Here is a 54,703-nt window from a genome sequence, read left to right as displayed (position 1 = left end):
GCTCGGCCGCGCCATCCAGGAGCGCTTTCCGCGCTATTATCGGTATTTCGCGACCTCCACCTTCAACTGGCGTGGACAGTCGATCCGCAATCACAATCACCTGCTCGGCAGCGTCGAGGGCGTGGACGGCATCAAGACCGGCTACACCCGCGCCTCCGGCTTCAACCTCGTCACCTCGATGCGCCGCGGCAACCGCCATCTGATCGGCGTCGTGCTCGGCGGCCGCAGCGGCGGCTCGCGCGATGCCATCATGCGCAACCTGCTCGCGGAAAATCTCGAGAAGGGCGCGACCACTCACACCGTCGTCGCGGTCACCGAGCGCAACGCTGCCGACACCGCGACCGATGTTGCTGACGCCTCGGATGCTGCACCGGTCCGGCCCGCTGCGCCGGTCCAGGCTGCGGCCCCCGCTCCCGAGTCTGCCCCGTCTCGTCTCGCTGCCCGCCTGTCGACGCTTGCCGCCGCGACGGCCGCGGTGCCGCCCGCACCGCACAAGCCGGAAGCCAGCAAGCCCGAGGTTCGGCCGACGGAATCCAAGATCGAGCCCGCGCCGCTCACCAATGGCGTGATCTCGAGCCAGCCGCTCTCCCTCATCCCCGGCTCGTCCGAGCCGATGAAGCCGGTCCGGGTCAAGACGGTTCAGGTCAAGGCCGGCGCCGTGAAGGTCGCCTCCGCCGCGCCCGCCCCGGTCCAGGTCGCCCCGCCGGTCACCAACGCCATTCCGTCCCGTTCCGAGGTCGCGGAAACCTCAGGCGCCGTGGTCGCCCGGGCCGATCTCATCAACAAGCCCGAGATCGCCAGCCATCCCGAAGCGCCGAAAGCAGACATGGCCCGCACCGAGCTGCCGCGGCAGCCGGCCGGCTTCGGTACCGGCAACGGGATCCTCGGCGTGCTGCCGGCCGCAACGGCCGCCGCGCCCGCCCATACCCCTGCCCCTGCCGCTCCGAAGCTCGCCTCCGCCGATCCGATGCCGGTCCAGATGAGCGCCACCACCAAGCCCGCCGTCACCCACAGCGGCTGGATCGTCCAGGTCGGCGCGCTCGAGAGCGAGAACGAAGCCCAGCAGCGCATCGACGCCGCGCGCAGCTCGGCCCGCGGCCTGCTCAGCAAGGCCGACCCGTTCACCGAGGTCGTCGCCAAGGACAATCGCAAGCTCTACCGCGCCCGCTTCGCCGGCCTCGAGCGCGACCAGGCCGAAGCGGTCTGCCGCACCCTGAAGCGCGCCGAGATCTCCTGCATCACCGTCCGCAACTGATCTCCTCCCCCCGTTCCAGACGAAATGCCCGCGCCTTGCGTGGGCATTTTCGTTTTGGCGATGTGTCGATGCGGGCACAGTCTCGACAAGGCTGTTCCGCGACAACCTCTCGTCAAGAATTTACGGTTAAAACTTTGCTCAAGGGATCGACCACGCCGAAATGGCGGGCATCGGGGCGACGGCAAACGGAGCAAGCGGAGCTCACACGGTACGGGCGTTTGTGGCGTGGTGCCGGAGTTAGCCGTTATGCGTACGAAGCAGAGTATCCTTGGCCTCGTTTACCCGGGCAGCGAGATAGTTCGAGCCCCCCTGGTCGGGATGGAGTTTCTTCATCAGGGACTTGTGCGCCCGGCTGATGTCGTCACGCCCCGCTCCCGGCTGCAGGCCAAGGATCTGGTAGGCCTCCTCCGCCGTCATTTTGCCGCTCGCCGCCGGGCGGCGCTGCCCCCCTGCCGCATCGCCCTGCGCGTTCTGACGCCAAGCGGGAAACCGGCGGTCCAGATAGCTTTCAAGTAAGGCGACGCTCTCGGCGTCGAAGGTCGGGACCATGGCCAGCAGGCCCGGGAGGTCGAACTCGCCGAGATCGCGCCCGGCGTGAGGCCCGGCGACGATCTGCCCACCAAGCTGGCCGGTATCGTGGTCGAGCCGCATATCCAGGAATTGCGAGCGCACGCGTGAGGCCTGCCCTGACGCGCGCGCAGCGCCACCGCCGCCGAACAACCCACCGATATTGCCGAATCCGGCGTTTGCCAGCGGCGTCCAGCCCAGCAGCCCGGCACCGAAAAACCCGAGCGGGATCGCCACCACCAGCTCGCCGCGCAAGCCCGTGAAGGCTGCGATCGCCAGCGCCAGGACGCCGCCACCGAACCTGATGGCACGCGCCAGCACCGCCGGGTTGGCGGCGCGGAACGTCTGGAGCAGCAGATAGAGCGTGATAACGGCGACAGCGCCGGCGATCAGAGTCATCTCGGGAATATAGTCGGCCTCGCGGCAAAATGCATGGCGTACGCCGGCCGCGAGCCAGGACGGGGTGAGCGCTATTTCATCTGGCCGATCAGCTTGGCCGCGCCGCTTGCGGTCTTCGCCAATCTCAACAAGGCCTCGCGACCGCCGGCAGCATAGGCCGCGGCTGCCTGCAGCAGCTCGCGCAACTGCGCGGCCGCGCCCGGATCGAACCGGCACCAGGCACCGCCGGTCAGGCGGGCGATCTCGCGAAAGGCCTGCTCGGCGACCGCGTCATGACCTTCCTGAAACACGAACACGGGCACCTTGAGCATGCCGAGCTCGCCGGCCTTGACACAGAGCTCGTCGACCTTCTCCTCCATGGCATCGCCGACGAAGACGACGGCGCGCACGCCCGATGCGACCGCTTCGCGTCGTGCCTCCGTCAGCACCTTGCCGATCTGGGTATCGCCGCCACGGCAGTCGATCTTGCTCATCAAGGCCGCGAGCCTGGTGCTGTCTGATATCCATCCCGTGGCGCGGCACTCGTTCAGGCCGCGATAGTAGACGAGCCGGATATCGAGACTGCCGAGTGTCGCGGTCTCGCGAAACATGTCGGCCTGAAGCGCGCAGGCCATGTCCCAGGTGGGCTGCCGGCTCATCGTCGCATCCAATGCGAAGATCAGCCGCCCCTTCGCGCCCGGCGCGTGGGGTGACAGCGCCCGCGCCTTGGCAACGAACGCGGCGATGTCCTCCGCGGTCGACGTTCCCGCCTGCGGCACCGCACCGCCCGATTGCGCCGCGACATTGCCGCGATGCGGCTTGATGGGTTCGCCCGACATCCCTTGACCCTGCGTGGACGGCTAATGTGGTCAGCGCGAGCGGTCGGGTCAATGTGCAAAGCCCCCGCAGGCGGAGGCCAGCGGAGGCTTTGAAAACGTGGCGGATGATTGACGTCAGCCGTTAACGCTTCAGCTCTTAACGCTTCAGCTCTTAACGCTTCAGCTCTTGGCAGGCGCCATCAACGCGACCGGGCCGGGCTCGAGGATGTTGGGCGGCGACGATTGCGTGTCGACGGGCCGGATCTCGCTGTCGGTCGCGCTCAGGAATTTGTCGAGCATGCTCTGGATCGAGCTCTTGGCAACATCCGGGCCAGTGTCGCGCATGTCGTTATGCTGGAATTCGGTCTTCACGACCTGGATGCCCGCCTTCTCGCATTCCTCGTCGGTCGGCAGAACGCCCGCATCGGTCTTGAACTGCGGATCCTGAGAGCGGAACGACAGGATCTTGAACTTGCCGGCGGTGACGAAGGGCACGCGCAGATTGTCCAGCGTGACGACCTTCTTGACCTCGTCCGGATATTGCTTGGCGAAATACATCGTGATGTCGCCGCCCATGGAGTGGCCGACCATCGTCACCTGGGCGTAGTCGGCATTGGGCTGAATCTTCTTCATCTCCTGCATGGCGAGATGGATGTTGGCAACGCCGCGCAGGATCTGCGGCAGCCGGCCGACATAGAGCTCGCCGGGCTTGGTGACCATCGGAGGATCTGTCGGCAGATCGTGCTGCGGGCTCACGACCATGTAGCCGCGCGCAGCGAAGATGTTGGCGAGGAATCCGTATTCGGTGTTCTTGACGGTGTTGCCGTGATTGATCACTGCGACCGGCAGCGTGATCATGCCGGCATTGGCCTGCATTTCCTTGTCGCGGCGCACCGCGATCTGGACGGGCACGGGACGATTGTCGCGCGAGGCGTCGTAGAAGGTGATGGTCTCGTGCTTGATCGCCCACTTGCTCGCCGTGAAATAGGCGATGCCGCAGAGGGCACTGACCGAAACCAGAACGGCAATTCCACGCTTCATTTTCGTCCTCAGCCTCAGGCTCTTGCGGCCTGAATCCCTGTTGAAAATCGTGTTCTTCCGGGGCTCTCCGGCCCCTGGTCGCCTATTCGCTAATATATGTCACAGGCGCGTGACAGGAAGGCCAAATATTGTGAACCGGCAGCCCTTTCGTTGTGCGCCGCACACGTTTTCTGGGCATCCCCTTCTTCCACGGCTACGCCAGGATGCATGTCACCATCCGACGCAACCGGTCTCGATCGGGTTCAATTTCGCGGTAAACGCAGGATGAAAACGGCCGAACGCGGCCGGGGTTCCCGGAGCAACCGCCCGGTCAGATCGACCGGAAGTAGCGCCATACCGTCTCAGGCGCCCAGGATGTCGTGGACTTCGAGCGGCTTGTCGACCTGGTTGAACCACTCGGCGCGATTTGCCGCACGGCGGCGGCCGCGCTCGTCGAGCGGCAGCTTGAGCTGGCGCAGCAGGCTCGTCACCTCTTCCCGTGCGGTGAGATGGCCGAGATTGGGCCGCATGCCGAGCGTGGCCTCGTCGATCTCGTCGAGGGCGGTCAGGCCGCGCGGGAAAAATTCGCGATAGACGACGCGTTCGGCGAAGCCGTCGACGTAGCGGAAGCCGAGCCGCAGCGACAGATCCTTCAGCCCCTCGGCGACCAGCTGCTTGTTGCGGGAGCCGAGCATCGAAAGGCGGTTGCGCACCACGATCCAGTCGGTGGTCGAACCATCGAGCTGGCGGCGCTTGCGGCGGACGTCGCGCACCATCTCGGCGTAATGGCTCTCGCCGGTCACCGCGTAGCTCGCGGGATCGACGGTGCCGAGCACGTCGAAGTCGAGGAAGCTGTCGTTGATCGGCGTGACCAGCGTGTCGGCCATCGAATGCGCTAGCCGCATCAAATAGCTGTCGGTGCCCGGCGTATCGATGACGATGAAGTCGAAGCTGCTCTCGACCGCCGAGACCGCCTCCATGAACTGCTGGAACTCGGAATTCTCGTTCTCGGCGATCTGCATGGTCTCGCCGAGCTTGATGCAGCGATGCACCGGCAGTTCCAGGTCGAGCTTGGTGCGGCGGGCCCAGGCGGAACGGTTGTTGATGTAGTGGGTGAAGCTCTGCTGACGGCAGTCGAGGTCGATGGTGGCGACGCGCTGGCCGGCCTTCAGGAGCGCAACAGCGATGTGCAGGGCGGTGGTCGACTTGCCGGAGCCGCCCTTCTCGTTGCCGAGCACGACCACATGCGCCGAGCCGGATTGGCCTTGGCTAGCCTGCACAAGCATGGCGATCCTCAACACCCCTGATGAATATCTTCGAGTTGGCCGCGTCTGCGGTCAAGTGAAATGCGTGACAGGTCATACAAATCGTACTGCGCCGTGCTTCATCATGAATAGCAGTGCCAATCTTCGTCTGTGATCCAGCCCACAATGTCGCGATGTCGCGTGCGGTCTTGCGCGGGATGCTGTGCCGCATCCGGATGCATGGCGTCCATGATCGCTGCTTGTTAAGGTTAGTCGCCCCGGGCGCAGATCACGTCGCGCCGATTCCCAACGCCGCCGAGTCCTGATGTCATCAAGCCCCCTGATCGCCCGCACGGTCCCGACCTTGCGCCGCGCCGTCGACAATCTTCGCAAGCGAAAGGCCACGATCGCGCTGGTCCCGACCATGGGAGCCCTCCATGACGGGCATGTGTCTCTCGTCCGCCTCGCCAAGCGGCGTGCCAGCCGCGTCGTGGTGTCGATCTTCGTCAACCCGACCCAGTTCGCCCCGACCGAGGATTTTGGTGCCTATCCGCGCACCTGGAAGGCCGACATCGCCAAGCTCGCGGCCGAGGACGTCGACATCGTCTGGCATCCGGACGTCAAGGCGATGTATCCGGAAGGCTTCGCCACCCGAATCGTACCGGAAGGGCCGGCGCTCGCGGGCCTCGAGGATCGCTTCCGCCCGCATTTCTTCGGCGGCGTTGCCACCGTGGTCGGCAAGCTGTTCACGCAAGTCCGGCCGGACTTCGCGATCTTCGGCGAAAAGGACTTTCAGCAGTTGCGGGTGGTGACGCAGATGGCGCGCGACCTCGACCTCGGCGTCAAGGTGATCGGCTCGCGCACCGTGCGCGAGCGCGACGGGCTCGCGATGTCCTCACGCAACGTCTACCTCTCGCCCGAGGAGCGGCAGACCGCCACCGTGCTCTACCGCGCCATGAAAGACAGCGCCGGACGGATCAAGGCGGGCGAAGCCATCGCGCCGGCGATGGCGCGCGGCGCGGAGACGATCAAGGCGGCGGGCTTTGCTCTCGACTATTACGAGGTCCGCCATGCCGAGACGCTGGCGCCCGTCACCTCGCGCAAGGACGGCGCGCTGCGGATCCTGGTCGCAGCCAAGCTCGGCACGACGCGACTGATCGACAACATCGCGGTTTAGAGCAGCCCCAGATCGCGCAATTCGCGCCGCATCGGCTCCGGCATCGCCGCGATCGAGCCGGCGGCGGACTTGCCGAGGTCGGGCGGCACGGAATCTTCGGTGAGATAGCGCCAGCCCTGGAACGGGCGCATCGGCCGCGGCGAGACCGAGACCACCTTCGGCTGCATCACGATGCGGCAGCGCCCGATACCGTCCTTGTCGCGGAACGGCTCGATGCCGATGATCTTTTCCCGCGCGGCGATCTCGCCCTTGATCACCCAATAAAGCGACCCGCCCGCGAGGATCTCGGCGTCGCGCTTGGGGACCATGCGGGTGATGTGGATGTGGTGTTGCGGCAGACCCTTCTTCTTGGCGGTCTGCATCCGTTCGGCGATCCACTCCTTCAATTCCTTGACGGAGTCGCAGCCGACGGCGAGCTTGATCAGATGTAGCGGCATGCCCAAGCATTAGCCGGGCAACGCCGCATTTGGAATGCCGATCTACTCGTTATCCGCAGCCGCGGGAGCCGCCGCAGTCGCCGGCGGGGGCGCGAGCGGAACCGGTGCTGCGGGGGCACGCGCAGCCTTCGGGGCCGGCGGCTTCTTCGCAGCAGGAGCCGAGGCCTGTGCCGAGGTCGGGGCCGGTGCGCGCGAAGCGGCCGGCGCTACTGCTGCGTTCGCGGCCGGCGCCGCCTGCCGCGTCGTCGCCGTGGGCTCCGGATTCATGATGCTCACCGGCGGCGTCGAGTTGGCGCTCGGGAACTCCGCATTGGTCGGCCTGCCCGTCGGCGCCGAAGGCGGCAGACCCGCGAGCGCCGCAGTCGGTGGCAGCGCCGCCGTCGCCGTCGCCGTCGCGGGCGCGTTCCAGGTCGGCGCATGGCGCGCGACCAGCGCGTCGTAGAGATGGGAATCCATGTTGGCCGCGACCTGCTGCTGGTCGGTCAGCGCACGGAACGCGGCACAGTCGAACTGGGTGCAGCCGTCGCGCACGACCAGTACCTGCGCCACGAGGCCGTAGCGATCGCGCTCCAGAGACTTGCGCAGCGTTTTCATGTCGGCCGTCAGGCTCTTCTCGGCGGTCGCGGCATCGCCGAGCGCCATCAGCCGGTCGATCCGGACTGCTGTGTAGGACACCGACGCAGCCACCGCGTCCGGCGAGCCGAACAGCGCCTTCTCGCAGCCGATGGCCACGGCATCGCCGGCGAGATCGTCAAGGCAGGACAGCGCCGGCAGGTTGGCGACGACCGCACCTTGTGTGCGCGCCTCGATCGGCCCGTCCGACCCCGCCGGTCCATAGACGCGCACGGTGGCAGCACCTGCGATCGCGATGGAGAGCAGCGTAATGACGGTCAGCGCGCCATTGGCGACCGACCTGTCGGCGCGCAGCAGCGTGATCAGCAGGATCAATCCGAAGAATCCTGCCGCGGCCAGCGTCATCCACATCGGAAAGGCCGGCGAGCGCCAGATTTGGTCGAGCGAAGTGGCCCATGCCCAGTTCATGCGCGACGTCCCCTCACGCGAGCAGAGAGCGAATGGTCAAGCGAGTACCGCGAGTCGGCAATTGCCCCCGGCCACCTTGTGAAGGTGAAGCGGGCCTTTTGACGGCGGCAGAACACTATTCCCTGATGGCACCAATGCGCGAAACGCGTCGGCCTTCGGGAACGCGATCGGACTTCAGGACAGCGCGAGCTGGCTTTCCTTGGCGACGCGTTCGAAAGCTTCGGTCGAGCTCTTGATCCGATACTGACAGTCGTCGCCTTCGGTCGGCAGCAGACGGATGACCTCGTACGAGCCGCTGGCAGCAGGACGCGCGACGTTGCTGGCCGTGAACAATACGCGCGTTCCAATCGGGAATTTGTGCTTCAACACCCTCTCCATCACTCAAACAACGCCTGCCTCGCCCATGGTCCCACTACGACGGCCGGCCGGAAACCCAGGCGCTGTATAGCACGCGGGTTGTGGTTTTGGCCAGTGCCATGCCAGCATGGCAAACGCCCATATTTGGCAGTCTTTTCAGAGTGATAGAGATGGAACCGATGGGCCGATGATACCGCCGGGCCGCGCGTTCAGGCGGCGTGTCGCAGCCGGTGTCGCAGCCCGGGCAATCCAGGGGCCAGGTCAATTTCCGGACCACGATCACCGCCGGCCGGCAAGCGGCCAGCGGCCTCGGGCAGACCCGGCGATCAGGCGTCCTCGAACTTGGCAATGAGAAGCGTTTCGGCGAGCCCCTCGCGGGTCCATTCCTGGAACGCCGGCAGCGCCATCATCGTCTCCATATAGGCCTTGGTGTCCGGCGCGACGTCGATCGCGTAGGTGCGCAGGCGATGCACGACCGGCGCGTACATCGCGTCCGCCGCGCCGAAACGGCCGAACAGGAACGGACCTTTCGCGCCGTAACGCGCACGGCACTCGCGCCAGATCTCCTCGATGCGCGCGACGTTGGCTTTTGCGTCGGCCGACAATGCGATCGCACGCACCGGCCGATGCAGGTTCATGCCGCATTCGCTGCGCAGCGCCACGAAGCCGGAATGCATCTCGGCGCACACCGACCGGGCATGGGCGCGCGCGGCGACATCGTCGGGCCACAACTTCACTTCCGGATAGCGCTCTGCGATGTATTCGATGATGGCGAGCGAATCCCACACCGTGACGTCGCCGTCGACCAGCACCGGCACCTTGCCGGCGCGGCTGAAGGACAGGATCTGCTCCTTGTCCGCGGGATTGTCGGTGTAGAGCGGAATCAGCGTCTCCACGAACGGGATGTCGTTGGCGCGCAGCGCGAGCCAGGGCCGCATCGACCATGACGAGTAGTTCTTGTTGCCGATCGCGAGTTTCAGCGCAGCCATGCCATCAGTCCTTCCCGAGACGCTTTGAAGCGAGCCGCTTTTAACGCCATCGCCTGCCGCCAATCAATCGTTGCCGCCTCCTGTCATGCGTGGCAATCGTGGCGGCTTCCGAGGAGAGACAGATGAGCAGGCATTGGGTCGACGTCACCGCGGTCGGCTTCTTCATCGTCGAATGGCTGGTCTATGCCCTGACGCTGGAACATTCGGCTTACGGCCGGGACAGCCTGTCGGCGCGCATGAACCGCTACCGCGAGGTCTGGGTCCGCCGCCTGCTCGACCGCGACACCCGCATGGTCGACATGCAGATCATGGCCTCGTTGCAGAACGGCACCGCCTTCTTCGCCTCGACCAGCCTGTTCGCGCTTGGGGGCGCGCTGGCGCTGCTGCATGCCACCAACGACGCCATCACGATCCTGAGCAAGCTGCCGATCGACCTCAGCACCTCGCCGGCCATGTGGGAGCTGAAATGCGTCGGCCTCGTGCTGATCTGCGTCTACGCCTTTTTCAAGTTCGCCTGGGCCTATCGCCTGTTCAATTATGTCGCAATCCTGTTCGGCGGCATGCCGCCGGCGGAGCGGCGCGACACGCCGGAGGCGGAAGCCCACGTCATCCGCACCTCGCGCCTGTTCGAATCCGCCGGCCGCCATTTCAACCGCGGCCAGCGCGCTTTCTTCTTCGCGCTCGGCTATCTCGGCTGGTTCGTCAGCCCCTGGGTGCTGTTCGTCACCACCGCCGCCGTGGTGGTCGTGACCTGGCGACGGCAATTCGCCTCCAGCGCCTGGGCCGCGATGGCGCCGGAGGCGGACGGTGATGAGGGGATCAGGCGCGGTCATTGAGAGCGGCTGTGCGACGCGGCGCGGTGCCGTAAGGTGGGCGAAGGCGCAAAGCGCCCTGCCCACGTGTCCGACGACGATACGCAAAGTCGTGGGCACGCTTCGCTTTGCACGCCTACGAGACCGAGCTTGTGGCAGGCAGCTTGAATCGCGGACATGGCTTCTCGTCCTCGCGGCTGATTTCGCCCGAGCTTTGCTTCATCTTCGCACCCTCAAATCCAAGAGGGCACAGGGAAGGCCGGGTGCTGACATCGCACCCGCGGTCCGCTGCGCGAATTGCACGCGCACGCAGAAAACCGCACAGCAGCATACAGGTGGTGCCGATCACTCGGCCTTCCCTGCGCGATGGTCGGACGGCTTATGCCGCGCTCTCCCGGGAGCCGAACTTTCCTTTGGCCTCCCTCGCCCTTCGAATTGATGATGCCGTCCACCCGGTTGGGCTCGCGCGCATCTTCGAACGGGCTTGACCGTAGCAACGACGGCCAGGACCACACGGTTTTGCCGTACGCACGGCCCGCCATGTCGCCGCAGTATTTCCAACCCCGTCGACGGAGCTGCGAAACTTACAGTCGAGACGAAGCCTAGCAGCGCCGTTCGTCTGCACGCGGCCGCGGGCTCACAGGGACTACCCGCCCTGCCCGCACCTCTCGTGCCGACGCTGCCGCGTCCACCGCAAGCCCGGCTCGCGATCAAGACGACCTCGAGATCGCCCCTCCTGGATGAGCCGGGATGGCCGACACATACGCCAAAACCGAATTTCGGTAAAGTGGAATGTTTTTAGCGAGACGGATTGACAAGGGCCAACACAGGCACGGTCGCGTAGCCCGGATGGAGCGCAGCGAAATCCGGGGCCGCTCACCCAGCATTTTGCACCGTCGCGGATTACGCGGAGCCTGTCATCGGGCGGCGCTTCGCGCCGACCCGTTGGCTGCATCCGGGCTACGAGAGCTACCCTCCGAGATCCCGTGGGCTGAACGGCAGGTCCAGCACCTTCCATTCCTCGTAGAGATTGGCAGGCAGCATCTTGTAGGGCTGGCAGTTCTGCAGAGCGCTCATCGCGGACTTCACGAGGGCCACGCCTTTCGCGGACGGCGGGGCTTCGAGCAGGATCGGCTCGCGGGCCAGCGTGCCGTCGGTCGCAAACACCGTGCGCAGCTTGATGTGAATGTTGTCAGTCGAGCTAAGTCCGGCCGGCATTTTCGCACAGCTGCGCAAATGGCTGCGAAGCGCGGCGACGATTTCGGCCGGCAGCTTGGCTGCGATCGAATCCTTGGCGTCGCCGCCATCGTCCTTGGGGGCGTCTTTCGGCAGCGGCGGCGGCATTTCAGGCGGCAGTCCCAGCATGACGCCATACTTGACGGTGACGTCGGGCTGCGGCGCCTGATAGGCCGGCGGCGGTGCGGCTTGCTGCTGCGGCATCGCCTCGGGCTGCGGCGGCGGTTGAGGCTGGGGTTGCTGCGGCGGCTGCTGTTGCGCAGGCGACTGTTGTTGCGGCTGCGCGTTGGCCTCGCGCGGCTTTGGCGAAGGCTGCTGCTGCGGTTGTTGCTGCTGGGGCTGTTGCTGCGCGGGCCGTTGCGGTTCAGGCGACGGTGATGGCGATGGCGATGCGGCCGGCTGCTGGGCCGCAGGCTTCGACGCCGCGGGCGCCTTTTCCTTGTCGGTGATATCCAGCTTCGGCAGCTTCAGATCGGGGAGCGGCTCCGGGGGCTTCTCCTTGACCTCTTCCTTGACCTTCTCCTCCGCTTTGGCCTCCTCCTCTTTCACCTGCTCCGGCGTGACGATGTCTACCGTGACGGTTTCGGGCGGCTGGCTGCGAAACGGATGGACTTCGCTGATCACGATGATCAGCGCCACCAGCGTCAGATGCGCGATCGCCGACGCTGCAACGTCCGTCCGTATGATTGTCCGCAGTTCCATTGCCCGATCTTGGATTGCCGCCCTGCTGTTAGCATACCGCGGTCGCCCCTCAATCCCATTTCGGGGCGAAGCCGAAGTCGGTCAGGCGGCCCTTCGGATTGGCGAGCGCGGCGATCTGGCTCATCTCGTCGTCCGACAGCTCGAAATCGAAGATCTCGATGTTTTCAGAGAGGCGCTCGATGCGCGAGGTGCGCGGGATCGCAGCGACATTCTGTTGCATCAGCCAGCGCAGGCAGACCTGCGCCGGCGACTTGTGGTGGCTGCGCCCGATCTCGGCCAGCGTCTGGTCGGTCTTGATGCGCCCCTTGGCGATCGGGCTGTAGGCGACGAGGGCGAGGCCATGCTTGTCGCAGGCCGCACGCACCTTCGCCTGGTCGAGATAGGGATGGTACTCGACCTGGTTGCAGACGAGCGGCTCCGGCGATAGCGCCACCGCCTGCTCGATCAGCGCCACCGTGAAATTGGAGACGCCGATGTGGCGGGTCAGGCCCATCGTCTTGGCATGCGACAGCGCGCCAAGCGTCTCGGCCAGCGGCACGTGCGAATTGGGCCAGTGCAGCAGCAGCAGGTCGACGCTCGGAAGCCGCATTCGCGCCAGGCTCTCCTTGACCGAGCGCTCGAGATCGTGGGGCGCGAAATGGTTGGTCCAGACCTTGGTGGTGAGCAAGATTTCGTCACGCCGCACGCCAGAGGCGCGCAAGCCATCGCCGACCTCGCGTTCATTGTCGTAGACCTGGGCGGTGTCGATGTGGCGATAGCCGAGCCGCAGCGCCTGCTCGACCACGCGCGCGGCAGGCCTTCCGCTCAGCTCCCAGGTCCCGAGCCCGATCGCCGGAATTCTCGCGCCATTGGCCTCGACGAACAGCATGAGGACTCCTCTTCCGTTGCGTCAGCCCCAAACCTCATCAGGCGGCATTATGGACCCCGCCCATGACGCTGCCAACGGAGGCCGCAACAGTTCGGCGGGTTATTTGGCGCAATGCTAACGGGAGGTTCGCGTCGAAGCCGGTTGGTCCGTCAGGCCTTGGCGAGCGCCTGGAACACCGTATCCGGGGCGTGCGCGATCACTGCGAGCAGCGCGCGGGCCGGTCCCCGTGGAGCACGTTTGCCCTGCTCCCAATTGCGGATCGTCTCGACGGGAACGCCGAGCTTGGCGGCGAACTCCATCTGGGTCAGGCAGGCGCGGCGGCGCAAATCACGCACCGCGAGCGAGGAAGCCTCGGCGGGCGCGGCATTGGCCGTAGGCTCGACCGCAGACGGTTGGACCGGAAACTCCTGCCCGTCCCGCACTTCGACGATCCGTCCGTCCGCCTTCAATCGCACACGCATGCTTATTCCCCCAAGCGCGGGCGATGATGCGGCAGGTCGCTTAAGTTCGGATTAAAAGGTCGTGCATGGGTCTCGTGCCCCGGACGCGGCGCAGCGCGCCTTCGCGATGCACTGCAGAACCGGGGCTCATCTCGCCGGAGTATGCCGCCTTCTGGGCCCCGGTTCTGCGCAGCGCTACGCGCCGCAGCGCGCCCGGGACACGCCCTACCTCAGCCCGAACCAGAGCGTCGCGATGCCGAGGAACGAGAAGAAGCCGACGACGTCGGTAACGGTGGTGACGAACGTTCCCGACGCCACCGCCGGATCGGCCCTGACGCGCTCCAGCGCCATCGGGATCAGGATGCCGCCGAGCGCGCCGGCGATGAGGTTGCAGACCATCGCAAGCCCGATGACGATGCCGAGGCCCGGGATCTTGAACCAGGCGACCGCCGCGATGCCCGTGATGACCGCGAAGGCGAGACCATTGATCAGGCCGACCAGGCCCTCGCGCATCACCACGCGCCAGGCGTTGGAGGCGCCGAGCTCGCGCGTTGCCAGCGCCCGCACCGCCACCGTCATGGTCTGGGTCGCGGCGTTGCCGCCCTGGCTCGCCACGATCGGGGCCAGCACGGCGAGCGCGACCATCTTCTCGAGCTGGCCCTCGAACAGGCCGAGCACGGAGGATGCGAGGAAGGCGGTGGCGAGATTGACCAGCAGCCAGTTGAAGCGGCCGCGCGCGATGGTCAGGAAGGTGTCCGACAGCTCTTCGTCGCTGGTGACGCCGCCGAGCGCCTTGAGGTCCTCGTCCGCCTCCTCCTCGATGACGTCGACGACGTCGTCGACGGTGATGACGCCGACCAGGCGATCCTGGGTGTCGAGCACGGGGGCTGCGACGAGATTGTACTTGCCGAACATGCGCGCCACCTCCTCCTGGTCCTCCAGGACGGAGACGCGGCGGCGGTCCTCGTCGGTCAGCTCGGTCAGCGCGATCGGCCGGCGCGCGCGCAGCAGCACGTCGAGGGGGACTGCGCCCTGCCAGTGCTGGTCCTTGTCGACGACATAGATCTCGTAGAAGCGGTCGGGCAGATCCGGCGTCTCGCGCATGTAGTCGATCGCCTGGCCCACGGTGAAATCCTGGGGCACCGCGATGAACTCGGTCTGCATGCGGCGGCCCGCGGAATTCTCCGGGTACAGCAGGCTGCGCTCGAGCGCGACGCGCTCCTTCAGCGGCAGCTTCTCGAGGATCTCCTCCTGCTCGGCCTGGTCGAGCGTCTCCAGCAGCTCGACCGCATCGTCGGATTCGAGCTCGCGGACACCCTCGGCGACCGTCTCCGGCGGCAGTTCCTCCAGGATCTCCTCGCGGACGGCCTCGTCGACCTCGTTCAGCGCGGAGAAGTCGAAGTCGGCCCCGGTGAGCTCGACCAGGCGGACGCGGTCGTCGGGCTCCAGCGCGCCGATGAGATCGCCGAGATCGGCCTCGTGCAGCTCGGCGACGCAGGCACGCAGCGAGGCGCTGTCGCCGGCCTCGATCGCACGCGCGATCTCCTCGACGAATTCGTGCCTGATGTCGCCGTCTTCATTGCGCATCGGCACGTGGTCGAGTACCGAATCCGCAACGGGTGCGGCCACGTCCATATGTTCATCCATGGCGCGCCTCGCCGTTTGACAGGTTGGAACGGGTGATCTGGGCTGACGGTTCAGGCAATACCCACAAGGCAACTCCGAGCGCAATGACAAAGATGCTTCGACTGAGGTGGACCTCGATGGCGGTGGCAGCGACCCTCGCAGCACTCGCCGGCATCGCCGCGACGGAGGCCGCCGAGTGCCCGCGCAAGGATGCGCTCGGCACCTCGCGCGTGCTGAGCGTCGATGCCAAGACATATCCGCGCGTCGGCCTGAAGAGCTTTCCGCAGACGCTGCCGCTGGCCGATCGCGAGGTCGTGCTGACCTTCGACGACGGACCGAACCCGCCGACGACGTCGAAGGTGCTGGCGGCGCTGGCGCAGGAATGCGTGCGCGCGACCTTCTTCCTGATCGGCCTGCACGCCTCCCAGCAGCCTGACATGGTCAAGCGCATCGCGCGCGAGGGCCACACCATCGGCCATCACACCTACTCGCATCCGTTCATGGCGCGGATCCCGTTCGACAAGGCCAGGAGCGAGATCGACCGCGGCATCGCCGCCGTCGAGACGGCGCTGCACGGGGCCGCGACGACGACGCCATCGACGCCGTTCTTCCGCTTTCCCTATTTCGAGGGCACGCCGGCCCAGCTCGACCTGCTGCAATCGCGCGGCATCGTCGTGCTCGGGGCCGATCTGTGGGCCAGCGACTGGAACGAGATGACGCCGGAGCAGGAATTGAAGCTCGTCACGGAGCGCCTCGCCGCGAGCGGCAAGGGCATCGTCCTCTTCCACGACCCCAAGGCCCGCACCGCCGCGATCATGCCGGCCTTCCTGCGCTATCTGCGCGAGAACGGCTACCGGATCGTCCACATCGTACCGTCAGCCCCGCCGCAGAAGAATGCCGATGCGCGCTGATGCCGGAATGTCACGCCCACGCAAAATGGGGTGATTTGAGGCCTATTAACACTCTGTTCATGCTACGCCCTGCAAATGGACGGGGATCTTGTGGCGGAAAGGGCCTCTGGCGCCTGAACCGTTTCCTGATGTCTCCGACCTACTATGGCGGCAATCGCATATGAGGGCAGACCGGGTTCATGATCGGAAGTAGCGTTGTATTGCGGACGCGATCGTGGATCGTCCTTTGCCTCGGGTTGTTCACCGTCGGATCGCCGGCGGCGCTCGCGGCCGACTGTCCGGGCCATCCCGACGCGCTCGGAACCTCCCGCACCCTCGTGGTCGATCCGCGCGAGCACCCGCGCATCGGCACCATGCAGTACCGCGAGACGCTGCCGCTGAAGGACCACGAAGTCGTTCTGACCTTCGACGACGGACCGCTGCCGAAATATTCCAACCAGGTCCTCAAGATGCTCGACGACGAGTGCATCAAGGCGACCTTCTTCATCATCGGCAGCCAAGCCAAGGCGAACCCGGAAGGCGTGCGCAAGCTGGTGGCGGCGGGGCACACCGTCGGCACCCACAGCATGAACCATCCGCTGACCTTCGACCGGATGCCGCTCGAGAAGTTCGAGCCCGAGATCAACGGCGGCATCGAGTGGACCTCGGCCGCGATGACGGACCCGTCCAAGCTCGCCCCGTTCTTCCGCATTCCCGGCCTGATGCGCGCCGAGGGTGTCGAGAATTACTTGATCTCACGCGGCATCCAGGTCTGGAGCGCCGACTTCCCGGCCGACGACTGGCGCCATGTCTCGTCCGACCGCGTCTACCAGCTCGCGATCCAGCGGCTGGAGGCCAAGGGCAAGGGCATTCTGCTGCTGCACGACATCCAGGCCCGCACCGTGGCGGCGCTGCCGAAAATCATCCGCGACCTCAAGGCGCGCGGCTATCGCATCGTGCATGTGGTGCCGGCCACCGCCGACCGGCCGGCAACGCCGACCACGCCGGTGGAATGGCTGCTGCATCCGCCGACCGAGACGGTGCCGATCGCGCGCTGGCCGGCCGTGCCGCACTTCGTGTTCACGGAGACGCGGACGCTCCCGGCGCCCTCGCTCGCCGACCTCAATGCGGAAGCCGCGCATCGATCGCTGCTGCCGCGCCGGACCAAAGGGCAGATGGATCTCGCATCCACCCTGCCCGTGCCCGGCCGCGCGCTGTTTGCGATTCCGGAAGGCTCGGTCGAGGTGCTGCTGTCGACGACCTTGTCGCGGCGTGCCGCGACGCGGATGGCGATGGCGGCGGAGAGGCCGGCCGGAGGCAAGGTCGCAAAGGGCAAGACGGCCAGCAAGACAGCCAAGCCCCAGGCCCGGCACGCCGCGCATGCGGCACCGGTCGCGCCCAAGCACGCCGCGCAGGTCAAGAACGGTACGCCGCGCCCGACCCGCGTCGCCAGTCTGAAGAAGCGCGCCTAGTTCACTGCCGCATGATGGCGGCGACGCAGAGCAGCACGATCAGCGCCAGGAAGAACAGGTCCATATAGGACTTGAGCTCGCCGTCGCGCCGCAGCCGCGCGACGTCGGCGACGACCTGCTTGCGTGCGTTCGTCCCGCCGGCGCCGTCGTTGATCGGGCCCTGAAGGCGCCGCGTCTCAGCCTCGAGCTTCTCGATCTTCTGGTAGAAGTAGAACGCGCGCAGCGTCGAGACGGCGCGCATGGCGGCATAGACCAGCACCAGGATCGCCAGGATCGCCCGGTTCGGATATTTCTCCATGAAGTTCAGGCTGAAGTACACCATCGCCATGAACGCGAAATTGGTGAGAAAGCGGTAGACGAAGCTGAGAAAAACCATGCTGGCTCAAGCCTTGAAGGAGGCAACCGGGATCGTGCTGCCCAATGCAGGATCAAGGGCCCAGACCGGAACTGCCAGCCGACCCCTGCAGGCGTCCGTCTACGCCAACATTATTTCAACAAAGATACCACGGCCCCACAACTTGCCGCCTTTTAGCCACGCGCTGCCATAATGCAAGGGCGCGGCCTCCCGCAACGGCTCAATGGCGGTTTGGCGGAAGTCGCGATAGACTATCGCCCTGCCGCCACATCCGGGGTCTGCCGATGCCGAAGAAGGGAATCACCGGCCACGACGAGTGGGTTCTGACCGAGGCCCTCGCGACCGCCCTGGTCGCGCTGGAGCAGCTCGAACCCAAGCACCGGCCGAACGCGCATATGGACGACATCCGCAAGATGCTCTCGAGCGGCAAGGAGCCGGCGGCGGTGAGCCTACACCTCGCCCAGGCCAAGTGCCGCCTGTTTCCCGACCTCGATCCGCTGGAGATCTACCGGGAATACGGCATCGGCGAGGAATACGGCTGAAGAGCCAGCTTAAGGCCCGCCCGCCACCGATCCCGCGATCACCATGACCAGCGCGCCGAGATCGATCTTGCCGTTGACGGTCAGCTCGTCCGAGCCTTGCGCATCCTTGGCGCCATCGATCTGCAACGCTTGCGGCCGGTTGGCGGCCTGCCGTTGCAACTCGCCGATGATCGCGTCCTTCAGTTTCTCTTCCAGCATGGGATTGGGTCCTTCGCGCGTTCCTCTCACTCAAGGCCAAGCCGCGCCCTTCGTTCCGTCATGCCAGACGCCGTGGCAGGCTGTGGTGGATGTTGCACGCGGCAACGGCGGCGTGGCCGAAGGCGACAGAGATCTGATGCAGATCGGTAACGACATCGCCGATGCCGTAGAGGCCGTGGACCGACGTGCGCTGGTGCGCGTCAACTTTCAGATAGCCCTCGGTGTCGTGCTCGGCCCCCAGCGACACCGCGAGTTGCGAACGCACCTCGGCCCCCATCGCGGGATAGACCATGTCGAATGGCATCGTCCGGCCGTCGGCGAACACGGCCTCGATGCCGTCGCCCCTCCGCCGCAAATGCAGATCGGGCGCGAACACGAGTTCGACACCGGTATCGCGCAGCTCCGAGATTGCGCCCTTCTGGTCACCCTGCCCGGGCACCAGCAGCGTCACGTCGCGCGAATAGCCGCGCAGGAACAGCGCCTTGCTGGCGGCGCGGTGCAACGGGCCGACGACGCCAATGCGACGGCCCCTCGCCTCGAAGGCGTCGCAGACGGGACAATAGCGCAGCACCCCGTCCGCGACCGCGCCGCGCCACTCCGCGAACGGCGGATGGGTGTCGACGATGCCGCTGGCCAGGATGACGGTGGAAGCGGCATGCGCGTCGCCGTTCCAGCTCGCTTCAAAACCGTCCCCGTGCCGCCGCAACGCTGTGACCTCGGCCTGCACGCGCGCGACGGCGAGCTCCTCCAGTTGCGCCGACATCCGCTCGATCAGCTCGGTGCCTGAGAGGCCGTGGACGAAGCCGGGAACGTTGTGGCTGCGCGGGATCAGCGCGGCCCGGCTCGCGCCCGCGTCCACGACACAGACGCTGCGGCGGAAGCGCGCCAGATAGATCGCGGCCATCAGTCCGGCAGGGCCGCCGCCCACGATCAGGCAATCAAAGGGCGCACCGGTCATTTCGGGTTCGGGTCCTGGAGACCGGCGCCGGGCTCCTGCAGGCGCCCGCTCCTTGCCAAATGGACGGCATTGCCCAGCGCGCGCGCCGCGTTCCGCACCTCCTGCTGGAATTCGCCGTCTTCATCGAGCGCGTGATGCGAGGTTGCGTACGGCTCCATGTAACCGACATAGCCGTCGAGCTCGGCGAAGCGCCCCGCCGAGATCAGCTGCATGTCGGTCAGCCAGTCCGACAAGGCACGGCGCACGCCCTCGGCACCGACGGCATCGCCGTGAACGACGATGCCGAAATGACGGCCGGCGAGATGGCGCGGATAAGGCCAGCCCTTCAGCTCCAGCGCCTTGGCTTCATCCGCCTTCTTGCCGTGCGTCGAGGTCGGATCGGGATTGCCGCCGTCGGCGCAGACCATGCGGTCGATCATCGCCTTGAGGCCCGAGGGCACGTGATACCAGTTCACCGGCGTCACGATCAGGATGCCATGAGCGGCCACCCACAACGGATAGATCTCGTTCATCCAGTCGCCCGTCTGCGACAGCGAATAATTCGGATAGCAGCTGCACGGCCAGTGACAGAGCGGCATGGCGGTGCTGACGCAGGATTTGCAAGGATGGATCGTCTTGCCGAATTCCGAGGCGAGGCGCGAAAGATCGAGGATGTCGACGGCAAACCCCATCTCGACGAAAACAGGCTCGGCCAGCTTGACCAAGCGCCAGGTCTTGGACATCTCGCCGGGACAGGTGTGCTCGCTGCGGGCCGAGCCGTTGATGAGAAGGATGCGCGGCGTCTCGTTCGCATCATCGTGCCGCCGCTGGGCCTCGAGAATTTTTGCGCGCGCATCCAGCCAGTCGACGGCGATGTCGTAGTCGGGATCGGAAAAGCCTTCGCCTGCTTTCCGCGTCAAGGGCGCCTTGCGCGAATGGCTGTAGGCGTCCCAGGCCGCAGCGACGATGGCATCGAGCTCGCGCTGCAGCGGGGCAAAGGCGGGATCGACAAAGCGAGCCCTGTAGCGCCGCTCGAACTCCTGGCGCGTCAGCTTGACGGGCGGCATCCCCTGGCGAATTTCGGCGTCCGTCATACTGGCTCCGGCGAAGTCGGTCTCCGACCAACCCGGGGCGCACGACGCGGTTCCTTCCGGTTACTGGCGGGCCACTTCCTGTGGCGCCTCGAACTTCGCGATCCGCCGGTCCAGCCGCCACAGCTCGATGCGGTGGGCCAGCACGAGCGCGGCGGCTTCGCGCTTGGCCTCCTCGTCATCGTCGCAGACGAGGTTGATGCATCCGAACACGTGCCCGTCCGGATCGATCTGGAACGCGCGGTAGTGCTTGATGCTCCGCATGGTCATCCTCCTCGTCGAGGGTAGACGGGTGCGCTCAGCCAGTCCGTGAGGTTCGAGGTCAATTCGTTCTGCCTGGCGCGTTGCAGCAGCATCTCCCGCTCCCTGCCGGGCGGCAGGTTGCGCGCGCGCTCGCGAGCGCTTTCGGCGAAGGCGGCCAGCCGCTCCTGAAGCGATTGGGTCTGTTTCCTGCGGTTGCGTTTGGCGGTCATGTGACTTTCACAGCGGGTTTCGGATGGAAAGAACTGGCAGCTTCCGCCCCAATTTGCGGTTCCGGCATTTCCATAAGTTAACGCTGCGTGATTTTGCGCAAACGGCGGCACGCGGCGCCGATTGCGGCGGAACCGAAATGCTGATTCGTATGTTCAAGAACGACTTGAAGGAGGATCATCATGGCAAAAGCAGCATGGAAGCGGCCGGGCTCACCGATCGGCCGCAAGGGACCGCGCAAGGCAAACCCGGCCTACAAGCGTCGCGCGCGGCAGCCCTGGACGCCCGCGGACGTGAGCAAACTGAAGCAGCTCGCGAAGGGCAACACGCCGACCGGCGTGATGAGCATCAAGCTGCAGCGGCCGGTCGCGGCCATCCGCAGCAAGGCGCAGCGCGAAGGCATTTCGCTGCGGCCCGTCAACCGCTCGCCCTACAACCGGCGAACCAAAGCGGCGAAGCGGCGTTGACGACGCGCACCGCCGGGTGACAACCGGACACAACGGGGACGATGGACGTGGCGCTCATTTTTCCGGTTTCTGCCCACGACATCAGCGCATCGGTACGCGCCGACATCTAACCCGTTCCCGGCGCGTGCAGCCTTGGCAGGCTGCGCCCGCGACACCCTTTAGCTCGGCGGCTGCAGGCCCGGTGACCTCAGCCATTCGCTCATCTGGGAGCCCGTCTCTGCCTGACGCGCCTTGCGCAGGATCTCATCGCGGGCTGCGCCGGGCGGAAGCGATTTGGCTTCTTCGCGCAGCCGCTCCGCTTCAGCGGCAAGGCGTATCTCCAATGGATCCGTTTGCCTAACTCGACGCCGCGTCAACATGGGCCCTCTCCCTGATCATTGCGTCGGAGCGCTTCGTTGCCTCCTTACCGATTTGAGATCATCGCACCCGGGCGATTATCCCCATAACGTTCCAGAAGCGGAACGGTTGCGCGTGGTGCCAAAGGGCGCTGACGCTCGGTCAGAGCCGCAAGAGCTACGAGCCCTTCCCAAGGAGAGGCTCGACCCCGGTGACGGTCAGGGTGATCCAAATGATCGCGACGTTGAATGACCGATCGCCCGGCCGCCGCCACTGCCGCGAAGGTCTGGTCGCAGGTCAGCCGCCGGAATACAGTCCGGCGTCCCTGCGGCCGTCGCCACCGCCTTCCGCAACATGTTCGGCGACAATTTCAATTGAGCCGATGGCACCCTACTCCCGCCAGAACTCGGCCAGCTCCTCAGCGGTCACGAGGTCGACCTGGCCGTGGAAGCGGGTGCGATACATCGTCATGAGCGCGTCGTGCCCGACGTCCGACGATGAGCACAGCGCGTCCTCGACGATGACGACCCGGAAGCCGAGATCGACGGCGCTCAGCACCGTCGAGAGCACGCAAACATCCGTCTCGGCGCCCGAGATCACGACCGTGCCGACGTTCTTGTCGACCAGCGAGGTCGCAAGCGCGGGATTGCTGAACGCGGAATAAGCCGGCTTGTCGATGATCGCGGCCGGCGGAACGAACCTGGTCAGGGCCGGCACGAGATCGAGGGCGGACGGCGGAAGATTCCTGCGCGTTGCCTGGTGCCATCGATGAAAATATCGCTGCCACTGCCCGCGACGATCCGCGGGATCTTCCGGGGTAATGAAGCGCGTGAAGACAGTTCTGGCCTGATAGCGTGCAACGATCGAAGCGATCGTCGGCAGGACCCGCTCCATCCACGGCGTCGCCCACAAACCGCCGGGAGCGAAAATGTTCTGCATGTCGATGCAGAGGTGAACGGCGTCCCTGATCTCGGCAACGTCCGACGCGCTGTTTCTCATTGTCCTCCACCGGCGAACGCATGCCGCGGCACGTCCGCGGCGGCTTACCTGCAAATGCGATCCGGACGGCCCTCGTTCCGTATTCATGCATCCGATGATCGAGCAGACCGAGCCCGGATATGCCACGGCCCCGCCGAATCGAGGCCGGGATGAGCTGACGCCGGGGATGGGCGGCGGACGAAAGCAGCGCGGCACGAGGTCGTGCCATGCCCGATGAAGCTTTGAAAAAAGCTCAGCTATTTCAGTGACAAACGAGGATTTGGTGCGCTCGGAGGGACTCGAACCCCCACGATTTTACTCACTGCCACCTCAAGGCAGCGCGTCTACCAGTTCCGCCACGAGCGCTTTGGGGATGCCGGCTTGAGGCTTGAAGGCCGGCCGGATCAACGGCGCCGATCTAACAAATCCATCAGAGGGGTACAAGCCTGCAAAGGCCCTGAATTCCACAAGCTTTGCAGGAAAGTTCGGGCTCCTTGCCCAAATCGGCCCTGACCCGATGCGGGGGCCGCTACCGCGTGCCCAGGCCGGCTACCGCGTGCCCGGCGAGCGCGGCAGCATCTGCTTGACCTCGACCGCGATTCGGTTGCGATCCACCAGCACGACCCCGGAGGCGACCGGCAGGTTGTTGGCGAGGACCTTGACCTCGTCGGCCTCGGTTGCGTCCAGCTCGATGATGGCGCCGCGGGAAAGACGTAATACCTGATGGATCGGCATGGTGGTCGTCCCGAGGACGACCATGAGATCCACGGTGACTTTATCGAGAGTGGGCACTGTCAGGACCGCCGCAACTAGGGACTTGGCATTTGCACCTGCGATCATCACCACGTTATGGTTAGCCAATGGTTAATTCGCCTCAAAACCCCCGCGAAAAGCTCGATTTGACGTCGTTTTCCGCTGCCGGCGGCGAGCCCGTCGAATGGCGAATCTCGGACGCGCCGGTGGCCTATCCGGAGGCGGTCGCCGCCATGGAGGCGCGGGTCGCCGCGATCGCGGCCGGCGAGGCGCCGGAGCTGGTCTGGCTGCTGGAGCATCCCCCGCTCTACACCTCGGGGACCTCGGGCAAGGAAACCGACCTGCTCGATGCCCGATTCCCGACCTTCGCCACCGGCCGCGGCGGCCAGCTCACCTATCACGGGCCCGGCCAGCGCGTGGCCTATGTCATGCTCGACCTCAAGCGCCGCCGGCCGGACGTCCGGGCCTATGTCGCGAGCCTGGAGGAATTGATCCTGACGACGCTGGCCGTCTTCAACGTCCGCGGCGAACGGCGCGAGGACCGGGTCGGCGTCTGGGTGAAGCGCCCCGACAAGGGGCCTGAGCACGAGGACAAGATCGCGGCGATCGGCGTGCGGTTGAAGCGCTGGGTCTCGTTCCACGGCATCGCCATCAATGTCGAGCCGGAGCTGTCGCATTTCGCCGGCATCGTGCCGTGCGGGGTCGTCGATCCCCGCTACGGCGTCACCTCGCTGGTCGACCTCGGCCAGCTCGTGACCATGGCGGACGTCGATATCGCGCTGCGCCAGGCGTTCGAGCAGCTGTTCGGGCCGACCCGTGCGCCGGTGGCGGAAGCGGCCGCCTGATCTAGTCCTGTTGAAGACGCACTGTCTCGCGTTCTCCGCCGCCGCAGAATCGGCCATTCTCAAGTCAGGTGCCGCCCACGCCTCCCCCCTCCGCCGGGAAAGCAGACCTCATGCAGGGCGATGAGATCATCGGACCGACTGTTCGAGCGCTGGGCATAAGGAGGGATTGCGTTACCTGCTCGCAATGGGAGGTTTTGACGATGAGACTCTCTGCGCCGATCTATCATCTGAAGCGAAAAGCAAAGCGCCTGTCCCGCGACGAAAACATTCCGCTGCACGATGCACTCGACCGCGTCGCTGCGACGGAAGGGTTTTCCGCCTGGAGCATGCTCGCGGCGAAAGCTGCCGCGATGACGCCGGCGAACAGGCTGTTCCCTCAATTCCACCCCGGCGACCTCGTGCTCGTCGGCGCGCGGCCCGGTCAGGGCAAGACTTTGATGAGCCTCGAGCTTGCCGTGGAGGCCATGAAGTCGGGCCACCGCGCCGCGTTCTTCTCGCTCGAATATACCGAGCAGGATGTTTTCGATCGCTTGCGTGCGATCGGCGTCGAGCCCGCGCAATTCGATGACCTCTTCGAGGTCGACTGCTCCGACGCCATCAGCGCCGATTACGTCGTCAAGCAGATGGCAGCAGCGCCCCGTGGCACGGTCGTGGTGATCGATTATCTGCAGCTGCTCGACCAGAGGCGGGAAAACCCCGACCTTACCGTTCAGGTGCGCGCACTGAAGTCCTTCGCGCGCGACCGGGGACTGATCGTCGTCTTCATCTCACAGATCGACCGATCCTATGATCCCCAGGTCAAGCCCTGCCCTGATCTCGGCGACGTCAGGCTGCCCAACCCGCTGGACCTGACGCTGTTCGACAAGGCATGCTTTTTGAACAATTCCGAAGTCCAGTTCCGCACCGCGAGCTGACGATCGGGCCGTGGGTGAGACGCCTCACCCGCGGCCTGCAGCCTCACGCCGTCTGCAGCGGCACCTCGAGCTTGCCGGCGATGTAGCGCCGCTCCTGGGTCAGGCCGCCAAAGCCGTAGGCGTCACTCTTGACCTCGTCGACATGCGCATAGGTCTCGGGATGCAGCGGCCCGAGAATCTCGGCCATGCGCTTGAACATCGCAGCGAGATAGGCCGCCTTCTCGTCCTTGGTGTTGGTGCCTTCGCTGACGTGGATGTCGAGCCAGTAGCTCGCGAGCTTCTGCTCGGCCAGCGACTTGCCGCCGGCAAACCAGTCATCGGCATCCACCGACTTGACGATAATGGCGGTGACTTTCGGATCCTTATGCAGGATTTTTGCGGTGAGCTCGGACACGGCGCTCGCGATGTCGGCCTTCAGCGACGGCGCCTGGCGGGAGGTGGTGTAGGACACGGTGATCAGGGGCATTGTGGCTCTCCTCGAGATGCAGCGCTGCTTGCGCGGCGTCGGTGAGAAGCTAGACCCGCGGCCTTCATTTTGGTATCTTATCTCTATTGATACCAGTGATAAGACTTCATAATGGCAGCCACACTCGACATCTCCACCATCAAGGCCTTCCTGCTGGTCGCCGATCTCCAGAACTTTACGCGGACCGCCGAAGCGCTCGGCACGACGCAGGCCGCGGTCAGCCTCAAGCTGCAACGGCTGGAGACGTTGCTGGGAAAGCGCCTCGTCGAGCGGTCGCCGCGCGCGGTCCGGCTCACTGCTGACGGCGCCGGCTTCCTCGATCGCGCCCGCGCGTTGATGGCGGCGCATGACCGGGCACTGTCAGGCGAGGCACCTGCCGCGCAATCGCTCTCGCTCGGCATCTCCGATCATGCGACCGGCCCCGAACTGGTGCCGCTGCTCGAACGCCTGCACGCGATGTCAGCAAATCTCACCCTCGCCGTCACCATCGGCTTCTCGCGCGAGATGCAGGATGCTTACGATTCAGGCGAGCTCGATGCGGTGATCGTCCGCCAGGAAGGCAGCCGCCGCGGCGGCGAGACGCTGACCGAGGACGAGTTCGGCTGGTTCGCCGCACGGCGCCTCTCCCTGCCGAAAGGTGAGCCGCTTCCGCTTGCGACGCTCGCCCCGCCCTGCGGCGTTCGCGCCATTGCCGTGCGCGCGCTCGACAAGGCGGGTCTTGCCTGGCGCGAACGCTTCGTCGGCGGCGGGGTGACCGCGGTGGTCGCAGCGGCGCTCGCCGGACTTGCCGTCGCACCGCTGGCGCGCCGGATCGCACCTGCCGGGCTGGTCGACATCGGGCCCGCGCACAAGCTGCCGAAGCTCGGCAGCTCGAAGGTGATGCTGCATTCGAAGGTCAGCGATCCCGCGAAGCTTGCGGCGCTGCGTGCGGTGGCGGCGACGTTTAGAAGTGTCGCCGCCAACTGAGGTCTCACAAAATCGCCTCGAACGCGCTGCGCAGCGTTTCGTGCTTGAACACAAAACCGCGGCTGAGCGCTTTGTTCGGCAGCACGCGCTGACCGCCCAGCAAAAGCTCGTCGGCAAAACCGCCGCCGATCCGCCGCAGCAGGCCGCCGGGAATACGGAACACCGCGGGCCGATGCAGACGGCGGCCGAGCTCTTCGGTGAACTTCGCGTTGGTGACCGGAATCGGCGCAGTGGCGTTGACGGGCCCGGCGAGATCCGGCGTTGCCATCACATAGGCGATCAGGCGGATCAGATCGTCGCGCTCGATCCACGACATCCACTGCCGCCCGGTGCCGAGCGGGCCGCCGAGGCCGAACTCGAACGGCGTCAGCATGCGCGTGATGAATCCGCCCTCGGTGCCGAGCACGAGGCCGATGCGCAAATAGACCACGCGCACGCCGAGCTCCTCCGCCGGACGCGCCGCCTGCTCCCAGGCCGCGCATAGCTCGTGGCTGAAGCAGGCGTGCGATTTCGCGGACTCCGTCAGCACCTGGTCGGCCCATAGACCGTACCAGCCGATCGCGGAGCCGCTGACCAGCACGTCGGGCTTGTGGTCGAGCCGCGCGATCAGCTTGACCACCTCGCCGGTCATGTCGACACGCGAGCCGATGATCTTGGCGCGCTTCGCCTCGGTCCAAAGACCATTGCCGATCGGCTCTCCCGCGAGATTGACGATGGCATCGATCCTTGTTTCCGAGGAGAGCTGATCGAGGCTGGTGATCAGCGTCACCGGCGGCGGCAACATTTCGGCCTTGGCGGGGGTGCGGATCAGCGCAATGACATCATGTCCTGCCCCGCCGAGGCTCGCGGCAAGCCTACTGCCGATGAAGCCGGTGGCCCCCGTGATGAGCACGGTCTTGCGACCGGGCAGTTTCTCGACGAGCCCGGCAGCGGGCACGCTCCGCATCCGGCCGAGCCGGCGCATCGCCGCAAAATCCCTGACGCCGCACAGCGCAGCGCCAACCGCGCAGGCGGTGGCGGCGATGCTGAGTAGGCCCTGGTACACGACCGTCGCGCCGAACGGCTGCATCGCCGATTCGATCAGGACCGGCAGCAGCAGCACGAGAATGGCACCGTAATTGATTGCGAGCAGCGTGTGATTGATTCGCTCGCTCGGCGGCAGTTTCCGGCTCAGATCCTCCTCGACGAAATCCATCAGCGTGATGACGATCTCGGTGACCAGCACTGCGACGACCAGCAGCGCCAGCGCGCCGTAGACCTCCAACCAGCCGAGCACGAGGAACAGCAGCGCATAAAACATGTTGCGGATGCCGTGCAGCTTCAGCTCGAAGCGCTGTGACGGCCGCCAGGCCAGGCGCTCGGTGAATTCGTGATGATAGAAGGTGTCGAACACACCCATCACGATCTGGATGGCGATGAGCGTCCACAACAGCGGCGTCATGATACGGCCTCCCTGAAGGTGGCGGACTGATGGATCAGCGCGCCGTAACGCGGGTGGGTGACATCGAGGGTGAAACGGAAGGCGCCCTCGCCGAGATCGCGATGGGTCACCATGAGGTCGCCCGGCGTGAGCCATTGCGGCAGCGGGATCCAGAGCGAGCCGAGTTGGAGGCCATAACCGGCGCTGCGAAAGGTCAGCGTCTCGTCCTCGACCGCGATCCGGAGCGCCATCGAGACGCCGAAGCCGACATATTCCTCGAGCCCGGTCGGTCCGGCGAAACGCTTGGCGGAATGGATCACTTGCGGAAAGCCGCGCTTGCGCGCGCAGATGCGGGTCCAGGTCTGGCCGCCGGTCGCGCTGTCCTCGGTGACGGTCACGATCATCGGCACGCCGGTGTCACGGCCGGTCGGCAACGGCCCGCCGATCAGCCTTGCTGCCTGCGCGAACCACCAGCCGATGTCGCTGAAAGAGATCTCGTCGACCACGCCGACATAGACCACGCTGTCGCCATCGGCGACACGTTTGGAAAAGCGCCGCCAGGTCGCGAGCGGCAGACGGCCCCAATCCTCGTCCGACAACAGCGAACGGAAACGGCGATCGTCGAACAGTTTGGTGTAAACGGAGAAAGGTGCGCTGGAGCCTGATAATCGAGCCGACGTCATCGCACCCTCCCGACACTATTTGACCTTGCCCAGCGGCAGCAGGCTCACGATCTTCTCGCCAAGCCGCATCAAGGCGACCAGCCGCGGCCGCGGCACCTTCAGCATCTGCATGAACCAGTGGTCGGCGAGCTCGGTGAAGGCGAGCATCTCCTTCAGCCGCTTGCTGGCGACCGGATTGATGTTGGGATCGTCGGTGGCGTCGGACACGCAGGCCCTGAGCGCCGCGATCGCCGGATCGAGCTCCCGCTCCTTGCGCCGGGCCGCAATTCTGGCGGCGACCTCCCAGATGTCGGTCTCGGCCTCGTAATGGTCGCGGCGGTCGCCCAGGATCGGCACCCGGCGGATCAGGTTCCAGGCGAGCAATTCCTTGATCGAGTTGGAGACGTTGGAGCGCGCCATGCCGAGCGTGTCGGCGATATCCTCGGCAGTCATCGGTGCTTCGGAAAGGTAGAGCAGCCCGTGGATCTGGCTAACCGAGCGATTGACGCCCCACTCGTCCCCCATGTCGCCCCAATGCAGGATGAAGCGCTCGACGGCGGCGGGGAGTTTCTTCTTTCCGGTCATTTCTGTCATTACAGAAATATCTGATAAGACCGATCCGCTGTCAAGAGCAACGCCGTCGGCATACGAGGCTGGGAATCTGCTTAAAAATGTTCCAGGCCCAGGGAACCATCCGGCGCCTGTGGCGTTTGCTCCAGTCGAGGCGGGGTCCCGGAATGGTTGAAAAAGTCAGTCAACAGAGAGACTTGTTCGAGAGCGAACGCAGTTTCCGGCTGTTGGTTGAGGGAGTTGCGGACTACGCCCTCTACATGCTCGATCCCAAGGGGACCATCACCAGCTGGAACATCGGCGGCGAACGCATCAAGGGCTATTCACCCGAAGAGATCCTCGGCCAGCATTTCTCCCGCTTCTACACCGAAACCGACCGCGCCAACGGCAAGCCGGCCCGTGCGCTCGGCATCGCCAGGGACAAGGGCCGCTACGAGGAGGAAGGCTGGCGCGTCCGCAAGGACGGCACGTTCTTCTGGGCCAGCGTCGTGATCGATCCGATCTACGAGGACGGCAAACTGGTCGGATTCGCCAAGATCACGCGCGACATCACCGAACGCCGCAATACCCAGATCAAGCTCGAGGCGATGCAGAAGCAGCTCGCCGAGTCCCAGAAGTTCGACGCGCTGGGACAGCTCACCGGCGGGGTCGCCCACGACTTCAACAACCTGCTGATGATCATCAGCGGCAGCCTCCACATGCTGAAGCGAGGGGCCGACGACCCGGCCAAGCTTCAGCGCGCGATCTCCGCGATCGAGACCGCCACCAGGCGCGGCGCGGCGCTGACCAACCAACTGCTCACTTTCGCGCGGCGGCAGAGCGTCAACCCGCAGGCGATCAATTTCGCCGAACGCATCGCGGCGATCCGCGAGGTGCTCGATGCCGGCGTCGGCAGCTCCGTGCGGCTGGCCTTCGACATCGGCGGCGACGTCTGGCCGGTCAAGACCGACGCTTCCGAACTCGAGACCGCGCTGCTCAACCTCGTCATCAATGCCCGCGACGCGATGCCCGACGGAGGCACGGTGACGATCCGCGCGCGCAATGTCGTGCTGGACGAAGCGCCCCTCGCCGGCGATTTCGTCGCAATCGACGTCACGGATACCGGGCTCGGCATCCCCTCCGACGTGCTCGACAAGATCTTCGAGCCTTTCTTCACCACCAAGCCGATCGGAAAAGGCACGGGCCTCGGCCTTTCTCAGGTGCACGGCTTCGCGCATCAGGCCGGCGGCACCGTGAAGGTCGCAAGCGAGCTCGGCAAGGGCACGACGTTCACCATCGTCCTGCCGCGCGGAGAAGACGCGCCGTCGCAGGACACGGTTAGGGAGCCGGCGTTCCAGGGCAGCGGCACGGTGTTGCTGGTGGAGGACAATCCGGACGTCGCCATCGTCAGCATTGGCCTCTTGGAGCAGCTCGGCTATCACGTGCGCCGCGTCGCCGACGCCGAAGCCGCCTTGCGCGAGATCGAGACCAACGGCGTCGACTTCGTGTTCTCGGACATCGTCATGCCCGGCAAGATGGATGGCCTCTCGCTCGCCCATCATCTGCGCCAGATCCATCCCAACCTGCCGATCCTGCTCGCCACCGGCTACAGCGAGGTCGCCGCCGGCGTGCGCGGGGATTTCCCGATCCTGCGCAAGCCATATGAGATCCACGAGCTCAGCGAGGCCATCGCCAAGCTGCCAAGGTGAGCTCCTCGAGAGGTGAACACCTCGGGTGGGCGAAGGCGCGCGCTTCGCTTTGCTCACCCTCCACAGGCTTACGATTTCCGCAGCACCGAGACGAAAAACCCGTCCGTTCCGGTTCGCCGCGGCGTCATCAGCCAGCCTTCGTCCGAGCGCAGCGCGGCCTCGCCAAAACCCTCCGCTTGGTCCCAGAGCACGCTGGCGGTCTGCTCGGGCGGGACGACCGAAAACTCGCCATGGCGCCCGACGAACGCCCTCACCTGCTCGCCGTTCTCCTCTGAAAGAACCGAGCAGGTGATGTAGGCGATGCGGCCGCCCGGCTTCACCAGCGGAGCCGCCCGCGCGAGCGCCTCGGCCTGGTCGCGCAGGCGGATCTCCAGCGCGCCCGGCCGCATGCGCCATTTGGCGTCGGGGTTGCGGCGCCAGGTCCCGGTTCCCGTACAGGGCGCGTCGATCACGACCAGATCAGCCGAGGCGCGAATGTCGGCCAGCGGATCGGCCTCGCCCTTGGGCGTGCGGACATCGGCATTGTGGACGCCGGCGCGCGACAGCCGCTCGTGGATCGGCGCGAGCTGGCGCTTGTCGCGGTCGGTCGCGATCAGCCGGCCCTTGCCCTGCATCAGGGCGGCGAGCGCCAATGTCTTGCCGCCTGCACCGGCGCAGAGGTCGATCACCTGCTCGCCGGGCTTTGCCGCGGTGAACTGGGCCGCAAGCTGCGATCCCTCGTCCTGCACTTCAATGGCGCCCTTGATGAAATCCTCTTCCGCCTGGATGCCGGGGTTGCGCGCATCGGCCGAAAGCTCGATGCGCAAGCCCGTTACCGACCATCGCGTCGGTTTCGCATGAAGATGAGCAAGTGCCTTCAGCACCTTGTCGCGGTTGGATTTTAGCGTGTTGACGCGCAGGTCGAGCGGCGCCCGGCTCGCCATCGCGGCCGCCTCCGCTACACGGTCCTCGCCGAACACTTTTGCAAGGTGCGGATCCAGCCATTCCGGATAGTCGCCGGCGATCGCGGCCGGCGCATCTTTCAGAGACCGCGAGGCGAGCGCGGCCTGCTCGGCCTCCGTCAGCGGCGCCGGCGCGAAGCGGCTGCCGTCGAACAAGGCGCCCATCGTCGCCGTGTCCATGTCGCGCTCGAGGCGGAGCATGCCGATCAGCCGCGCGCGGGCGGTATCGGAATCCATCAGGAACGCGCTCGAGGCGTAGCGGCGCAGCACGTCCCAGACGAGGCCGGCGATGGCGGCGCGGTCGCCGGAACCGGCGAAGCGGTGCGCGGTGCCCCACTCCTTCAGCGCCTTGGCCGCGGGCACGCGATCCCTCTCGATGGTGTCGATCAGTTCGATGGCTGCGGACAGCCGGGCAGCGGGGGTCATTCTTTATCTTTCGTTGGCGGGCGAGCGCCTAGATCAGCAACAAGAGCTTCAGCGCGAAGTAGATCCACATGGCGAGCAGCACCAGCACGCCGGCGATCCAGACCGTGGAGCGCCGGCCGAGATCGTTCGAGGAGACGAAGACCCCGGCATGGGCAAAGCGCGTCACCACGAACACCCAGGACATCAGCACGATGAAGAGATCGGCGCGGCGCAAGGGCAAGGCCAGCGCGATCAGAACGTAGAACAGTACCGGCAGCTCGAACTGGTTGCGGTAGCAATTGGCGATCTGGGTGGCGCCCTTCGGCCAGTTCGGCTCGCCGAGCGCAACGTCGCGGATCTTGGTCTCGCCCGAGACCAGCGTCTTGCGGCGCGCGAAAACCATGCCGATCAGCAAGGCGAAGGTGAGCCCGATCTGGACGAAGACCGGCAGCAAGACCATTTGAACGGACATCGGAACTTTCCCGCAAGGCGAAACGTCGCCGCCCGTCATTAGCGGCGACTTCTGACGCTGACAATCAGCGAGTTGAACCGGCGTTCCCGCTCTTGCGACCAACCACCGATCGTTAAAGCGATTTCGGCCCTGGTCGGGGCCAAGCGAAATAGAGGCGAGATGGCGCCATGACCACCCTGTCCAGCCTATGGACCGAATCCGCCGATGGACAGCTCGGCATCCTGATGTCGGCGCTGTCGGGTATCGCCATGGCGCTCGCGGTCGCGCTTGCAATGACGGTGTGCTTCCGCCTGAGCTACCGGAGCTGGCGCGACGTCGTCAGGCATGGCTTGGCCGGGCTCGCGGCGATCGCCTTGTTCGCCTTTGCCGCCTACGACATGCGCCATGCCGCGCTTGCCTATCTCGGCCTCAATCCCTCCAAGCCCGCCGTCGAGTTCGAGATCCGCATGCCCCGGGAGATGCTGACCGCGGCGACCGACAGCCAGATCGAGCTGCACACCGACCGCAACCAGACGCTGGCGCTGGTCGATGGCGTGCGCGATCTCGATGACGGCCGCGCGCTGCTGCGCGGCGCGGTTGCGCTCAACCACCGCACCGCGGACCGCATGCTCGTCGTCAGCCTGCCGGGCAAGGGCACGTTCGAGTTCCGCCTCCGCCTGCCCGCCGAGCCGCATCGCACCGGCGAGTTCGGCCCCTGGCATCTCGCCGACCACATCGCCTCGCCGCTGGCAGGAGCCATCGCACCCCAGGACGGCTACACGATCCGCTACCGCGTGCTTTAAACTTTGTTCGTTGCGATCCGGGCCTGCGCCGTCATCGTTCCGACGCGCGAGGGCGGGTAAGTTGATCGCATGTCCGAATTTCGCCTGACCCAGATCTCCGACACCCATCTCGGCCGGCGCTTCCCCGGCCTCGTCGCCAACTTCCATCGCGTTTGCGAGCACATCGACGCTGATCGGCCCGATCTCGTCGTCAACACCGGCGACGTCTCCTTCGACGGACCGACCGGCCGCGACGATGTGGTCTTCGCAAAAGGCCTCCACGACGCCCTGCCCGTCCCGTGCCGCTATCTCCCCGGCAATCACGACATCGGCGATAATCCGACCGCGATCGGGCCGGCGCCGAAGCCGCCGGTCAGCGAAGCACACCGCCTGCAGTTCTGCGACATCATCGGCGAAGACCATTGGGCATTCGAGGCTGGAGGCTGGCGCTTCATCGGCCTCAATTCGCTGGTGATGACTTCAGGGCTCGCCTTCGAGGCCGAGCAGTTTGACTGGCTGGCATCCGAGATCGCGCAGACGAACCGCAAGCCGGTCGCACTGTTCCTGCACAAGCCGCTGTTTCTCAACCGGCCCGACGATCCGGAGACGCCGGAGACCTCGATCCGCTACGTGCCGCAGCCGGCGCGGGCCCGATTGATCGAGATGTTCGCGCATGTCGACCTGCGCCTCATCGCCAGCGGCCACGTGCACCAGCGGCGCGATTTCACTTGGCACCACACCCGCCATGTCTGGGCGCCGTCGGCCGGCTTCGTCATCAACGATGCGCGGCAGGACCGGATCGCGCTCAAGGAGGTCGGCCTGGTCGAGTATCGCTTCCGACCCGACAGTTTCGAGGTCCGCCACGTCAGGGCCGCCGGCCAGGTCGATGTCGACATCGAGGAGCTGCTCGCCCAGATGGGCGGCGAGCATTAAGGCCTGCCATCGGCTCAGGCGACGCTCTTGAGATCCTGCTGGATCGCGGCGAGCAGCGATTGCAGCGCTTCGCTGTTCACCGGCTTGGCCGCGAGATCATTGGCGGATGGCGACCTGACAGGCTGCGCGGCCTTGACCGGGCGCTTCGGGAATGGCGGCGGCGCCGGCATCGCGGGACGGACCAAATCGCCCTCCTCGTCGACATGGACGAACTTGCCATGGATGACGTCGTCGCGGCGGCCCATGACGAACATGGTCGTCCAATAGCCGGCCGCCAGCAGGATAACGCAGAAAACACTGATCTCTAACATCGCAACACCCAAAATATGCGCGATGATTCAACGTCTTCGTCGTGGGGTCAATGAACCGGCGGTCACACCTGCGGCTTTTGCGGAACAGGTGTGGCCGATCGGTCACTCTTTGTTAACCATGTTCGCCCCCGCCTTCGGAGGCGGGAGCGGCAGGTCAGGCCTTGTCCGGCCCGACCCGGACCAGTTGCTTGCCGAAATTGGCGCCCTTCAGCAGCCCCATGAAGGCGCCGGGTGCGCTTTCCAGGCCCTCGGTGACGAACTCCTTGTACTTGACCTTGCCGTCACGAACCCAGGAAGACATGTCGCGCAGGAAATCGCCGTGCCGCGCGGCGAAGTCGGAGACGATGAAGCCGCGGAAGGTCAGCCGCTTGGTCAGCGTCGCGCGCATCATGCTGGCGGCCCATTTCGGAGGCTTTGCCTCGGTGTCGTTGTAGTGCGCGATCAGGCCGCAGACCGGCACGCGGGCAAACGGGTTGAGCAACGGGAAGACCGCCTCGAACACGGCGCCGCCGACATTCTCGAAATAGACGTCGATGCCTTTCGGGCAGGCGTCCTTCAGCTTCGCGGCGAGATCAGGGTCGCGGTGATCGATGCAGGCATCGAAGCCGAGCTCCCTCACGACGTAGTCGCACTTGTCCTTGCCGCCGGCGATGCCGACCGCGCGTGCGCCCTTGATCTTGGCGATCTGGCCGACCGCCGAGCCGACCGCACCGGAGGCGCCGGCAACGACGACGGTCTCGCCAGCTTGCGGCTTGCCGATGTCGAGCAGCCCCGTATACGCGGTCATGCCGGGCATGCCGAGCACGCCGATCGACGTCGAGATCGGTCCGAGCTTGGGATCGACCTTGATCAGGCCCTTGCCGTTCGAGATCGCATGGGTCTGCCAGCCGGAACGAATGCGCACGATGTCGCCAACCGCGAAATCAGGATTGTTGGAGGCCGCAACCTCGCTCACCGCCTCGCCTTCCATCACGCCGCCGACCGGCACCGGCGCGGCATAGGACGGCCCCTCGCTCATGCGCCCGCGCATATAGGGATCGAGCGACAGCCAGATCGTGCGCAGCAGAACTTCGCCTGCGCCCGGCGTCGGCACCGCGAATTCCTCCAAGCGGAAATCAGACGGCTTGGGCTCGCCGACGGGGCGCGCGGCAAGAACGATGCGTTTGGCTTGGGACATGGCTTCCTCCTGATTGTCTTTCGACGTGGACGGAAGCGGAGGGAGTTAGCTGCGTCAATACAAAAGGAGTGGAGCGATAAGACGCAGAGGCACGCACATCTCTCGTGTCCCGGACGCGCTGCAACCCGCAGCGTTGCTGCGCAGAGCCGGGCCCCCAGAAGGCGACACGGCAGAATGCAGAAGACATGGGCCCCGGCTCTGCAGCGCACCACTGAAGAAGCGCTGCGCTGCGTCCCGGGCACGAGAGCGAAGTAACTAACCCGCGCCCGGATAGTTCGGGCTCTCGCGCGTGATGGTGACGTCATGGACGTGGCTCTCGCGCAGGCCCGCGCCGGTGATGCGGACGAACTGCGCCTTGTCGTGCAGCTCCTTCATGTCGCGTGCACCGACATAGCCCATCGCGGCGCGCAAGCCGCCGGCGAGCTGGTGCATGACATTGCCGACCGGACCCTTGTAGGGCACCTGGCCCTCGATGCCCTCGGGCACGAGCTTGAGCGTGTCCTTGATGTCCTGCTGGAAGTAGCGATCAGCCGAGCCGCGCGCCATCGCGCCAACAGAGCCCATACCGCGATAGGCCTTGTAGGACCGGCCCTGCCACAAGAACACTTCGCCGGGGGTCTCGTCAGTGCCGGCGAGCAGCGAGCCGACCATGGCAATGTCGGCGCCGGCGGCGAGCGCTTTGGCGAGGTCGCCGGAGAACTTGATGCCGCCGTCGGCGATGACGGGGATGTCGGCCTTCTTCGCGGCTTCCACCGCATCCATGATCGCGGTGAGCTGGGGAACGCCGACGCCGGCGACGATGCGCGTGGTGCAGATCGAGCCTGGGCCGATGCCGACCTTGATGCAATCTGCGCCCGCATCGATCAGGGCCTGCGTGCCTTCCGTGGTGGCGACGTTGCCGGCGACGACCTGCACCGAATTGGACAGACGCTTGATGCGGTTCACCGCATGCAGCACGTGGCGGGAATGGCCGTGCGCGGTGTCGACGACGACGAGATCGACGCCGGCATCGATCAACCGCTCAGTGCGCTCGAAGCCGGTGTCACCGACGGTGGTGGCGGCGGCGACGCGCAGGCGCCCCTGCGCATCCTTGCAGGCGAGCGGATGGGCGACCGCCTTCTCCATGTCCTTCACGGTGATCAGGCCGACGCAGCGATATTGCTCGTCGACCACCAGCAGCTTCTCGATGCGATGCTGGTGCAGCATCCGCCGCGCTTCGTCCTGGCTGACATTCTCGCGCACCGTGACGAGGCCTTCATGCGTCATCAGCTCGGAGACTTTTTGCCGGCGGTCGGTGGCAAAGCGGACGTCGCGATTGGTGAGGATGCCGACCAGCTTGCCCGGCGTGTTCTTGCCCGCGCCGGTGACGACGGGAATGCCGGAGATGCCGTGATCGCTCATCAGCTTGAGCGCGTCGTCGAGCGAGGCCTCGGGGCTGATGGTGAGCGGGTTCACCACCATGCCCGACTCGAAGCGCTTGACCTGCCGCACCTGCGCGGCCTGCCCCTCGGGATCGAAATTGCGGTGAATGACGCCGAGCCCGCCGGCCTGCGCCATCGCGATCGCCATGCGCGCCTCGGTGACGGTGTCCATGGCCGAGGCCATGATCGGGATGTTGAGCGGAATGGCGCGGGTGACGCGGGAGCGGATGTCGACCTCGCCCGGCATGACGTCCGACAGGCCCGGCTTCAGCAGCACGTCGTCGAACGTAAAGGCTTCGCGGATGCCCTGAAGTTGCACCGTGGCCATTTGCCAACTCCTTCCTGCGGCCGTGCCGCAAATGCTAATGGATGAGCGCCGCCCTCGGCGTACCTTGCGGTTGGCCGGGAGAATCGGAGCCCATCGGTGGGGTTGACGCGGGTCGATAGCACGGCCGCGTGACGAATCAAAGCAAATCGGACCGCCGACCAGCCATGCACAGGCTTTTTACGCAAATTCGGTGGGGATAGCCCATGTCCCCGCCTACCCGCTGTCATTCCGGGACGCGACAAAGTCGCGAACTATGGTGCGCAATTGCGCACCTGGGCATCCATTCCACAGAGGTCCCGCGGCCCAATGGATTCCGGGCTCGCGCCAAGTGGCGCGCCCCGGAATGACGGACACGGAGGGTCATCCCGTCGTCACGCAGGATTTAGGTGCCATGCGTCGATCCGCAATGGTCGCAGGCCGGCGGCGGTGATAAGCCGCAAGCACACCTTCCTTCCGATTTCCCTTACCAATCCGTCATGGTCGACAAGCAACGCATCATTCCGCTGATCGTGGCCACCGCGCTCTTCATGGAAAACATGGACTCGACGGTGATCGCCACCTCGCTGCCGGCGATTGCGGCCGACATCGGTACCAGCCCGCTGACGCTGAAGCTCGCGATCACCTCCTATCTGCTGTCGCTCGCGGTGTTCATCCCCGCGAGCGGCTGGACCGCCGACCGGTTTGGCGCACGGATGGTGTTCGCGATTGCGGTCGGCGTGTTCATGGTGGGCTCGGTCGGCTGCGCGCTCTCCTCCTCGGTCACCGATTTCGTGTTCGCCCGCATCCTGCAAGGCATGGGCGGGGCGATGATGACGCCGGTCGGGCGCCTCGTGCTGCTGCGCTCGGTCGACAAGAGCGCATTGGTCAACGCCATGGCATGGGTGACGGTGCCGGCCCTGATCGGCCCCGTGATCGGACCGCCGCTCGGCGGCTTCATCACGACCTATGCGTCCTGGCACTGGATCTTCCTGATCAACATCCCGATCGGGCTGCTCGGCATCTTCATGGCGCTGCGCTTCATCGATCCCATCAAGAGCGAGACCCGGGAGCCGTTCGATCTCTACGGCATGGTACTCGCCGGCATCGGGCTTGCCGGCATCGCGTTCGGGCTCTCGGTTGCCGGACTGAACCTCTTGCCATGGAGCACGGTGGCCGCGCTGGTCGTAGGCGGTGCGATCTCGATGACGCTGTATGTCCTGCACGCCCGGCGCACGGGCTCGCCGGTGCTCGATTTCTCGCTGCTGAAGCTGCCGACCCTGCGCGCGGCCGTGCTCGGCGGCTTCCTGTTCCGGCTCGGCATCGGCGCGCTGCCATTCCTGCTGCCGCTCCTGATGCAGATCGGTTTCGGGCTGTCACCGTTCCATTCGGGTCTCGTCACCTTCGCCTCCTCGCTCGGGGCCATGGGCATGAAGACCCTGGCGGCACGCCTGATCCGCACCTTCGGCTTCCGCAATTTGATGACGGTGAACGCGATCGTCAGCGCGTTCTTCCTCGCGGTGTGCGCGCTGTTCACGGTGACGACGCCGCTGCTCATCATCATGGTGATCCTGGTGGTCGGCGGCTTCTTCCGCTCGCTGGAGTTCACCGCGATCAACACGGTCGCCTATGCCGACGTCGAGACCGCGCAGATGAGCCGCGCCACCACGCTCGTCAGCGTCAACCAGCAACTCGCGGTCTCGACTGGCGTCGCCGTCGGCGCGGCGTGCGTCGAGACCACCATGTGGTTCAACCATGTCAGCGAGATCGATGCCACCGTGTTCGCGCCGGCCTTCGTCGTGATCGCGCTGACCTCGGCGGCGTCGAGCTGGTTCTTCTGGCAGATGCCGGCTGATGCCGGCCACGAGATCTCAGGCCGCAAGGCCGTTGAGATCGCGAGCCGCAAGGGCGCCGGCAAAGGCATAGAAAAGGCGGCGGTCAAGGCGGCGAGCGAGGATACGCAGGACGTGCGGGATCAGCGGCTGGGGTGACGACCTCCTCGGTCATTTCGGGGCGATGCGAAGCATCGAAACCGGAATGACGGAGTTTGCGGCTACGCTGTTCCCTCGCCGCGAAACCCTGTCGCCAGCACGTAGCGTTCCGAAGAATCCTGTCGGCTCGCCGCCGGCTTGACGTGGCGCACGGCGGCGAAGTCGCGCTTGAGCTGGGCGAGCAGGTCGGCGTCGGCGCCGCTCTGGAACGTCTTGGCCAGGAAGGTGCCGCCGGGCTTGAGCACGTCGCAGGCAAAGGCGGCCGCGGTCTCGACCAGGCCGACGATGCGGAGCTGGTCGGTCTTGCGGTGGCCGGTGGTGTTGGCGGCCATGTCGGACATCACGACATCGGCGCCACCGCCCAGCATCGCGGTGAGCTTCTCGGGCGCATCGTTGTCCATGAAATCCAGCTGCGCGAAGTCGACGCCGGGAATCTCCGGCATCTCCAGGAGATCGATCGCGACGACCTTGCCCTTGCCCTCCGTCGATCCGACGCGCTTGGCGGCGATCTGGCTCCAGCCGCCGGGCGCGGCACCGAGGTCGACCACGGCCATGCCGGGCTTCAGAAACCGAAACTTGTCGTCGATCTCGAGCAGCTTGAACGCCGCGCGCGAGCGATAGCCCGCCGCCTTGGCCTTGACGACATAGGGGTCGTTGAGCTGCCGCTCCAGCCACAGCTTCGACGACAATTTGCGCTTGCCGCCGGTCTTGACCTTGGTCTTGACTTGGACGTGCAAGCGGCCGGTGGTGTCCTTGGCCATCTCACCAGCTCCTGAGCGCGCCGTCCTCGCGCATCATCTCGACCAGCATGCCCTCGCGCAGGCCCCGGTCGGCGACGCGCAGGCGCGGCAGCGGAAAGGCGCGGCGGATCGCATCGAGGATGGCGCAGCCGGCGAGAACGAGATCGGCGCGCTCGACGCTGATGCAATTGTTGGCCGCGCGCTCCTCGTAACTCATGCCGAGCAGCTTGTTGATGGTCGCGGTGATGTCGGAATCGTTCATCCAGATGCTGTCGATGCGGCGGCGATCGTAGCGCGCGAGGTTGAGATGGATGCCGGCGAGCGTCGTCACGGTGCCCGACGTGCCGAGCAGGTGCATGTCGGCGAGATCGCCGCCATGTTCTTCTGCGAACGGGGTGACGTGGTTCGCGACCTCCTGCTCCATCGCGGCGTAGATCTCCGGCGTCACGTCGCGTCCGCCGAACTGCTCGGCGAGCGTGACGACGCCATAAGGGATCGACATCCAGGCCTTGATGCGCGGCTCCGGATTGTCCGCGTCGCGCTCGATCCGCACCAGCTCAGTCGAGCCGCCGCCGATGTCGAACAGGATTGCGCCCCGCCCCCTCGGGTCGACCAGCGGCGAGCAGCCGAGCACCGCGAGCGAAGCCTCGGTCTCGCGGTCGATCACCTCCAGCTCGATGCCGGTCTCGGCCGCGACCCGGCTGCGGAACCCCTCCGCGTTCGAGGCTGCGCGGCAGGCCTCGGTTGCGATCAGCCGCAACCGGCGCGCCTTCCGCAAATTGATCTTGTCGCGGCAGACGCTAAGCGCGGCGATGGCGCGCTCGATCGCGGCATCGCTGATGCAACCGGTCGCCGAGACGCCCTCCCCGAGCCGGATGATGCGCGAGAAGGAATCGACGACACGAAAGCCGTCCTGGGTCGGACAGGCGATCAGCAGCCTGCAATTGTTGGTGCCGAGGTCCAGCGCCGCATAGACGCCGGTTCCCGGCGCCTGCGCGCCGACGGCCGGATCGGTGGCCAACGCCACCGCCGCCATCGACCCCTCCAGCTCACCGTGCGGCCCATGTTGGCTGACATGGCCGTCGCGGAGCCGCGTGTGGTCATTCATACAAACTGTCTTTCCGAGGCCGGTCGGGCCGGTCAGGAATTGCTTTTTCGCCTGAAACATTAGCAGCGCGGCAGGCCTGCGCAACATCGCATCACATGGGACCATGCCCATTCGTGCGTTGTCGTGAACTGAGCCGTGGGCTATTTTCGAAGGGTCCGGTCCCCCAGGCGCCCTCCCAAACGCGCAATTGCCGGCTTTTCAGGTCAATTCCATGCAAGAACACACCAAATCGTCCACGCTCGAAAACGCTATTGCACTGCAAAAATATGGCGTCGGGCAGCCCGTCCGCCGCAAGGAGGACGACACGCTGGTGCGCGGCAAGGGCCGCTACACCGACGATTTCAACCTGCCCGGCCAGGCCCATGCCGTGGTCGTCCGTTCCACCCATGCCCATGGCACCATTCGTGGCATCGGCATTGATGCCGCCAAGGCGATGCCGGGCGTGCTCGGCGTGTGGACCGGCAAGGACCTCGATGCCGCCGGTTACGGCCCGTTCACCTGCGGCCTGCCGCTGAAGAGCCGCGACGGCTCGCCCTTGCTCCAGACCAACCGCCAGCCGCTGGCGACCGAAAAGGTCCGCTTCGTCGGCGATCCCGTCGCCTTCGTGGTGGCGGAGACGCTGGCGCAGGCCCGCGATGCCGCCGAGGCCGTCGAGCTCGACGTCGCGCCGCTCCCGGCCGTGACGGACCCCGAGGAAGCTGCCAAGCCCGGCGCGCCGCAGCTCTATGAGCACATCCCGAACAATGTCGCGCTCGACTACCACTATGGCGACGTGGACAAGGTCAACGCGGCCTTCGCCAGCGCGGCCCATGTCACCAGGATCGACATCGAGAACACCCGTGTCGCCGTGGTCTCGATGGAGCCGCGCGTTGGACTAGCCTCCTACGACAAGAAGACCGAGCGCTACACGCTGCAGGTGCCGACGCAGGGCGTCGCGGGCAACCGGGCCAATCTCGCCAAGAACCTGAAAGTGCCGAACGAGAAGGTGCGCATCCTCACCGCCAATGTCGGCGGCTCCTTCGGCATGAAGAACATCAACTACCCCGAATACATGTGCATCCTGTATGCGGCGAAGGCACTGGGCCGCCCGGTGAAATGGCTCGACGAACGCTCGACCGCCTTCCTCTCGGACAGCCACGGCCGCGCGCAAAAGATCCATGCCGAGCTCGCGCTCGACGCCGAAGGGCATTTCCTCGCAGCCAGGCTGTCCGGTTACGGCAATCTCGGCGCCTATATCACCGGTGTCGCGCCCGGACCGCTCTCGCTCAACACCGGCAAGAATTTTTCCAGCGTCTACCGCACGCCGCTGATGGCCGTCGACATCAAGGTGGTGCTGACCAACACCACGCTGATGGGCGCCTATCGCGGCGCCGGTCGGCCGGAGGCGAACTATTACATGGAGCGGCTGATCGACCGCGCCGCCGACGAGATGGGCATCAATCGGCTGACGCTGCGCAAGCGCAACTTCATCAAGCCGAACCAGATCCCGTTCGCGGCCTCGTCCGGCGTCACCTATGACAGCGGCGACTTCCAGGCCGTCTTCAACAAGGCGCTGGAAATCTCCGACCACGAGAATTTCGCCAAGCGCAAGAAGGAGAGCAAGAAAGCCGGCAAGCTGCGCGGCATCGCCGTCGGCTCCTATCTCGAGGTCACCGCGCCGCCGAGCCCCGAGCTCGGCAAGATCGTGTTCGAGCCTGACGGCAGCGTGCAGCTGATCACCGGCACGCTCGACTACGGCCAGGGCCATGCCACGCCGTTCGCGCAGGTGCTGAGCGCGCAGCTCGGGGTGCCCTTCGAGAGCATCAAGCTGGTGCAGGGCGACAGCGACATCGTCCACACCGGCAACGGCACCGGCGGCTCTCGCTCGATCACGGCGAGCGGCCAGGCCATCGTGGGGGCAGCCAAGCTCGTCATCGAGAAAGGCAAGCGCGCAGCCGCACACATGCTCGAAGCATCCGAAGCCGACATCGAATTCGAAGGCGGCAACTTCACGATCGCCGGCACCGATCGCAGCATCGACATCATGGAGCTCGCCAAGCGCCTGCATGACGGCAAGATGCCGGAGGGCGTGCCTGATTCACTCGACGTCGATCACACCAGTGAACCGATCGCCTCGGCCTTCCCCAACGGCTGTCACGTCGCCGAGGTCGAGATCGATCCGGAAACGGGCGTGGTGCAGATCGTGCGCTACAGCGCGGTCAACGATTTCGGCACCGTGATCAACCCGCTGCTGGTCGCAGGCCAGCTCCATGGCGGCGTGGTCCAGGGCATCGGCCAGGCGCTGATGGAGCACATCCGCTATGACGAGAGCGGTCAGCCGATCACGGGCTCGCTGATGGACTACGCTTTGCCGCGCGCCGAGGACGTCCCCAACATGACGGTCGGCGATCACCCGGTGCCCGCCACCACCAATCCGCTCGGCAGCAAGGGCTGCGGCGAGGCCGGCTGCGCGGGCAGCCTGTCGACGGTGGTCAACGCCGTGCTCGATGCGCTCTCGGATTACGGCGTCAAGCACATCGACATGCCGCTGACGCCGGAGCGTGTCTGGCGCGCGATCCAGGACGCGAAGAGCAAGGCGGCGTAGGGCTGTTTGTCATTTCCGGGGCGATGCGAAGCATCGAACCCAGAACCTCGAGATTCCGGGGTCGGTCCTGCGACCGCCCCGGAATGACGGTCTAGAATATTACGCCGCCGCCTGCTCCCGCGGCTGGTAGATCGCGGTGTGCTGGCAATGCGCCAATGGCGTCGTGCCGTTGCCGACGACCAGCGCGTCGAGCTCGACGAAGCGGTGGCCTTTCTTCTCGTAATTCGCGGTAACCTTTGCCCGCGCGGTGATCTCGTCGCCGGCGCGCGCGGCGGACAGCAATTGCATGCGGCTGCCGACATGGATCCACGGACCCAGGATCGTGTTGTCCACCAGCACGCGGTTCATGACGCGCTGGATCAGGCCGGGATGGCCGAGCCCCTCGCGCGCGAAGATCGGGTCCTTCTCCCTGACATCAGTGAGATAGTCCGCCGCATCCTGCCCGGCCCAGCGGCGCGGCGCCGTGCCCAGCCATTTGCCCGCCTCGAACGTCGCGGGACTGACCGGCTTGCGCTCGTCCACCACGGGCACCGCGAGATAGTCGCTGAGCGACACCGCCGGCGCGGCCGCCGGCAACGAGGCCGTGCCCGTGGCGCACAGTGTGGTGCGGCTGAACACCTCGATGGTCAAGAGGCCGTTGTGCTCGGTCGCATCGACATCGGCGGTCTCACCGTCATAGACCGGCTTGATGAAGCGGGCCTCGACCAGGCCACGGCTCAGGAAGTCGCGCCCCCAGCGCGCGATCGGCACGTGCATCATGTAGGCGAAGACGTCGACGCCAGGGACCAGCCCGCCTTCAAAGCCGAAGCGGCGCGCCACATTGTCATCGTGCATCTTGTTTTCGGATTGTTTGGCGGTGTTGTAGGCCTCGACGCGGTAGGTTTCGAGCCGGTTCGGCATGGCTGGCGTTCCCGATATTCTTGTTGTTTCGGGCCGATCGTAGGCCCCCGGGAACAGCGGTCAATCCCCTCGCCTTTGGGCCCTGAATGCGGTACCACGCGGCGAATGACCGACATCCCCACCCGCATCTATGTCGACGCCGACGCCTGTCCGGTGAAGGACGAGATCTACCGCGTGGCGCTCCGGCACGGCGTGCCCGTCAGCGTCGTCGCCGGCAATTTCATCCGCGTGCCGCAGGACCCGTTGATCGAGCGCATCGCCGCGGGCAGCGGCATGGACGCGGCCGACGACTGGATCGCAGAGCGCGCCCGGCCCGGCGATGTCGTCGTGACCTCCGACATCCCACTGGCCAGCCGCTGCGTGAAGGCGGGCGCCGATGTGATCGCGCCGAACGGAAAACCGTTCACCGAGGAATCGATCGGCATGACGCTGGCGGTGCGCAATCTGATGACGGATCTGCGCTCGGCCGGCGAAGTCACCGGCGGCCCGCGATCGTTCTCCCCGCGCGACCGCTCCACCTTCCTCTCGGCGCTCGACCAGACGCTGCGCCGCATTCAGCGCCGCCGCGCGGATACAGCCGCAACCAGCCAGAGCTGACCATGGCGCCCCCCCTGATCCAACTCAAAGACATCAAGCTGACCTTTGGCGGCACGCCGCTGCTGTCGGGCGTCGAGCTCAATGTCGCACCATCCGAACGCGTCTGCCTGATCGGCCGCAACGGCTCCGGCAAGTCCACGCTGCTGAAGATCGCGGCCGGCATCGTCGAGCCCGACGGCGGCACGCGCTTCGTGCAGCCCGGCGCCACCGTGCGCTATCTGCCGCAGGAGCCCGATTTCGGTGAGCACAAGACCACGCTCGCCTATGTCGAGTCCGGCCTCGCGCCCGGTGACGACCAGCATCAGGCGCGCTATCTCCTCGAGCAGCTCGGGCTCACCGGCGGTGAGAATCCGCACAATCTCTCCGGCGGCGAGGCGCGCCGCGCGGCGCTGGCCTATGTGCTGGCGCCCTCGCCCGACATTTTGCTGCTGGACGAGCCGACCAACCATCTCGATCTCGCCACCATCGAATGGCTGGAACAGGAGCTCGACTCCAGGCGCAGCGCGCTCGTCATCATCAGCCACGACCGCCGCTTCCTCACCAATCTGTCGCGCTCGACCGCCTGGCTCGATCGCGGCAGGATCAAGCAGATCGACCGCGGCTTTGCCTCCTTCGAGGCCTGGCGCGACGAGGTGCTCGCGGAAGAAGAGCGCGACCAGCACAAGCTCGACCGCAAGATCGTCGACGAAGAGCACTGGCTGCGCCACGGTGTCTCCGGCCGGCGCAAGCGCAACGTCAAGCGCCTCGCCAATCTGCACACGTTGCGCGACCAGCGCCGCAACTATCGCGGCACGGCCGGCACCGCCAGCCTCGCGGCTTCCGAAGCCGAGCAGTCGGGCAAGCTGGTGATCGAGGCCAAGGGCGTCACCAAGGCCTACGGCGAGCGCAAGATCGTCGATAATTTTTCGATCCGCATCCAGCGCGGCGACCGCCTCGGCATCATCGGCCCGAACGGCGCCGGCAAGACCACCCTGGTCAACCTTCTGACCGGCGGCATGGAGCCTGATTCCGGCACCGTGCGGCTTGGCGCCAATCTGGAGACGGCCACGCTCGACCAGCACCGCGAAAGCCTCGATCCCAAGTCGACGCTCGCGGAGGCCCTGACCGGCGGCCGCGGTGACCAGATCATGGTCGGCGGCAAGCCGAAGCACGTCGTCGGCTACATGAAGGACTTCCTGTTTGCGCAGGAGCAGCGTGGCACGCCGGTGGAGGTGCTCTCCGGTGGTGAGCGCGGCCGGCTGATGCTGGCGCGCGCCCTCGCAAAACCCTCGAACCTCCTGGTGCTGGACGAGCCGACCAACGATCTCGATCTCGAAACGCTCGACGTGCTCGAGGAGATGCTCGGCGACTACGACGGCACGGTCATCCTGATCAGCCACGACCGCGACTTCCTCGACCGCGTCGTCACCTCCGTGATCGCGCCGGAGGGTAACGGCAAGTGGACCGAATATGCCGGCGGCTACAGCGACATGCTGACCCAGCGCGGCGCGGATCTGAAGCGCGAGACGGCCAAAGCAACTCCGGCTGCCGAGAAGAAAGAGGGGCGCTCTGCTGCCCCCGCCTCCGCGCCGAAGCGCAAGCTGAGCTTCAACGACAAGCATGCGCTGGAGACGCTGCCGAAGAAGATGGAGGCGCTGCAAGCCGATATTGCAAAACTGCAGCGCGTGCTTGACGATCCCAACCTCTACGCCAAGGATCGCAAGAAATTCGACGACACATCAGCTGCGATCGCCAAGGCACATGAAGAATTATCCGCCGCCGAGGAGCGCTGGCTCGAACTTGAAATGCTCCGCGAAGAGATCGAACAGGCATAGCGCGCATTCCGCAAAAGCGGGCACCGGTTTTGCGATCAGAATGCACGCCAACCAAGAGACTCCCATGACAACTCCCCTCGCCGCCAAGATCGCCCGCGAATACGGCACGCCCTGTGCCGTCATCGACATGGACAGGGTCGAGCGCAACATCGCGCGCATTCAAAAGGCCTGCGACGAGGCCGGAATCGCCAACCGGCCGCACATCAAGACGCACAAGAACCCGACCATTGCGAAGATGCAGGTCGCGGCCGGCGCCAAGGGCATCACCTGCCAGAAGATCGGCGAGGCCGAGATCATGGCCAATGCCGGCATCGACGATATCCTGATCAGCTACAATCTTCTCGGCGAGGAAAAGATGGCGCGTCTCGGCGCGCTGAACGCCAAGACCAACATGACGGTCGCCGCCGACAATTCGACCGTCGTCGCCGGCCTGCCCAAGGCCGCCGCGGCGTCGGGCCGCCCGCTCTCTGTCGTGGTCGAGTGCGATACCGGTCGCAAGCGCGCGGGCGTCGAGACGCCAGCGGAGGCGATTGCGCTGGCGCGCGAGATCGCGGGATCGAAGGGTCTCGAGTTCGCGGGCTTCATGCTCTATCCGACCGAGACCGGCTGGGCCGACGCGCAGAAATTCTACGACGAGGCGCTGGCCGGCGTGCGCGCGCACGGGCTGGACGCGAAGATCGTCTCGACCGGAGGCACGCCGAACCTCGTCAACATCGGCAAGCTCAAGGGCGGCACCGAGCATCGCTTCGGCACCTACATCTACAACGACCGCATGCAGGTCGCGGCCGGCTCTGCCACGTGGGACGACTGCGCGCTGCACATCTACTCGACGGTGGTGAGCCGCGCCGCGCCCGAGCGCGGCATCCTCGATGCCGGCTCGAAGACGCTGACGACGGACACCGGCGGCCTCGACGGCCACGGCCTGATCCTGGAGCACCCCGAAGCCAAGATCGCAAAATTCGCCGAGGAGCACGGCTTCCTCGACCTCTCCCGCAGCAACACGCGCCCGAACGTCGGCGACGTCGTCCGCATCGTGCCGAACCACGTCTGCGTCGTCGTCAACATGATGGACGAGGTGGTGATGGTGCGCGGCGATGAGATCATCGGCACGCTGCCGGTCGCAGCACGCGGCAAGCTGCGGTAGCTAGCCCTCAATCAGCGCCCGGAGTTCCCGGACCAGACCATCACGGAAGAGTCTGATCGGCCGCTCCAGCCGACCGGCTGGGGCACGATGTACCACCCATGCGCGCACGGCAGGCTTGAAGTCGCGCGCGGCAATAGGCTTGAGCTTCTCGCGAAACGCGCTGTGCTTCAGCGCAATCGGGGTGACCAGCCCGACGCCGAGACCGCGCGACACCAGCGACAGCCGGAGCTCACTGTCCAGCGCCTCGACGGCGATACTGAACGGCAGATGCTCGGCATCGAACTTTCGCTTCAGCGTGTCGCGAAATCCGCAACCGTCCGGATTGATTACCCACGATAGCTGCGACAGCCGTTCAAGGTCGACAGTGCGCGGGATCTTCATGTCGCGCGCGACCGACGAAGACGACGGGCTGCGCGCCGAGATCGTCGGCGACAAGATCGGCAGGCGGCACTGCGCCGTCAGGCAGACAAATCGCGGCCACGTCCAGCTCGTTGCGGCAAACACGCTCGAGCTGGTTCGGCGACCAACCGGAGACCACCCGCACGGCCAGCCCCGGAAATTCGGCGCGCACCGCATCGAGCGGTCCGGTCAGCCCAGCCTCTGAAAGAAACGGCGTCAGACCGAGCCTGAACTCGCCGCGCACGATGCCGTCGTTAGCCACACCCGACTTGAGATCGTCCAGCATCCTGAGCAGGCGCCGGCCCTGCTCATAGGCCTCATGGCCCGCCGCCGTTGGCTTCAGAGGCTTCGAGAGCCGGTCCAAAAGCTGCGCCCCCAGCATCTCCTCGAGATTCTGGATACGTCGGGTCACACCGGGCTGCGTGAGATTGAGACGCGCCGAAGCCGCGACGATCGATCCGGTCTCGACCACGGCGACGAAGGCCACGAGGTCATGGGTGTTCATAAGAAACTCGCATAATCTTTATAGACTTATTTGAATTGTAGCATATTGATAGTGCCGCTTAAAGGGTCTCCGCACCACGACTGCGAGGGCCCATGACCGCTTCCGAAACGACAACGCCTGAGTCTCGAAACCAGCTTGCCGAGCGGCCCCTGATCTGGCTCGGCGCGATCACCGCCGGTGTCGTCGTCACCAATCTGTTCGCACCGCAGATCCTGCTCGGCCTGATCGGCCAGTCTTTGTTCATGCCCGCCTGGCAGGCTGGCCTGATCGGCACGCTGACCCTGTTCGGCTATGCCCTCGGCCTGCTGCTGCTCGTGCCACTGGTCGATCTTGTCGAGAACCGGCTTGTCATCCTGCGGACGCTGGGCTGCGCCATCCTTGCAGCGCTTGCGACGGCGTTCGCGCCAACGCCGATACTTCTACTGCTCGCGACTTTCATCCTCGGCGCCTCCTGCGCTGCAATCCAGATGATGGTTCCGTTGGTCGCATCCATGGTGGCGCCGGATCGTCGTGGCGGGGCCATCGGCGAGGTCATGGGCGGATTGATGATCGGTATTCTGTTGTCACGGCCTGCGGCGAGCCTGATCGCTGATCTCTGGAGCTGGCGGGCTTATTACGTCGTCTCGGCCGCTCTGATGGCGCTGCTTGCCGGCGCGCTCGCCCGTTACCTTCCCACTCTTCAACCCTCGGCACGCGCGAGCTACGCCGAATTGCTCCTTTCCTTTCCACGGCTGCTGCGCGAAGAGCCCGTGCTGCGCGTACGCGCCTGGACGGCCTCCCTCGTCATGGCCTCCTTCACGGCCTTCTGGTCGGCGGTCGCGCTGCGGCTGCCGGAGGCACCGTTCAACCTCGACGCCCGGGGAATTGCGGCGTTCGCGCTGATCGGCGTCGCGGGCGCCGCGGCGACACCGATGGCCGGCCGATGGGGCGACAAGGGCCGGGCACGTCCGATGTTCTTCGCGGCACATTTGCTCATCATCGGCTCGCTCGCACTTTGCGCATGGGCGGGCATGCTGGAATCCCGCATCGCCGGCCTGCTCGTGCTGAGCCTCGGCACCATCCTGCTCGACGTCGGCATCACCACAGACCAGACGCTGGGCCGCCGCGCCATCAACCTTTTGCGTCCGGAAGCCCGCGGCCGCATGAACGGCCTGTTCGTCGCGCTGTTTTTTATTGGCGGTGGTGTCGGCGGGGCGGCGGCATCGCTGGGCTGGAGCTACGGCGGCTGGACGATGGTCTGCGCGGTGGCGGCAAGCTTCGGCGTGCTGGCACTCCTCACCAGCCTCATCACCCGAACCGGCACGTCATAACCGGGAAGGTCACGGCGATAATTGGCTGAGCCAACCCAATACACCCCTGCCCGCCGCGGCCCCGGTCGCAAACGAGGCCTGCAGCAGATAGCCGCCGGTTGGCGCCTCCCAGTCCAGCATCTCGCCGGCGGTGAACACGCCTGGCAGCTTGCGCAGCATGAAGTGATCGTCGAGCTCTTCGAACGTGATCCCGCCCGCGGTCGAGATCGCGCGCTCGATCGGGGCGACGCCGGTGAGCTGAACTGGAATGGCGTTGATCAGCTTTGCGAGCTCGGCCGGCGAGAACGCGGCCAGCGGCCGGCCGGAGGCGATGGCGGCCTCCTGCATCAGGCCGATGCCGACAGGCGGCACTTGCGCCGCCTTGCGCAAAAAGTTCGCCAGCGATTGCTTGCCGCGCACGCCTGAGAGTCGCGTCGTCAGCGCAGCCGTGTCGAGGTCGGGCCGCAACGCGATCATCAGCGTTGCCTGCCCCAGCCCAAGCACCGCCTCGCGCAGCTCCGCCGACAGCGCATAGATGGCGCCGCCCTCGATACCGCTGCGCGTGATCGTGGCTTCTCCGCGCACCGTATGCGCACCGACTGTCAACGCCACGCCCTTGAGCGGCTGTCCCTCGAAACGATCGCGGAACACATCTGACCAGGCCACCGTGAAGCCGGAATTGGCGGGCCGCAGCTTTGAGATGGCGACGCCCTTGGCACCGAGGAACTCGACCCAGCCGCCATCTGAGCCGAGCCGCGGCCAGCTCGCGCCGCCGAGCGCGAGGACCGTGGCGTTGGCAACGACAGCCGCCTCGCCATCCGGCGCTCGAAACACCAGACGCCCCTCGCCGTCCCAGCCCGTCCAGCGATGACGGAACGCAAACGATACGCCGCTCGCTGCAAGTCTCCGCAGCCAGGCGCGCAACAGGGGGGAGGCCTTGAACGCTTTTGGAAACACCCGGCCGCTGGTGCCGACAAAGGTCGGCTCGCCCAAGGCTTCGCTCCACGCCCGCAACGCCTCGGGCGAAAATGCCTCGATCGCGGCTTGCAGCTTCGGCGCTGCCTCGCGATAGCGCGCCATGAACTGCGGCAGTGGCTCGCTGTGGGTGAGATTGAGCCCGCCCCGGCCCGCCATCAGGAATTTCCGGCCCGCCGACGGCATCGCGTCGTACACGGTGACGCGGGCGCCGCCCTGCGCCAGCACTTCCGCCGCCATCAAGCCGGCAGGGCCGGCGCCGATGATTGCGATGCGGGAGTCGGTTGAGGTCATGGCTGGAGTTTAAGGCAGATTCTCGCGCCTAGCTCGTCATTCTGGGGCGCGCCACTTGGCGCGAACCCGGAAGGACAACTCAGAGCTTGATCCCCGCCCGTGCCGCGGCCTGCGCCACATATTTCTGCGTCTGCTCGAATGCGCCCGTGAGCGCCTTGGCCTTCGACATGTCGCTGATCTCACCGAAATGCGCGGCGACCGCGTCCGGGGTCCAATCGGATTCCGGCAGGTTGATGCCTTCGCTCTCCATGATCTTGATCACGGCGAACGAGCCGGCGCCAGCGCCCATGATGGTGCGGGTCGGCGCGTCCTCGCTGAGCATATACTCGACCGCCGGCGTGATCGCGTTCGGCTTCATCAGCTGCAGCGCCTGCGGCGGCAGCAGCTCTTCGGTCATGCGGGTCGCCGCCGTCGGCGAGATGATGTTGACGCGGATGTCGTTCTTGCGGCCTTCCTCGGCGAGCACGTTCATCAGGCCGACCATGCCGGATTTCGCCGCGCCGTAATTGGCCTGGCCGAAATTGCCGTAGAGTCCGGAGGACGAGGTCGTCAGCACGATGCGGCCGTAGCTGCGGTCGCGCATGCCGGCCCAGGCCGCCTTGCAGCAATAGAAGGTGCCGACGAGATGCACGTCCAGCACTTTCTGGAAATCGGCCGCATCCATCTTGCCGAACGACTTGTCGCGCAAGATGCCGGCATTGGCGCACAAGAGGTCGACGCTGCCCCATTCCTTGGTGGCGCGCTCGACCATGGCGGTGACCTGCTCGAAATTCGAGACGTCGGCGCCGTCGGCCATCGCGGTGCCGCCGGCCTTGCGGATCTCCTCGACCACGGCCTCCGCCGGTGACAGCGAGCCGCCAGTGCCATCGCGCGCGCCGCCGAAATCGTTGACCACGACCTTGGCGCCGCGGCTGGCCAGCCCAAGCGCATGCGCCTTGCCGAGACCATTGCCCGCGCCGGTGACGATGGCGACGCGTCCGTCGAACCTGATTGCCATGATGCAGTTCCTGCTTCTTCTTCCTTCTCCCCTTGTGGGAGAAGGTGGCATAGGCGGCAAGCGGCCGCCGTACCTAAAATGGACGCCGACGCGTAGCGTCGGCTACGGCGCCGGATGAGGGGTTGTCGCTACAGGCGAGTCCGCGGAGAGATACCCCTCACCCGGCTTCGCTCCGCGAAGCCACCCTCTCCCACAGGGGGAGAGGGTTACACCGCGCTTCGGGTCAGCTTTTGAGCAGCGATAGGTGGCCGGGTCAAGCCCGTGCCGCCCTACGCGAAATAGATCAACCCCAGCCAGTCCGCGACCAGCGCCGGCTTGTCTTCGCCTTCGATCTCGACCGTGACATTGGTGCGGGACTGCAGCTCGTTCGGCTTGCGCAGCTTGGCTTCCGCCAGCACGAAGCGTCCGCGGATACGCTTGCCCGAGCGCACCGGCGAGATGAAGCGCAGCTTGTCGAAACCGTAATTGACACCCATCGTGGTGCCCGCAATCGCCGGCATCACTTCATAGGACATTACCGACAACATCGACATCGTCAGGAAGCCGTGCGCGATGGTGGTGCCAAACGCCGTTTCCTTCTTGGCGCGCTCGGGATCGACGTGGATGAACTGGTGATCCTCGGTCACGTCGGCATAGGTGTCGATGCGGGGCTGGTCGATCAGATGCCACGACGACACGCCGATCTCCTTGCCGACCAGGGCCTGATAGGCCTCGAGCGTGATCGGCGGCGACTTCCAGATTTGGTTCACTTAGCTCTCACTCCGTGTTTTCGACAACTCCGGAAAATCCTCCTCGCGGAATTCCCGGCCACGCAGGGGATCCTCGCGATCGTCGTCGCGTTCGAGCCGTCGTAGCTGCACGCGGCGGATTTTGCCAGAGATCGTCTTTGGCAGCTCGGTGACGATTTCGAGGCGGCGAATGCGTTTGAACGGGGCAAGCCGCGTGTGCAGATGCCGGAAGATCGAGAGCGCCGTCTCCGGCGTTCGGTCTGCGCCGGAGGTCAGCAGCACGAACGCCTTGGGGACGGCAAGGCGGATCGGATCCGGGCTCGGCACGACAGCGGCTTCCGCAACGAGCTCGTGCTCCAGCAGCACGCTCTCGAGCTCGAACGGGCTGATGCGATAGTCCGACGATTTAAAGACGTCGTCGGAACGGCCGACGAAGGTGAGATAGCCCTCGTCGTCCTCGAACACGACGTCGCCGCTGCGGTAGAGCTCACCCTCGGCGCCGGACAGTTGGCCATCGGCACCCTGGTAACCCTGCATCAGGCCGGCGGGACGGTCAGCGCCGAGCACCAGCGTGACCTCGCCTTCTCTGGCAGGCTGGCCGTCGGCATCGCTGATCTGCACGCGATAACCCGGCAGCGGCCGGCCCATCGAGCCGACCTTGATCTTTTGCCCCGGCGAGTTGCCGGCCAGCGCAGTGGTTTCGGTCTGGCCATATCCGTCGCGGATGGTGAGACCCCAGGCCGCCCGCACCTGGTCGATCACTTCCGGGTTAAGCGGCTCGCCGGCGCCGCAGACCTCGCGAAGCGCGACCTTGAACGAGGCAAGGTTCTCCTGGATGAACAAGCGCCACACCGTCGGCGGCGCGCATAGCGTGGTGACGCCGCAGCGGCCGATGGTGGCGAGCAGGGCTTTCGCGTCGAAGCGC

Annotated in this window: 56 protein-coding genes, 1 tRNA gene and 1 pseudogene (2 of these 58 only partly in view); 19 read left to right on the top strand and 39 right to left on the bottom strand. The window is 65.8% G+C overall.

The window, feature by feature from the left end; all coding sequences use genetic code 11:
- On the top strand, positions 1-1,255 hold the 3' portion of the coding sequence (locus tag XH83_RS14545) for a D-alanyl-D-alanine carboxypeptidase (protein ID WP_194407647.1). Its footprint begins 605 nt before the window's first position; the window shows 1,255 of its 1,860 coding nt (coding positions 606-1,860); its start codon lies beyond the left edge, outside the window; its stop codon occupies positions 1,253-1,255.
- Positions 1,256-1,492: 237 nt separating this feature from the next.
- Here XH83_RS14545 and XH83_RS14540 read toward each other — a convergent pair whose 3' ends face one another.
- The 4 genes from XH83_RS14540 to XH83_RS14525 all read right to left on the bottom strand — a co-directional run bounded on the left by XH83_RS14540 (position 1,493) and on the right by XH83_RS14525 (position 5,324).
- Positions 1,493-2,221, bottom strand: coding sequence for a DnaJ domain-containing protein (locus XH83_RS14540; RefSeq protein WP_194407646.1), 729 nt, complete (start codon positions 2,219-2,221; stop codon positions 1,493-1,495).
- 71 nt (positions 2,222-2,292) lie between these two features.
- Complete coding sequence (locus XH83_RS14535; protein ID WP_194407645.1) at positions 2,293-3,039, bottom strand: VWA domain-containing protein; 747 nt, start codon at positions 3,037-3,039, stop codon at positions 2,293-2,295.
- A gap of 159 nt (positions 3,040-3,198) precedes the next feature.
- Positions 3,199-4,059, bottom strand: a complete 861-nt coding sequence (locus tag XH83_RS14530) for an alpha/beta fold hydrolase (protein ID WP_194407644.1) — start codon at positions 4,057-4,059, stop codon at positions 3,199-3,201.
- Between the two features lie 341 nt (positions 4,060-4,400).
- Complete coding sequence (locus XH83_RS14525) at positions 4,401-5,324, bottom strand: division plane positioning ATPase MipZ (RefSeq protein WP_194407643.1); 924 nt, start codon at positions 5,322-5,324, stop codon at positions 4,401-4,403.
- A 283-nt stretch (positions 5,325-5,607) separates the two neighbouring features.
- Between XH83_RS14525 and panC the strand changes: the two genes are divergently transcribed.
- Positions 5,608-6,459 carry a pantoate--beta-alanine ligase gene (gene panC, locus XH83_RS14520; protein WP_194407642.1) on the top strand — a complete coding sequence of 284 codons (852 nt, stop codon included), beginning with the start codon at positions 5,608-5,610 and terminating at the stop codon, positions 6,457-6,459.
- Here panC and XH83_RS14515 read toward each other — a convergent pair.
- The 4 genes from XH83_RS14515 to XH83_RS14500 form a co-directional block, all read right to left on the bottom strand.
- Positions 6,456-6,896 (bottom strand): DUF1489 family protein, encoded by a 441-nt coding sequence (locus XH83_RS14515; RefSeq protein WP_194407641.1) that lies wholly within the window; start codon positions 6,894-6,896, stop codon positions 6,456-6,458. The two genes, panC and XH83_RS14515, sit on opposite strands and share 4 nt — an antisense overlap.
- A gap of 42 nt (positions 6,897-6,938) precedes the next feature.
- Complete coding sequence (locus tag XH83_RS14510; protein ID WP_194407640.1) at positions 6,939-7,937, bottom strand: hypothetical protein; 999 nt, start codon at positions 7,935-7,937, stop codon at positions 6,939-6,941.
- 174 nt (positions 7,938-8,111) lie between these two features.
- Positions 8,112-8,315, bottom strand: a complete 204-nt coding sequence (locus tag XH83_RS14505; protein ID WP_148773938.1) for a hypothetical protein — start codon at positions 8,313-8,315, stop codon at positions 8,112-8,114.
- A gap of 305 nt (positions 8,316-8,620) precedes the next feature.
- Complete coding sequence (locus XH83_RS14500) at positions 8,621-9,283, bottom strand: glutathione S-transferase family protein (RefSeq protein ID WP_194407639.1); 663 nt, start codon at positions 9,281-9,283, stop codon at positions 8,621-8,623.
- 122 nt (positions 9,284-9,405) lie between these two features.
- Between XH83_RS14500 and XH83_RS14495 the strand changes: the two genes are divergently transcribed.
- Positions 9,406-10,119, top strand: coding sequence for a DUF599 domain-containing protein (locus tag XH83_RS14495; protein ID WP_194407638.1), 714 nt, complete (start codon positions 9,406-9,408; stop codon positions 10,117-10,119).
- 945 nt (positions 10,120-11,064) lie between these two features.
- On the opposite strand, the gene XH83_RS14490 is transcribed toward XH83_RS14495, so the two are convergent.
- The 4 genes from XH83_RS14490 to mgtE all read right to left on the bottom strand — a co-directional run bounded on the left by XH83_RS14490 (position 11,065) and on the right by mgtE (position 14,988).
- The gene (locus XH83_RS14490) at positions 11,065-12,033 is read right to left on the bottom strand and encodes a hypothetical protein (RefSeq protein WP_194407637.1); all 969 of its coding nucleotides are present in this window, start codon (positions 12,031-12,033) and stop codon (positions 11,065-11,067) included.
- A 49-nt stretch (positions 12,034-12,082) separates the two neighbouring features.
- Positions 12,083-12,901, bottom strand: a complete 819-nt coding sequence (locus tag XH83_RS14485; RefSeq protein WP_194407636.1) for an aldo/keto reductase — start codon at positions 12,899-12,901, stop codon at positions 12,083-12,085.
- 149 nt (positions 12,902-13,050) lie between these two features.
- Positions 13,051-13,368 carry a DNA-binding transcriptional regulator gene (locus XH83_RS14480; RefSeq protein ID WP_194408266.1) on the bottom strand — a complete coding sequence of 106 codons (318 nt, stop codon included), beginning with the start codon at positions 13,366-13,368 and terminating at the stop codon, positions 13,051-13,053.
- Positions 13,369-13,566: 198 nt separating this feature from the next.
- Entirely contained in the window at positions 13,567-14,988 is a 1,422-nt protein-coding gene (gene mgtE / locus XH83_RS14475; RefSeq protein ID WP_194407635.1) for a magnesium transporter, read from the bottom strand.
- Between the two features lie 83 nt (positions 14,989-15,071).
- On the opposite strand from mgtE, the gene XH83_RS14470 reads away from it, so the two are divergent.
- Together XH83_RS14470 and XH83_RS14465 are read left to right on the top strand one after the other, a co-directional pair.
- Positions 15,072-15,878, top strand: a complete 807-nt coding sequence (locus XH83_RS14470; RefSeq protein ID WP_371746350.1) for a polysaccharide deacetylase family protein — start codon at positions 15,072-15,074, stop codon at positions 15,876-15,878.
- Positions 15,879-16,057: 179 nt separating this feature from the next.
- Positions 16,058-17,329: a polysaccharide deacetylase family protein gene (locus tag XH83_RS14465; RefSeq protein ID WP_194407634.1), complete on the top strand. Its 1,272-nt coding sequence runs from the start codon at positions 16,058-16,060 to the stop codon at positions 17,327-17,329.
- A 1-nt stretch (position 17,330) separates the two neighbouring features.
- On the opposite strand, the gene XH83_RS14460 is transcribed toward XH83_RS14465, so the two are convergent.
- Complete coding sequence (locus tag XH83_RS14460) at positions 17,331-17,705, bottom strand: hypothetical protein (protein ID WP_194407633.1); 375 nt, start codon at positions 17,703-17,705, stop codon at positions 17,331-17,333.
- Between the two features lie 263 nt (positions 17,706-17,968).
- On the opposite strand from XH83_RS14460, the gene XH83_RS14455 reads away from it, so the two are divergent.
- A complete protein-coding gene (locus XH83_RS14455) occupies positions 17,969-18,226 on the top strand; it encodes a hypothetical protein (protein WP_194407632.1) in 258 nt (85 codons plus the stop codon).
- A 9-nt stretch (positions 18,227-18,235) separates the two neighbouring features.
- Here the strand turns inward: XH83_RS14455 and XH83_RS14450 are convergent, their stop codons facing one another.
- The 5 genes from XH83_RS14450 to XH83_RS14430 are packed head-to-tail and all read right to left on the bottom strand — an operon-like array spanning position 18,236 to position 20,925.
- Positions 18,236-18,424, bottom strand: coding sequence for a hypothetical protein (locus XH83_RS14450; protein ID WP_194407631.1), 189 nt, complete (start codon positions 18,422-18,424; stop codon positions 18,236-18,238).
- A gap of 58 nt (positions 18,425-18,482) precedes the next feature.
- Positions 18,483-19,382, bottom strand: a complete 900-nt coding sequence (locus tag XH83_RS14445; protein ID WP_194407630.1) for an NAD(P)/FAD-dependent oxidoreductase — start codon at positions 19,380-19,382, stop codon at positions 18,483-18,485.
- Entirely contained in the window at positions 19,379-20,455 is a 1,077-nt protein-coding gene (locus XH83_RS14440; RefSeq protein ID WP_194407629.1) for a flavodoxin family protein, read from the bottom strand. The genes XH83_RS14445 and XH83_RS14440 overlap by 4 nt, the downstream gene beginning before the upstream one ends.
- Before the next feature lie 60 nt (positions 20,456-20,515).
- A complete protein-coding gene (locus tag XH83_RS14435; protein ID WP_194407628.1) occupies positions 20,516-20,716 on the bottom strand; it encodes a hypothetical protein in 201 nt (66 codons plus the stop codon).
- Positions 20,717-20,718: 2 nt separating this feature from the next.
- Positions 20,719-20,925, bottom strand: coding sequence for a hypothetical protein (locus XH83_RS14430; RefSeq protein ID WP_194407627.1), 207 nt, complete (start codon positions 20,923-20,925; stop codon positions 20,719-20,721).
- Between the two features lie 180 nt (positions 20,926-21,105).
- On the opposite strand from XH83_RS14430, the gene XH83_RS14425 reads away from it, so the two are divergent.
- Positions 21,106-21,390 (top strand): hypothetical protein, encoded by a 285-nt coding sequence (locus XH83_RS14425; RefSeq protein ID WP_057197072.1) that lies wholly within the window; start codon positions 21,106-21,108, stop codon positions 21,388-21,390.
- A 158-nt stretch (positions 21,391-21,548) separates the two neighbouring features.
- Here XH83_RS14425 and XH83_RS14420 read toward each other — a convergent pair whose 3' ends face one another.
- The 4 genes from XH83_RS14420 to XH83_RS14405 all read right to left on the bottom strand — a co-directional run bounded on the left by XH83_RS14420 (position 21,549) and on the right by XH83_RS14405 (position 23,496).
- Positions 21,549-21,749, bottom strand: coding sequence for a hypothetical protein (locus XH83_RS14420; protein ID WP_194407626.1), 201 nt, complete (start codon positions 21,747-21,749; stop codon positions 21,549-21,551).
- 367 nt (positions 21,750-22,116) lie between these two features.
- Positions 22,117-22,725 (bottom strand): cysteine hydrolase family protein, encoded by a 609-nt coding sequence (locus XH83_RS14415; RefSeq protein WP_194407625.1) that lies wholly within the window; start codon positions 22,723-22,725, stop codon positions 22,117-22,119.
- 260 nt (positions 22,726-22,985) lie between these two features.
- Positions 22,986-23,070 (bottom strand) — tRNA-Leu (locus XH83_RS14410).
- Between the two features lie 183 nt (positions 23,071-23,253).
- The gene (locus tag XH83_RS14405; RefSeq protein WP_018647371.1) at positions 23,254-23,496 is read right to left on the bottom strand and encodes a FliM/FliN family flagellar motor switch protein; all 243 of its coding nucleotides are present in this window, start codon (positions 23,494-23,496) and stop codon (positions 23,254-23,256) included.
- A gap of 68 nt (positions 23,497-23,564) precedes the next feature.
- Here XH83_RS14405 and lipB point away from each other — a divergent pair, with 68 nt between their 5' ends.
- Complete coding sequence (lipB, locus tag XH83_RS14400) at positions 23,565-24,302, top strand: lipoyl(octanoyl) transferase LipB (protein ID WP_194407624.1); 738 nt, start codon at positions 23,565-23,567, stop codon at positions 24,300-24,302.
- Positions 24,303-24,502: 200 nt separating this feature from the next.
- On the top strand, positions 24,503-25,216 hold the full coding sequence (locus XH83_RS14395; protein WP_194407623.1) for a DNA helicase: 714 nt from the start codon (positions 24,503-24,505) through the stop codon (positions 25,214-25,216).
- Between the two features lie 43 nt (positions 25,217-25,259).
- Here the strand turns inward: XH83_RS14395 and XH83_RS14390 are convergent, their stop codons facing one another.
- Entirely contained in the window at positions 25,260-25,682 is a 423-nt protein-coding gene (locus XH83_RS14390; protein ID WP_194407622.1) for a 4-oxalocrotonate tautomerase family protein, read from the bottom strand.
- A 111-nt stretch (positions 25,683-25,793) separates the two neighbouring features.
- Between XH83_RS14390 and XH83_RS14385 the strand changes: the two genes are divergently transcribed.
- Positions 25,794-26,648, top strand: coding sequence for a LysR family transcriptional regulator (locus XH83_RS14385; RefSeq protein ID WP_194407621.1), 855 nt, complete (start codon positions 25,794-25,796; stop codon positions 26,646-26,648).
- A gap of 4 nt (positions 26,649-26,652) precedes the next feature.
- Here XH83_RS14385 and XH83_RS14380 read toward each other — a convergent pair whose 3' ends face one another.
- From XH83_RS14380 to XH83_RS14370, 3 genes are read right to left on the bottom strand one after another with little or no spacing between them, the layout of a single operon-like run.
- Positions 26,653-28,089 (bottom strand): TIGR01777 family oxidoreductase, encoded by a 1,437-nt coding sequence (locus tag XH83_RS14380; RefSeq protein ID WP_194407620.1) that lies wholly within the window; start codon positions 28,087-28,089, stop codon positions 26,653-26,655.
- A complete protein-coding gene (locus tag XH83_RS14375) occupies positions 28,086-28,751 on the bottom strand; it encodes a DUF4166 domain-containing protein (RefSeq protein ID WP_194407619.1) in 666 nt (221 codons plus the stop codon). The genes XH83_RS14380 and XH83_RS14375 overlap by 4 nt, the downstream gene beginning before the upstream one ends.
- 15 nt (positions 28,752-28,766) lie before the next feature.
- The gene (locus tag XH83_RS14370; protein WP_194407618.1) at positions 28,767-29,324 is read right to left on the bottom strand and encodes a GbsR/MarR family transcriptional regulator; all 558 of its coding nucleotides are present in this window, start codon (positions 29,322-29,324) and stop codon (positions 28,767-28,769) included.
- Between the two features lie 143 nt (positions 29,325-29,467).
- Between XH83_RS14370 and XH83_RS14365 the strand changes: the two genes are divergently transcribed.
- Positions 29,468-30,988 carry a PAS domain-containing sensor histidine kinase gene (locus XH83_RS14365; protein WP_194407617.1) on the top strand — a complete coding sequence of 507 codons (1,521 nt, stop codon included), beginning with the start codon at positions 29,468-29,470 and terminating at the stop codon, positions 30,986-30,988.
- Positions 30,989-31,056: 68 nt separating this feature from the next.
- Here the strand turns inward: XH83_RS14365 and XH83_RS14360 are convergent, their stop codons facing one another.
- Both XH83_RS14360 and XH83_RS14355 read right to left on the bottom strand, forming a co-directional pair.
- Entirely contained in the window at positions 31,057-32,355 is a 1,299-nt protein-coding gene (locus tag XH83_RS14360) for an RsmB/NOP family class I SAM-dependent RNA methyltransferase (protein ID WP_194407616.1), read from the bottom strand.
- Between the two features lie 28 nt (positions 32,356-32,383).
- Entirely contained in the window at positions 32,384-32,806 is a 423-nt protein-coding gene (locus tag XH83_RS14355) for an MAPEG family protein (RefSeq protein WP_194407615.1), read from the bottom strand.
- A 167-nt stretch (positions 32,807-32,973) separates the two neighbouring features.
- Here XH83_RS14355 and XH83_RS14350 point away from each other — a divergent pair, with 167 nt between their 5' ends.
- Complete coding sequence (locus XH83_RS14350; RefSeq protein WP_194407614.1) at positions 32,974-33,588, top strand: acriflavin resistance protein; 615 nt, start codon at positions 32,974-32,976, stop codon at positions 33,586-33,588.
- 69 nt (positions 33,589-33,657) lie between these two features.
- Positions 33,658-34,500 carry a metallophosphoesterase gene (locus XH83_RS14345; RefSeq protein ID WP_194407613.1) on the top strand — a complete coding sequence of 281 codons (843 nt, stop codon included), beginning with the start codon at positions 33,658-33,660 and terminating at the stop codon, positions 34,498-34,500.
- Positions 34,501-34,514: 14 nt separating this feature from the next.
- Here the strand turns inward: XH83_RS14345 and XH83_RS14340 are convergent, their stop codons facing one another.
- The 3 genes from XH83_RS14340 to guaB all read right to left on the bottom strand — a co-directional run bounded on the left by XH83_RS14340 (position 34,515) and on the right by guaB (position 37,737).
- Complete coding sequence (locus tag XH83_RS14340) at positions 34,515-34,811, bottom strand: hypothetical protein (RefSeq protein ID WP_194407612.1); 297 nt, start codon at positions 34,809-34,811, stop codon at positions 34,515-34,517.
- A gap of 154 nt (positions 34,812-34,965) precedes the next feature.
- The gene (locus XH83_RS14335; protein WP_194407611.1) at positions 34,966-35,988 is read right to left on the bottom strand and encodes an NADP-dependent oxidoreductase; all 1,023 of its coding nucleotides are present in this window, start codon (positions 35,986-35,988) and stop codon (positions 34,966-34,968) included.
- Positions 35,989-36,243: 255 nt separating this feature from the next.
- A complete protein-coding gene (gene guaB / locus XH83_RS14330; RefSeq protein WP_194407610.1) occupies positions 36,244-37,737 on the bottom strand; it encodes an IMP dehydrogenase in 1,494 nt (497 codons plus the stop codon).
- Positions 37,738-38,213: 476 nt separating this feature from the next.
- Between guaB and XH83_RS14325 the strand changes: the two genes are divergently transcribed.
- Positions 38,214-39,704, top strand: coding sequence for a DHA2 family efflux MFS transporter permease subunit (locus XH83_RS14325; RefSeq protein ID WP_194407609.1), 1,491 nt, complete (start codon positions 38,214-38,216; stop codon positions 39,702-39,704).
- Between the two features lie 62 nt (positions 39,705-39,766).
- On the opposite strand, the gene XH83_RS14320 is transcribed toward XH83_RS14325, so the two are convergent.
- Together XH83_RS14320 and XH83_RS14315 are read right to left on the bottom strand one after the other, a co-directional pair.
- A complete protein-coding gene (locus XH83_RS14320) occupies positions 39,767-40,465 on the bottom strand; it encodes an RlmE family RNA methyltransferase (protein ID WP_194407608.1) in 699 nt (232 codons plus the stop codon).
- A 1-nt stretch (position 40,466) separates the two neighbouring features.
- Positions 40,467-41,552: a Ppx/GppA phosphatase family protein gene (locus XH83_RS14315; protein ID WP_194407607.1), complete on the bottom strand. Its 1,086-nt coding sequence runs from the start codon at positions 41,550-41,552 to the stop codon at positions 40,467-40,469.
- 211 nt (positions 41,553-41,763) lie between these two features.
- Between XH83_RS14315 and XH83_RS14310 the strand changes: the two genes are divergently transcribed.
- Complete coding sequence (locus tag XH83_RS14310) at positions 41,764-44,136, top strand: xanthine dehydrogenase family protein molybdopterin-binding subunit (RefSeq protein ID WP_194407606.1); 2,373 nt, start codon at positions 41,764-41,766, stop codon at positions 44,134-44,136.
- 99 nt (positions 44,137-44,235) lie between these two features.
- Here XH83_RS14310 and XH83_RS14305 read toward each other — a convergent pair whose 3' ends face one another.
- Positions 44,236-45,036, bottom strand: coding sequence for a hypothetical protein (locus XH83_RS14305; RefSeq protein ID WP_194407605.1), 801 nt, complete (start codon positions 45,034-45,036; stop codon positions 44,236-44,238).
- A 105-nt stretch (positions 45,037-45,141) separates the two neighbouring features.
- On the opposite strand from XH83_RS14305, the gene XH83_RS14300 reads away from it, so the two are divergent.
- From XH83_RS14300 to XH83_RS14290, 3 genes are all read left to right on the top strand, one after another.
- Positions 45,142-45,633, top strand: coding sequence for a YaiI/YqxD family protein (locus XH83_RS14300; protein ID WP_194407604.1), 492 nt, complete (start codon positions 45,142-45,144; stop codon positions 45,631-45,633).
- A gap of 2 nt (positions 45,634-45,635) precedes the next feature.
- The gene (locus XH83_RS14295; protein ID WP_194407603.1) at positions 45,636-47,447 is read left to right on the top strand and encodes an ABC-F family ATP-binding cassette domain-containing protein; all 1,812 of its coding nucleotides are present in this window, start codon (positions 45,636-45,638) and stop codon (positions 47,445-47,447) included.
- 64 nt (positions 47,448-47,511) lie between these two features.
- Positions 47,512-48,591, top strand: coding sequence for a D-TA family PLP-dependent enzyme (locus XH83_RS14290; RefSeq protein WP_194407602.1), 1,080 nt, complete (start codon positions 47,512-47,514; stop codon positions 48,589-48,591).
- Here XH83_RS14290 and XH83_RS14285 read toward each other — a convergent pair.
- Positions 48,592-49,495, bottom strand: a pseudogene (locus tag XH83_RS14285) (LysR family transcriptional regulator). It lies immediately after the preceding gene.
- A 92-nt stretch (positions 49,496-49,587) separates the two neighbouring features.
- Here XH83_RS14285 and XH83_RS14280 point away from each other — a divergent pair.
- A complete protein-coding gene (locus XH83_RS14280; protein ID WP_194407601.1) occupies positions 49,588-50,805 on the top strand; it encodes an MFS transporter in 1,218 nt (405 codons plus the stop codon).
- A 9-nt stretch (positions 50,806-50,814) separates the two neighbouring features.
- On the opposite strand, the gene XH83_RS14275 is transcribed toward XH83_RS14280, so the two are convergent.
- The 4 genes from XH83_RS14275 to XH83_RS14260 form a co-directional block, all read right to left on the bottom strand.
- Positions 50,815-51,999, bottom strand: coding sequence for a TIGR03862 family flavoprotein (locus XH83_RS14275; protein WP_246776503.1), 1,185 nt, complete (start codon positions 51,997-51,999; stop codon positions 50,815-50,817).
- A 133-nt stretch (positions 52,000-52,132) separates the two neighbouring features.
- On the bottom strand, positions 52,133-53,050 hold the full coding sequence (locus XH83_RS14270) for an SDR family NAD(P)-dependent oxidoreductase (RefSeq protein ID WP_194407599.1): 918 nt from the start codon (positions 53,048-53,050) through the stop codon (positions 52,133-52,135).
- 269 nt (positions 53,051-53,319) lie between these two features.
- A complete protein-coding gene (locus XH83_RS14265; RefSeq protein ID WP_194407598.1) occupies positions 53,320-53,799 on the bottom strand; it encodes a MaoC family dehydratase in 480 nt (159 codons plus the stop codon).
- Positions 53,800-54,703: the 3' portion of an AMP-binding protein gene (locus XH83_RS14260; protein ID WP_194407597.1), read on the bottom strand. The gene runs 815 nt beyond the window's last position; 904 of the gene's 1,719 nt are visible here — the last part of the coding sequence; its start codon lies off the right edge, out of view; the stop codon is at positions 53,800-53,802.

Origin of the sequence: Bradyrhizobium sp. CCBAU 53351 (assembly GCF_015291745.1) — a bacterium.
Lineage (GTDB): Bacteria > Pseudomonadota > Alphaproteobacteria > Rhizobiales > Xanthobacteraceae > Bradyrhizobium.
The sequence above is the reverse complement of the archived record's forward strand: the minus strand, read 5'-3'. Positions and strand labels throughout refer to the sequence as shown.

Excerpts from the sequence above, each read along its gene's own strand:
- XH83_RS14465 (WP_194407634.1), top strand. The coding sequence starts at position 16,058 with ATGATCGGAAGTAGCGTTGTATTGCGGACGCGATCGTGGATCGTCCTT.
- XH83_RS14350 (WP_194407614.1), top strand. The coding sequence starts at position 32,974 with ATGACCACCCTGTCCAGCCTATGGACCGAATCCGCCGATGGACAGCTC.
- XH83_RS14345 (WP_194407613.1), top strand. The coding sequence starts at position 33,658 with ATGTCCGAATTTCGCCTGACCCAGATCTCCGACACCCATCTCGGCCGG.
- XH83_RS14440 (WP_194407629.1), bottom strand. The coding sequence starts at position 20,455 with ATGACGGACGCCGAAATTCGCCAGGGGATGCCGCCCGTCAAGCTGACG.
- XH83_RS14505 (WP_148773938.1), bottom strand. The coding sequence starts at position 8,315 with ATGGAGAGGGTGTTGAAGCACAAATTCCCGATTGGAACGCGCGTATTG.
- XH83_RS14460 (WP_194407633.1), bottom strand. The coding sequence starts at position 17,705 with ATGGTTTTTCTCAGCTTCGTCTACCGCTTTCTCACCAATTTCGCGTTC.
- XH83_RS14280 (WP_194407601.1), top strand. The coding sequence starts at position 49,588 with ATGACCGCTTCCGAAACGACAACGCCTGAGTCTCGAAACCAGCTTGCC.
- XH83_RS14275 (WP_246776503.1), bottom strand. The coding sequence starts at position 51,999 with ATGGCGGCGGAAGTGCTGGCGCAGGGCGGCGCCCGCGTCACCGTGTAC.
- guaB (WP_194407610.1), bottom strand. The coding sequence starts at position 37,737 with ATGGCCACGGTGCAACTTCAGGGCATCCGCGAAGCCTTTACGTTCGAC.
- XH83_RS14485 (WP_194407636.1), bottom strand. The coding sequence starts at position 12,901 with ATGCTGTTCGTCGAGGCCAATGGCGCGAGAATTCCGGCGATCGGGCTC.
- XH83_RS14355 (WP_194407615.1), bottom strand. The coding sequence starts at position 32,806 with ATGTCCGTTCAAATGGTCTTGCTGCCGGTCTTCGTCCAGATCGGGCTC.
- XH83_RS14300 (WP_194407604.1), top strand. The coding sequence starts at position 45,142 with ATGACCGACATCCCCACCCGCATCTATGTCGACGCCGACGCCTGTCCG.
- XH83_RS14510 (WP_194407640.1), bottom strand. The coding sequence starts at position 7,937 with ATGAACTGGGCATGGGCCACTTCGCTCGACCAAATCTGGCGCTCGCCG.
- XH83_RS14395 (WP_194407623.1), top strand. The coding sequence starts at position 24,503 with ATGAGACTCTCTGCGCCGATCTATCATCTGAAGCGAAAAGCAAAGCGC.
- XH83_RS14390 (WP_194407622.1), bottom strand. The coding sequence starts at position 25,682 with ATGCCCCTGATCACCGTGTCCTACACCACCTCCCGCCAGGCGCCGTCG.
- XH83_RS14315 (WP_194407607.1), bottom strand. The coding sequence starts at position 41,552 with ATGAATGACCACACGCGGCTCCGCGACGGCCATGTCAGCCAACATGGG.
- XH83_RS14490 (WP_194407637.1), bottom strand. The coding sequence starts at position 12,033 with ATGGAACTGCGGACAATCATACGGACGGACGTTGCAGCGTCGGCGATC.
- XH83_RS14430 (WP_194407627.1), bottom strand. The coding sequence starts at position 20,925 with ATGACCGCCAAACGCAACCGCAGGAAACAGACCCAATCGCTTCAGGAG.
- XH83_RS14360 (WP_194407616.1), bottom strand. The coding sequence starts at position 32,355 with ATGACCCCCGCTGCCCGGCTGTCCGCAGCCATCGAACTGATCGACACC.
- XH83_RS14495 (WP_194407638.1), top strand. The coding sequence starts at position 9,406 with ATGAGCAGGCATTGGGTCGACGTCACCGCGGTCGGCTTCTTCATCGTC.
- panC (WP_194407642.1), top strand. The coding sequence starts at position 5,608 with ATGTCATCAAGCCCCCTGATCGCCCGCACGGTCCCGACCTTGCGCCGC.
- XH83_RS14445 (WP_194407630.1), bottom strand. The coding sequence starts at position 19,382 with ATGACCGGTGCGCCCTTTGATTGCCTGATCGTGGGCGGCGGCCCTGCC.
- XH83_RS14515 (WP_194407641.1), bottom strand. The coding sequence starts at position 6,896 with ATGCCGCTACATCTGATCAAGCTCGCCGTCGGCTGCGACTCCGTCAAG.
- XH83_RS14530 (WP_194407644.1), bottom strand. The coding sequence starts at position 4,059 with ATGAAGCGTGGAATTGCCGTTCTGGTTTCGGTCAGTGCCCTCTGCGGC.
- XH83_RS14365 (WP_194407617.1), top strand. The coding sequence starts at position 29,468 with ATGGTTGAAAAAGTCAGTCAACAGAGAGACTTGTTCGAGAGCGAACGC.
- XH83_RS14340 (WP_194407612.1), bottom strand. The coding sequence starts at position 34,811 with ATGTTAGAGATCAGTGTTTTCTGCGTTATCCTGCTGGCGGCCGGCTAT.
- XH83_RS14305 (WP_194407605.1), bottom strand. The coding sequence starts at position 45,036 with ATGCCGAACCGGCTCGAAACCTACCGCGTCGAGGCCTACAACACCGCC.
- XH83_RS14290 (WP_194407602.1), top strand. The coding sequence starts at position 47,512 with ATGACAACTCCCCTCGCCGCCAAGATCGCCCGCGAATACGGCACGCCC.
- XH83_RS14335 (WP_194407611.1), bottom strand. The coding sequence starts at position 35,988 with ATGTCCCAAGCCAAACGCATCGTTCTTGCCGCGCGCCCCGTCGGCGAG.
- XH83_RS14370 (WP_194407618.1), bottom strand. The coding sequence starts at position 29,324 with ATGACAGAAATGACCGGAAAGAAGAAACTCCCCGCCGCCGTCGAGCGC.
- XH83_RS14435 (WP_194407628.1), bottom strand. The coding sequence starts at position 20,716 with ATGCGGAGCATCAAGCACTACCGCGCGTTCCAGATCGATCCGGACGGG.
- XH83_RS14310 (WP_194407606.1), top strand. The coding sequence starts at position 41,764 with ATGCAAGAACACACCAAATCGTCCACGCTCGAAAACGCTATTGCACTG.
- XH83_RS14375 (WP_194407619.1), bottom strand. The coding sequence starts at position 28,751 with ATGACGTCGGCTCGATTATCAGGCTCCAGCGCACCTTTCTCCGTTTAC.
- XH83_RS14525 (WP_194407643.1), bottom strand. The coding sequence starts at position 5,324 with ATGCTTGTGCAGGCTAGCCAAGGCCAATCCGGCTCGGCGCATGTGGTC.
- mgtE (WP_194407635.1), bottom strand. The coding sequence starts at position 14,988 with ATGGATGAACATATGGACGTGGCCGCACCCGTTGCGGATTCGGTACTC.
- XH83_RS14325 (WP_194407609.1), top strand. The coding sequence starts at position 38,214 with ATGGTCGACAAGCAACGCATCATTCCGCTGATCGTGGCCACCGCGCTC.
- XH83_RS14320 (WP_194407608.1), bottom strand. The coding sequence starts at position 40,465 with ATGGCCAAGGACACCACCGGCCGCTTGCACGTCCAAGTCAAGACCAAG.
- XH83_RS14270 (WP_194407599.1), bottom strand. The coding sequence starts at position 53,050 with ATGGCAATCAGGTTCGACGGACGCGTCGCCATCGTCACCGGCGCGGGC.
- XH83_RS14470 (WP_371746350.1), top strand. The coding sequence starts at position 15,072 with ATGACAAAGATGCTTCGACTGAGGTGGACCTCGATGGCGGTGGCAGCG.
- XH83_RS14425 (WP_057197072.1), top strand. The coding sequence starts at position 21,106 with ATGGCAAAAGCAGCATGGAAGCGGCCGGGCTCACCGATCGGCCGCAAG.
- XH83_RS14295 (WP_194407603.1), top strand. The coding sequence starts at position 45,636 with ATGGCGCCCCCCCTGATCCAACTCAAAGACATCAAGCTGACCTTTGGC.
- XH83_RS14455 (WP_194407632.1), top strand. The coding sequence starts at position 17,969 with ATGCCGAAGAAGGGAATCACCGGCCACGACGAGTGGGTTCTGACCGAG.
- XH83_RS14420 (WP_194407626.1), bottom strand. The coding sequence starts at position 21,749 with ATGTTGACGCGGCGTCGAGTTAGGCAAACGGATCCATTGGAGATACGC.
- XH83_RS14385 (WP_194407621.1), top strand. The coding sequence starts at position 25,794 with ATGGCAGCCACACTCGACATCTCCACCATCAAGGCCTTCCTGCTGGTC.
- XH83_RS14380 (WP_194407620.1), bottom strand. The coding sequence starts at position 28,089 with ATGACGCCGCTGTTGTGGACGCTCATCGCCATCCAGATCGTGATGGGT.
- XH83_RS14500 (WP_194407639.1), bottom strand. The coding sequence starts at position 9,283 with ATGGCTGCGCTGAAACTCGCGATCGGCAACAAGAACTACTCGTCATGG.
- lipB (WP_194407624.1), top strand. The coding sequence starts at position 23,565 with ATGGTTAATTCGCCTCAAAACCCCCGCGAAAAGCTCGATTTGACGTCG.
- XH83_RS14540 (WP_194407646.1), bottom strand. The coding sequence starts at position 2,221 with ATGACTCTGATCGCCGGCGCTGTCGCCGTTATCACGCTCTATCTGCTG.
- XH83_RS14415 (WP_194407625.1), bottom strand. The coding sequence starts at position 22,725 with ATGAGAAACAGCGCGTCGGACGTTGCCGAGATCAGGGACGCCGTTCAC.
- XH83_RS14450 (WP_194407631.1), bottom strand. The coding sequence starts at position 18,424 with ATGCTGGAAGAGAAACTGAAGGACGCGATCATCGGCGAGTTGCAACGG.
- XH83_RS14535 (WP_194407645.1), bottom strand. The coding sequence starts at position 3,039 with ATGTCGGGCGAACCCATCAAGCCGCATCGCGGCAATGTCGCGGCGCAA.